General features: G+C 71.4%; 48 protein-coding genes (2 of these 48 running past the window's edge). 21 read left to right on the plus strand and 27 right to left on the minus strand.

What is annotated here, in order from left to right:
- Positions 1-123: the end of a hypothetical protein gene (locus O0S08_RS06015; RefSeq protein ID WP_269038046.1), read on the plus strand. The gene continues 405 nt to the left of window position 1, outside the view; 123 of the gene's 528 nt are visible here — the last part of the coding sequence; the start codon falls outside the window, past its left edge; its stop codon occupies positions 121-123.
- An 88-nt stretch (positions 124-211) separates the two neighbouring features.
- On the opposite strand, the gene O0S08_RS06020 is transcribed toward O0S08_RS06015, so the two are convergent.
- The gene (locus tag O0S08_RS06020) at positions 212-1081 is read right to left on the minus strand and encodes a sulfurtransferase (RefSeq protein ID WP_269038047.1); all 870 of its coding nucleotides are present in this window, start codon (positions 1079-1081) and stop codon (positions 212-214) included.
- A 761-nt stretch (positions 1082-1842) separates the two neighbouring features.
- Between O0S08_RS06020 and O0S08_RS06025 the strand changes: the two genes are divergently transcribed.
- On the plus strand, positions 1843-2511 hold the full coding sequence (locus tag O0S08_RS06025) for a hypothetical protein (protein ID WP_269038048.1): 669 nt from the start codon (positions 1843-1845) through the stop codon (positions 2509-2511).
- Positions 2512-3093: 582 nt separating this feature from the next.
- On the plus strand, positions 3094-4281 hold the full coding sequence (locus O0S08_RS06030) for a BON domain-containing protein (protein ID WP_269038049.1): 1188 nt from the start codon (positions 3094-3096) through the stop codon (positions 4279-4281).
- 167 nt (positions 4282-4448) lie between these two features.
- Here the strand turns inward: O0S08_RS06030 and O0S08_RS06035 are convergent, their stop codons facing one another.
- Positions 4449-5213 (minus strand): SDR family oxidoreductase, encoded by a 765-nt coding sequence (locus O0S08_RS06035; RefSeq protein WP_269038050.1) that lies wholly within the window; start codon positions 5211-5213, stop codon positions 4449-4451.
- Positions 5214-5825: 612 nt separating this feature from the next.
- On the opposite strand from O0S08_RS06035, the gene O0S08_RS06040 reads away from it, so the two are divergent.
- Together O0S08_RS06040 and O0S08_RS06045 are read left to right on the plus strand one after the other, a co-directional pair.
- A complete protein-coding gene (locus tag O0S08_RS06040) occupies positions 5826-6176 on the plus strand; it encodes a hypothetical protein (protein ID WP_269038051.1) in 351 nt (116 codons plus the stop codon).
- A gap of 183 nt (positions 6177-6359) precedes the next feature.
- Positions 6360-8216, plus strand: coding sequence for a hypothetical protein (locus O0S08_RS06045; protein ID WP_269038052.1), 1857 nt, complete (start codon positions 6360-6362; stop codon positions 8214-8216).
- A gap of 219 nt (positions 8217-8435) precedes the next feature.
- Here O0S08_RS06045 and O0S08_RS06050 read toward each other — a convergent pair whose 3' ends face one another.
- Positions 8436-8753, minus strand: a complete 318-nt coding sequence (locus O0S08_RS06050) for an SCP2 sterol-binding domain-containing protein (protein ID WP_269038053.1) — start codon at positions 8751-8753, stop codon at positions 8436-8438.
- 649 nt (positions 8754-9402) lie between these two features.
- Here O0S08_RS06050 and O0S08_RS06055 point away from each other — a divergent pair.
- Positions 9403-10362: a hypothetical protein gene (locus tag O0S08_RS06055; RefSeq protein ID WP_269038054.1), complete on the plus strand. Its 960-nt coding sequence runs from the start codon at positions 9403-9405 to the stop codon at positions 10360-10362.
- A gap of 33 nt (positions 10363-10395) precedes the next feature.
- On the opposite strand, the gene O0S08_RS06060 is transcribed toward O0S08_RS06055, so the two are convergent.
- Positions 10396-10836: an OmpA family protein gene (locus O0S08_RS06060; RefSeq protein WP_308477870.1), complete on the minus strand. Its 441-nt coding sequence runs from the start codon at positions 10834-10836 to the stop codon at positions 10396-10398.
- A 503-nt stretch (positions 10837-11339) separates the two neighbouring features.
- Complete coding sequence (locus O0S08_RS06065; RefSeq protein WP_269038055.1) at positions 11340-12236, minus strand: LysR family transcriptional regulator; 897 nt, start codon at positions 12234-12236, stop codon at positions 11340-11342.
- 175 nt (positions 12237-12411) lie between these two features.
- Here O0S08_RS06065 and O0S08_RS06070 point away from each other — a divergent pair, with 175 nt between their 5' ends.
- On the plus strand, positions 12412-13326 hold the full coding sequence (locus O0S08_RS06070; protein WP_269038056.1) for a metal-dependent hydrolase: 915 nt from the start codon (positions 12412-12414) through the stop codon (positions 13324-13326).
- A gap of 256 nt (positions 13327-13582) precedes the next feature.
- On the opposite strand, the gene O0S08_RS06075 is transcribed toward O0S08_RS06070, so the two are convergent.
- The gene (locus O0S08_RS06075) at positions 13583-14653 is read right to left on the minus strand and encodes a hypothetical protein (protein ID WP_269038057.1); all 1071 of its coding nucleotides are present in this window, start codon (positions 14651-14653) and stop codon (positions 13583-13585) included.
- A gap of 621 nt (positions 14654-15274) precedes the next feature.
- On the opposite strand from O0S08_RS06075, the gene O0S08_RS06080 reads away from it, so the two are divergent.
- From O0S08_RS06080 to O0S08_RS06095, 4 genes are all read left to right on the plus strand, one after another.
- On the plus strand, positions 15275-15838 hold the full coding sequence (locus O0S08_RS06080; RefSeq protein ID WP_269038058.1) for a hypothetical protein: 564 nt from the start codon (positions 15275-15277) through the stop codon (positions 15836-15838).
- 221 nt (positions 15839-16059) lie between these two features.
- Positions 16060-16671, plus strand: a complete 612-nt coding sequence (locus O0S08_RS06085) for a hypothetical protein (protein ID WP_269038059.1) — start codon at positions 16060-16062, stop codon at positions 16669-16671.
- Between the two features lie 265 nt (positions 16672-16936).
- Positions 16937-19342, plus strand: coding sequence for an EF-hand domain-containing protein (locus O0S08_RS06090; protein ID WP_269038060.1), 2406 nt, complete (start codon positions 16937-16939; stop codon positions 19340-19342).
- Positions 19343-19483: 141 nt separating this feature from the next.
- Complete coding sequence (locus O0S08_RS06095; RefSeq protein ID WP_269038061.1) at positions 19484-20329, plus strand: methyltransferase domain-containing protein; 846 nt, start codon at positions 19484-19486, stop codon at positions 20327-20329.
- Between the two features lie 131 nt (positions 20330-20460).
- Here O0S08_RS06095 and O0S08_RS06100 read toward each other — a convergent pair whose 3' ends face one another.
- The 5 genes from O0S08_RS06100 to O0S08_RS06120 all read right to left on the minus strand — a co-directional run bounded on the left by O0S08_RS06100 (position 20461) and on the right by O0S08_RS06120 (position 26229).
- Positions 20461-21681: a T6SS phospholipase effector Tle1-like catalytic domain-containing protein gene (locus O0S08_RS06100; RefSeq protein ID WP_269038062.1), complete on the minus strand. Its 1221-nt coding sequence runs from the start codon at positions 21679-21681 to the stop codon at positions 20461-20463.
- 3 nt (positions 21682-21684) lie between these two features.
- Positions 21685-22092, minus strand: coding sequence for a hypothetical protein (locus O0S08_RS06105; protein WP_269038063.1), 408 nt, complete (start codon positions 22090-22092; stop codon positions 21685-21687).
- A gap of 334 nt (positions 22093-22426) precedes the next feature.
- Positions 22427-23794, minus strand: a complete 1368-nt coding sequence (locus tag O0S08_RS06110) for an amidase family protein (protein WP_269038064.1) — start codon at positions 23792-23794, stop codon at positions 22427-22429.
- A gap of 280 nt (positions 23795-24074) precedes the next feature.
- A complete protein-coding gene (locus tag O0S08_RS06115; RefSeq protein ID WP_269038065.1) occupies positions 24075-24923 on the minus strand; it encodes an isocitrate lyase/PEP mutase family protein in 849 nt (282 codons plus the stop codon).
- A gap of 325 nt (positions 24924-25248) precedes the next feature.
- The gene (locus O0S08_RS06120) at positions 25249-26229 is read right to left on the minus strand and encodes a helix-turn-helix transcriptional regulator (protein WP_269038066.1); all 981 of its coding nucleotides are present in this window, start codon (positions 26227-26229) and stop codon (positions 25249-25251) included.
- 62 nt (positions 26230-26291) lie between these two features.
- Here O0S08_RS06120 and O0S08_RS06125 point away from each other — a divergent pair, with 62 nt between their 5' ends.
- A complete protein-coding gene (locus tag O0S08_RS06125) occupies positions 26292-26837 on the plus strand; it encodes a dihydrofolate reductase family protein (protein WP_269038067.1) in 546 nt (181 codons plus the stop codon).
- A gap of 246 nt (positions 26838-27083) precedes the next feature.
- Here O0S08_RS06125 and O0S08_RS06130 read toward each other — a convergent pair whose 3' ends face one another.
- On the minus strand, positions 27084-28142 hold the full coding sequence (locus O0S08_RS06130) for an alpha/beta hydrolase (RefSeq protein ID WP_269038068.1): 1059 nt from the start codon (positions 28140-28142) through the stop codon (positions 27084-27086).
- A 259-nt stretch (positions 28143-28401) separates the two neighbouring features.
- Between O0S08_RS06130 and O0S08_RS06135 the strand changes: the two genes are divergently transcribed.
- The 4 genes from O0S08_RS06135 (at position 28402) to O0S08_RS06150 (ending at position 35364) form a co-directional block, all read left to right on the plus strand.
- The gene (locus tag O0S08_RS06135; protein ID WP_269038069.1) at positions 28402-31560 is read left to right on the plus strand and encodes a response regulator; all 3159 of its coding nucleotides are present in this window, start codon (positions 28402-28404) and stop codon (positions 31558-31560) included.
- Between the two features lie 159 nt (positions 31561-31719).
- Positions 31720-32766 (plus strand): IS630 family transposase, encoded by a 1047-nt coding sequence (locus O0S08_RS06140; RefSeq protein ID WP_269032844.1) that lies wholly within the window; start codon positions 31720-31722, stop codon positions 32764-32766.
- A complete protein-coding gene (locus O0S08_RS06145; protein ID WP_269032845.1) occupies positions 32763-33083 on the plus strand; it encodes a hypothetical protein in 321 nt (106 codons plus the stop codon). Before O0S08_RS06140 ends, O0S08_RS06145 begins: the two co-directional genes overlap by 4 nt.
- A gap of 130 nt (positions 33084-33213) precedes the next feature.
- On the plus strand, positions 33214-35364 hold the full coding sequence (locus tag O0S08_RS06150; protein WP_269038070.1) for a redoxin domain-containing protein: 2151 nt from the start codon (positions 33214-33216) through the stop codon (positions 35362-35364).
- Here O0S08_RS06150 and O0S08_RS06155 read toward each other — a convergent pair.
- From O0S08_RS06155 to O0S08_RS06165, 3 genes are all read right to left on the minus strand, one after another.
- Complete coding sequence (locus O0S08_RS06155) at positions 35361-35918, minus strand: hypothetical protein (protein WP_269038071.1); 558 nt, start codon at positions 35916-35918, stop codon at positions 35361-35363. The genes O0S08_RS06150 and O0S08_RS06155 overlap by 4 nt on opposite strands.
- Before the next feature lie 42 nt (positions 35919-35960).
- Complete coding sequence (locus tag O0S08_RS06160; RefSeq protein ID WP_269038072.1) at positions 35961-36959, minus strand: STAS domain-containing protein; 999 nt, start codon at positions 36957-36959, stop codon at positions 35961-35963.
- Positions 36960-37338: 379 nt separating this feature from the next.
- Positions 37339-38073 (minus strand): hypothetical protein, encoded by a 735-nt coding sequence (locus O0S08_RS06165; RefSeq protein ID WP_269038073.1) that lies wholly within the window; start codon positions 38071-38073, stop codon positions 37339-37341.
- A 158-nt stretch (positions 38074-38231) separates the two neighbouring features.
- Here O0S08_RS06165 and O0S08_RS06170 point away from each other — a divergent pair, with 158 nt between their 5' ends.
- Positions 38232-38843 carry a hypothetical protein gene (locus O0S08_RS06170; RefSeq protein WP_269038074.1) on the plus strand — a complete coding sequence of 204 codons (612 nt, stop codon included), beginning with the start codon at positions 38232-38234 and terminating at the stop codon, positions 38841-38843.
- A 263-nt stretch (positions 38844-39106) separates the two neighbouring features.
- Here O0S08_RS06170 and O0S08_RS06175 read toward each other — a convergent pair whose 3' ends face one another.
- From O0S08_RS06175 to O0S08_RS06185, 3 genes are all read right to left on the minus strand, one after another.
- The gene (locus tag O0S08_RS06175) at positions 39107-41788 is read right to left on the minus strand and encodes a serine/threonine-protein kinase (protein WP_269038075.1); all 2682 of its coding nucleotides are present in this window, start codon (positions 41786-41788) and stop codon (positions 39107-39109) included.
- Positions 41789-41795: 7 nt separating this feature from the next.
- Positions 41796-42788 (minus strand): ADYC domain-containing protein, encoded by a 993-nt coding sequence (locus O0S08_RS06180; RefSeq protein WP_269038076.1) that lies wholly within the window; start codon positions 42786-42788, stop codon positions 41796-41798.
- A gap of 69 nt (positions 42789-42857) precedes the next feature.
- On the minus strand, positions 42858-43838 hold the full coding sequence (locus O0S08_RS06185) for an ADYC domain-containing protein (RefSeq protein ID WP_269038077.1): 981 nt from the start codon (positions 43836-43838) through the stop codon (positions 42858-42860).
- 185 nt (positions 43839-44023) lie between these two features.
- Between O0S08_RS06185 and O0S08_RS06190 the strand changes: the two genes are divergently transcribed.
- Positions 44024-45454, plus strand: a complete 1431-nt coding sequence (locus O0S08_RS06190; RefSeq protein WP_269038078.1) for an FHA and sigma-54 interaction domain-containing protein — start codon at positions 44024-44026, stop codon at positions 45452-45454.
- Between the two features lie 512 nt (positions 45455-45966).
- Here the strand turns inward: O0S08_RS06190 and O0S08_RS06195 are convergent.
- A complete protein-coding gene (locus O0S08_RS06195; protein WP_269038079.1) occupies positions 45967-46812 on the minus strand; it encodes an MBL fold metallo-hydrolase in 846 nt (281 codons plus the stop codon).
- A gap of 91 nt (positions 46813-46903) precedes the next feature.
- On the opposite strand from O0S08_RS06195, the gene O0S08_RS06200 reads away from it, so the two are divergent.
- Positions 46904-47752, plus strand: coding sequence for a LysR family transcriptional regulator (locus tag O0S08_RS06200; RefSeq protein ID WP_269038080.1), 849 nt, complete (start codon positions 46904-46906; stop codon positions 47750-47752).
- Between the two features lie 78 nt (positions 47753-47830).
- Here O0S08_RS06200 and O0S08_RS06205 read toward each other — a convergent pair whose 3' ends face one another.
- On the minus strand, positions 47831-48076 hold the full coding sequence (locus tag O0S08_RS06205; RefSeq protein ID WP_269038081.1) for a hypothetical protein: 246 nt from the start codon (positions 48074-48076) through the stop codon (positions 47831-47833).
- 308 nt (positions 48077-48384) lie between these two features.
- Here O0S08_RS06205 and O0S08_RS06210 point away from each other — a divergent pair, with 308 nt between their 5' ends.
- Positions 48385-48624: a DUF6289 family protein gene (locus O0S08_RS06210; protein ID WP_269038082.1), complete on the plus strand. Its 240-nt coding sequence runs from the start codon at positions 48385-48387 to the stop codon at positions 48622-48624.
- Between the two features lie 121 nt (positions 48625-48745).
- Here O0S08_RS06210 and O0S08_RS06215 read toward each other — a convergent pair whose 3' ends face one another.
- Positions 48746-49837 (minus strand): hypothetical protein, encoded by a 1092-nt coding sequence (locus O0S08_RS06215; RefSeq protein WP_269038083.1) that lies wholly within the window; start codon positions 49835-49837, stop codon positions 48746-48748.
- Between the two features lie 184 nt (positions 49838-50021).
- Positions 50022-50462 carry a GFA family protein gene (locus O0S08_RS06220; RefSeq protein WP_269038084.1) on the minus strand — a complete coding sequence of 147 codons (441 nt, stop codon included), beginning with the start codon at positions 50460-50462 and terminating at the stop codon, positions 50022-50024.
- A gap of 84 nt (positions 50463-50546) precedes the next feature.
- Between O0S08_RS06220 and O0S08_RS06225 the strand changes: the two genes are divergently transcribed.
- Entirely contained in the window at positions 50547-51503 is a 957-nt protein-coding gene (locus O0S08_RS06225; protein ID WP_269038085.1) for a helix-turn-helix transcriptional regulator, read from the plus strand.
- A 27-nt stretch (positions 51504-51530) separates the two neighbouring features.
- On the opposite strand, the gene O0S08_RS06230 is transcribed toward O0S08_RS06225, so the two are convergent.
- The 5 genes from O0S08_RS06230 to O0S08_RS06250 form a co-directional block, all read right to left on the minus strand.
- On the minus strand, positions 51531-51938 hold the full coding sequence (locus tag O0S08_RS06230) for a hypothetical protein (protein WP_269038086.1): 408 nt from the start codon (positions 51936-51938) through the stop codon (positions 51531-51533).
- A 394-nt stretch (positions 51939-52332) separates the two neighbouring features.
- Positions 52333-54774, minus strand: coding sequence for an ABC transporter permease (locus O0S08_RS06235; protein ID WP_269038087.1), 2442 nt, complete (start codon positions 54772-54774; stop codon positions 52333-52335).
- 481 nt (positions 54775-55255) lie between these two features.
- Positions 55256-55858 carry a hypothetical protein gene (locus tag O0S08_RS06240; RefSeq protein ID WP_269038088.1) on the minus strand — a complete coding sequence of 201 codons (603 nt, stop codon included), beginning with the start codon at positions 55856-55858 and terminating at the stop codon, positions 55256-55258.
- A complete protein-coding gene (locus tag O0S08_RS06245; protein ID WP_269038089.1) occupies positions 55849-56568 on the minus strand; it encodes a hypothetical protein in 720 nt (239 codons plus the stop codon). Before O0S08_RS06245 ends, O0S08_RS06240 begins: the two co-directional genes overlap by 10 nt.
- Before the next feature lie 478 nt (positions 56569-57046).
- On the minus strand, positions 57047-57166 hold the end of the coding sequence (locus O0S08_RS06250) for a hypothetical protein (RefSeq protein ID WP_269038090.1). The gene runs 633 nt beyond the window's last position; 120 of the gene's 753 nt are visible here — the last part of the coding sequence; its start codon lies beyond the right edge, outside the window; it ends in the stop codon at positions 57047-57049.

The raw sequence follows: 57166 nt of genomic DNA on the forward strand, positions 1-57166 counted from the left end.
CTGGCGCGGCTGCTCGGCCGGCCGGCGTCGGAGCTCCTGCCCGTTCGCTACGAGCTGTCGGATGGTTCCGGGGTGACGGGCGTCCTCGACGTCGAGCTCTCCTCGCCGCTGTCGCCCGCGTGAAACTCGTCGCCCGGGGCGACCGCAGCCGCGAGGCCGGCCAGCTTCGGCTCGATCGTGCGATCAGGACGCCGCGGTGTCGCGGCGCGTCCTACGGGTTCGGGCCGGTCGCGACCGGCCGCGCCGGGTCGGCGCTCCATTCGCTCCACGAGCCGGGGTAGAGCGACGCGCCGTGCAGGCCGGCGATTTCCAGCGCGAGCGCGTTGTGGCAAGCGGTCACGCCGGAGCCGCACTGGAGGATGACACGATTGGGCTCGGTGCCGGCCAGGAGCGTGGCGAACTGCTCGTGCAGTTCGGGGCCGGCCTTGAAGCGACCGTCGGCGGCCAGGTTGTCTTTGAAGAAGCGGTTGATCGCGCCGGGGATGTGGCCGCCGACAGGATCGATCGTTTCATTCTCGCCGCGATAGCGATCGGGGGCGCGCGCGTCGACGACGGTCCGCGCGCGCGACGTCAAGTTCGCGAGCACTGCATGGACGTCGACCGGCGATTCGAGCGGCGTCGACGCCCGGAAATCGCCACGCGCCGGCTGTGGCGTTTCGCTCGTCAGCGGCTGGCCGGCCGCTTGCCACGCCTGCAGTCCGCCGTCGAGAACGGCGACCGAATCGTGCCCGAGCCAGCGCAGCAGCCACCACAGCCGGGCTGCATACATGCCGCCTTGCGCGTCGTAGGCGACGACCTGCTGACCTTGCCTGAGCCCGCGATCGGCGAGCGTGGCGACGAGCGCGTCGCGCGACGGCAGCGGATGGCGGCCGTTGGTGCCGGTCTTGCGGCCCGACAGGTCACGGTCGAGATGGAGATAGTGCGCGCCCGGGATGTGCCCGGCGTGAAATGAGGCTTCGCCCGCGCCGGTATCGGCGAGATCGAAGCGGCAGTCGAACACCGCCACGTCGGCGGGCGCGGCGGCGAGCCGTTCGACGAGATTGTCCGCGGAGATGAGCGTGGTGTACCGAGTCTGTGGCATGACGGCGGGTGATTGTGTCAGACGCGAGAAACTCGAGCCACCGCCGCGAGCCGTCCGACACGAGCTCGTCGTCGCAGCGTGGGTCGAGCGAGGCCAGCAACACGGCAGGGCGGACGAGGGAGGCCAAGCCCCCGTGGTGGGCGGCGCGGGGCGCGGACCCCCTGGCGGACGTGCTCGGCGAGTTCGAGGGTGTCGTGATGTGCCGCGCCTGTTGCGCCGATGCGTCGAGCAGGCCGGACAGCGACTGCCCGGAGCTCCGGCTGCTTCGGAAGGCCCGCGAACGCATCCACCGGGCGGCCGCGGGAGACGGCGACGACCCTCGGATCGACTGGACGCCGAACAGCTGGGCGATGCCCCGGGTCGACTCGTCTCGGCGATGTCCTGGTTTCTCATGAACCTCCCACCGAAGAGATGTTCGCCCGATATGCAGTGTGGCGCGAATATTACGTCCTCGCGGACGAGCCGTCGATGGTTCCGCGGCGACGGGCTTGCTCGACGTCGTGCTCTCCTCGTCGCTGACGGCGCGTGGACGCGTCGCTCGGCACCGCGGCCTCGATGCCGCGCATGCGCTCGTCGTCGACGATGACGATGCATGGTCGCGCGTGATCGGCGGGCAGTTCGAGCCCGTCACGACAGGACCGCGCGCCGAACCGCACGCCTCGTATGCGGGGTTCCCAGGGGGATGCCGCGGCGAGAGGTCGCGCGAGAGCTCCGTCGTGGGGGCGCCTTGACGCTCTGCGCGGAGCGTGCCAGCTTTCACCATGGCTCGTTCGCTGCACGAGGTCGCGCTCCTGGCCGCTCTGGCGCTCGCCCCCGCCTGTGTCGTCACGGGCGATCCCACGGGCGACCCCACGGGCACCGACGGGACCGGTCCGGGCGAGGTCGTCGGCGGCTCGAGCTCGCAGCCGGGCGGTGAGGCCTGCGATTGCACCGACGACCCCGACGATCCGTCGTGCTGTCCGGACGGTGAGCCCGAGGCGAGCGTCGACGCATACTACGTCGCAGCGTCGGTGTTCGCGGCCGGTGAGTGCAATTTCAATAATTGTGCGAAGGACGGCTGGTCCGTCGCCACGCCGGCGGGGGAGGTGGAGGTGCGCTGCAACTTCAGCAATTGTCTGAAGGACGGCTGGGTGGCCGAGTTCCCGGATGGCGACCGCGCCCGCACCTCCTGCAACTTCAGCGATTGCTTCAAGGACGGCTGGCGCACGGAGCTGCCCGACGGGCAGAGCGCGAGTACCCGCTGCAGCTTCAGCAACTGTCCCAAGGACGGGTGGACCACCGACATCCCCGGCGTCGGGACGGCGACCACGCGGTGCAACTTCCAGAGCTGCCTCACCGACGGCTGGGTCACCGATCTGCCGGGCGGCGACCAGGTGCGCTGTACGTGCGAGTACCAGGACTGTCTGACCTACGGCGCGAGTTGTGACTGAGCCGCCGCGACGCTCGGGCTGAAGCCCTGGGAGTGATTCGCGGGCGCGGGGTCGGAGCTCGCGCGGAGGATCGTCGAGGCCTCGCTGAATCGGCCTCCCGTTCGCCTCGTGGCCGGGTGACCCGCCCACGCGGCGAGCGATGCGCCGCTCCCGGGACGTGGCCGGCGCTCTCGCCACCGCTGGCCGGGGGGAATCGTCCCCTGCCATTTGTCGCGGCTCGTCCAGGCCTCGGCCCGTGTCGTGTAAAGAAAACGTATACGAACTGCACATACCGTGCCTGCGGTTCGGCGAATGTCGAGCTCGGCTCAGGTCGCTCGCCATGATCGGCGGCCGGAGTCGAGTTGTCTCGAAACGAGGCCATGCTCGCCTCGACAAGGGTAACGACTAGCGGCGGTCCATGCGCGCAATGGATGGGGTAGGCGTCGTTCGTCGCCGCAGGACCACTTTCATCCCCCACGAGTGGCTCGAGGCCGGGATGCTCCCATTCTGTGCGCGCGTCGAGGCGACCGTCGAGGTCGCACATTTCCAGGTTCAACCGAGAGAGAAGGAGAGGTTCCCATGAGACAGGATGATCGTCGTCACATGCAAGAAGAGCAGAGCTACGGCCGCCGGACGCGGCAGTCGTCCCACGAGCACGAAGGACGCGAGCGCGACGAGCGACTCGCCCGTCGCCGCTACGACGACGAGGGCGCCGAGTTCGAAGAGCCGCGCGGCGGAGAATTCATGCAGCAGGGCGGCTACGGCCGATACGAAGGCCAGGGCTCGCAATACGGCGGGCAGGGCCAGTATCGCGAGCACGGCCAGTACGGGCAGCAGGGCTACGGCATGCAGGGCCAGTACGGCGGGCAGGGCATGCAGGGCATGCCGGGCCAGTACGGCGGGCAGGGCATGCAGGGCATGCAGGGCCAGCACGGCGGGCAGGGCCAGTACGGTTCACAGGGGTACGGCGGTTACGGCGGGCAGTACGGCCAGCAGGGTTACGGCGGGCAGGGCATGCAGGGCATGCAGGGCCATTACGGCGGGCAGGGCCAGTACGGCGGGCAGGGCCAGTACGGCGGGCAGGGCTACGGCGGCTACGGCGGGCAGAGCCAGTACGGGCAGGGTCAGTACGGGCAGAGCCAGTACGGGCAGGGTCAGTACGGGCAGGGTCAATACGGCCAGCAGGGTTACGGCGGGCAGGGCCAGTACGGCCAACAATACGGGCAGCAGGGCCAGTACGGCGGTACGCACCAGTACGGCCAGGGTCAGCGGATGGGCCAGGGTTACGGCGGCGGGTACGGTCGCGAGGGATATCGCGGCTACGAGGGGGAGGAGATGCCTCGCCGCCGCAGCTTCGGCGAGGAGGGCCGCGGCATGAGCGGCATGGGCGGCATGGGCGGCATGGGCAGGATGCAGGAGCGCGGCCGCTTCACCGGCCGCGGGCCGAAGGGCTACCGCCGCTCGGACGAGCGGATCACCGAGGAGATCTGCGAGACCCTGACGCGGGAGCCGTCGGTCGACGCCAGCGAGGTCGAGGTGAAGGTCCAGCAGGGCGTGGTGATCCTGAGCGGCACCGTCGACGACCGCGACACCAAGCGTCTGGTGGAGGATCTCAGCGAGGACATCTCGGGCGTCCGCGAGATCCAGAACCAGATCCGCGTCAGCCACGGGCAGCCCGGCCGCGAGCAGGGCGAGCAGGGCCAGTCCGGCCGCGTCCAGGGCGAGCAGGGGCAGACGACCCGCGGCAAGACCGAGACGACGGGCAGCTCCTCGCGCACGCGCGAGGCGTGAGCGCGACCGTCAGCTCCGACGCGCGCGTGTGACGGCGCGCGCGTCGACGTGCCGCCGCGGAGGACTCGTGAGCGCAGCGGCCCGTCTGCGGTGTGACCGCAGGTCTCCGGCTGCGTGATAGGACATGTTCGAAAGGATATGTCCTCTCGTGCAGGTCTTCGCGCGGCTCACAGGCCGCCGGTGACCTTGAGCACGGCGCCCGACACGTAGGACGCGCGGTCGGACAGCAGCCACACGATCGCCTCGGCGACCTCGTCCGCGCCGGCCACCCGGCGCAGCGGGGCGATCCTGGCGACCATCGCCGGCCGGTCGGGGTTGCCGGAGCGGGCGTGGATCTCGGTGTCGGTCGTGCCCGGCTGGACGGCGTTGACGCGGATCCCCAGCGGGCCGACCTCGCGGGCGACGCCGATCGTGAAGGTCTCGAGCGCCGCCTTCGACGCGGCGTAATGCACGTACTCGCCCGGGCTGCCGGTGACGGCGGCGATCGACGAGACGTTGACGATGACGCCGCCGCGCCCGCCTCGCTCGGTCGACATGCGCCGGATCGCCTGCTGCGTGCAGAAGATCGCCCCGGCCACGTTGACTGCGAGCACGCTGTGCACCGTCGCGGCCGCGACCTCCTCGACCCGCGCCGGCGCGCCGATGATCGCGGCGTTGTTCACCAGATGCGTGAGCGGGCCGAGGTCGCGCTCGCAGGTGGCGAAGAGGCGCTCGACGTCCGCCGGTGACGCGACGTCGGCCTTGACCGCGATCGCCTCGACGCCGCAGGCCCGGCAGTCGGCGACGACCTCCCGGGCGCGGGCGTCGTCGGCGGCGTAGTTGATGCAGACGCGATAACCAGCGCGCGCGGCCAGCCGCGCCGTCGCGGCCCCGATGCCGCGGCCGCCGCCGGTGATCAGGACGGTGCGCGGTGAATCGCTCGTCTCGTGCATGTCGTGGCTCCCTGCGATCGTCGTGACCGGCGAAGCTCGGCGTTGTCGGTCTCGACAGTCACGTCCTCGCGGCGAGTATATCGGAAGCCGCCGGGCCCTCGCCCGCGAGGTTCACGCGCGCAGCCCCCGACGGCGAGAACCGGAATGCCGCGTCGTTCGCGTCCACCGTGATCGACCGTCCACTCACGGCCGCCGAGGACGGCGAGCAGCGCGGCGCCTCGCCGCGACGGCTGCATCGAGCTCGCCGTCGAGGATTCGCGTCGCTGGCTCGTCGGCCGGTCCTGGGTGCTGATTCTCGCGAACTCGGCGCTCGCGTCGGTGCGTGCGGCCACCGAGCTTGCGCCCGCGGGGGCGAATCCTGCGGGCGGATGGTTCGACCTTTGCCCGAGCCGAGCCCGCGCGCATGACGGCGCGGCGCGGCTCCGGCAGGTCTCGGAGCGCCATTGACGGCAGTGACCTGCGCGCTGCGCGAGCCGTCGTGCGCTCGGCGATCGAGCCGGTCCGGCGCGCGCTGGCTCGGACTCACGCGTTGTCCCGCATGCGCCGGCGTGTCATGATGCGACGACGGGGAGAGCCGCATGCCGCGCGCTCTCGTCGACGATTGGAGACAAAATGCCCATTGAGCATTGCTGCGTCACGCCCGCGGAGATGCGGAGCATCTATCACATCACCACTTCGACCCTGAATCAGGTGGTGTATACAGTCCCGGCCGACAAGGTGTTCGTGCTCACCGCGTGGACCCTGATCTACGCCAACAGCATCAACCCTCAGTCCATCAGCGTGTGGCTGCGGCGCGACACCACGAGGATCGCCTACAACCGGCTCTGGCAGACCGGGCAGCTGCACCATCACCTCGACCTCGATCCGGGCGTCCCGTTCGCCGCCGGCGAGCAGCTGGTGCTCGAGGGTCTGGTCAACACCTTCGCGCTGCACATGTTCTACGGCTACGAGCGGGACGCGTGACCGGCACGCGCCTTCGCGGCGCCGGGCGAGGGAGACACCGCTCGGGCCCGGCGTCGCACAGGCGATGACAGGCGCTGACACGGGTTTGCGCATGTGCCGTCCGTGATCCGCCGAGGTCACTGGCGACACGATCGATCGGGCCGGCATCGATTCCGCCGCAGCCCTGAAAGGATCCTGCTGTCAATGTCGCGCTTCCTCGCCGGGCTCACGGTCCTCGCAGCGCTCGCCTGTCCCTCCTGTACCCGCCATGACAGCGCCTCGGTCGCGCCGGCGGACGGGTCCACGGCGGCCGAACCGGCCCGCGGGTCCGAAACGCGGGCTGCTCGGGCCCTCGAGCGCGACGGCGCGCCGGTGCTCGGCCACCTGCTGATCCCGAGCGCGACCGGGCTGCTCGCCGACCTGCGCACGCACGTGGCCCCCGTGAACATGGCGGCGAGGCTTCGGCCCGAGGTGATCGCGGAATGGGCGGTGCGGCGATTCCGGCTGGATCCCCGCGTCGCCGCGCAGTTCGACCTCCAGCGCCCGCTCGGCTGCGTCGTCGGCGACCTCGGCCGGCACCCGGGCGACTTCGCCTGCACGTTCGGCTACGTCGGCGGGGCCGCGGGGCTCGTCCGCGACCTCGGCGCGAGCACGGACGCCGACGGGCACGCCGGCGCCCTCCTGACCGGTCAGACCGCGCTCTACCTCGACGCGCTCGGCCGCGACGTCGTGATCAGCGGGACCCGCGACTTCTTCCCCCGCACGCGGGCGTACCTGGCGGGCAACGTCGTCGCGCGCGCGCCCGAGGTCAGCGCCGGGATCGAGGCCGTGGTGTTCACGCGCGACGTGTTCGGCCGCCACGGTGCGGCGATCGAGGCGTGGGCGACCACGCCCGACGCGCGCAAGCAGGAGCGGCTCGAGCAGATGCTGGCGGGCGCGCCGGCGTCGATCGGGCGCGCGTTCGAGATCCTCGAGCTGGCCAAGCGCGAGTTCGACGGCCTCAACGTGCGCGAGCTCGCCGAGCACGAGCAGGCGAGCTTCACCCTCAGCGTCGGCGACCCCGGGGCGTCGCTGGCCTGGCAGTTCGTGCCGGTCGCCGGCGGGCGCTTCCCCGGCGCCAGCCTGTCGCGCGGGCGCAAGCTCGACGCCGGGTTCGTCGAGGCGCTGCCGGCCGGCGCGCTGGCGCTGGTGGCCCAGAACCTCGAGCTGCGCAGCGGGCGAGCCTGGAACATGTACAGCGCCGGCGGTGCGACCGAGGCGGAGGTCCAGCAGCGACTGCGCGCCACCGCCGACGCCCTGTCGGCGCTGCGCGGCGCGCCGGTGCGCCTGGAGAGCGTCGGGCGCGAGGTCGCCGAGGACGTCGCGCTGTACGACGGCCACATCGCGCACCTGCTGCTCGAGCAGCCGGGCTCGCCGCTCGGCCTCGGGATGCTGTCGACCTACCGCCTCGTCCCCGGTGCCGACGCGCGCGCGGCCTGGCTCGCGTGGACCCGCCGGTTCTCCGCCGAGTCGGTCCTCGGGGCGACGTTGAGCAAGCTCTTGCCGTGGACCTTCACGCCGGCCGCGTACTCGATCGACGGCGTCCCGGTCGATCGCTGGACGATCCGCCTGTCTGGCCTGCTCGGACCCGAGGCCGCGGACGACCTCGGCGAGGTCGCGCCGGTCCTCGTCACCGAGGGCCTGAACATCGACCGCCTCGAGACCGCGGGTCAGGTCCACTTCGCCGTCGCCCCGGGCGCCGAGGAGCCGCTGTTGCGGCGCGCGCTCGCGGCCCGCGACGGCCGCGCGTCGCTGCACGACGACGCGACGCTGTCCGCGGTCCTGCGCCGGGCCTCGGGGGCCAACGTCGTCATGGCCTTCGACTTCGCCCGCTCCGTCGACTGGTTCGAGCGCCTGCTGGTCCACTTCAACGTGATCGAGGCCGGCACCCTGCCGCGGTCGTACGGGCGCGGCCTCGACGACGTGACCATGCATTTCAGCGAGCCCGAGGCGGGGCTCGTCAGCGGCGAGATCGTCGTCGGCCACGGGATCCTCGCCGGCCTCCGGCGATGGGCGCCCTGACGACAGGCGAGGATCCTGGACCCACGAGGCGCAGCTGGGACGCCGTCGCCTCGGGGCTGCTGTCACTTGCGACCTCCGCTCGCGCTGCGCGGCATGAATCGGGGTCGGACGCAAGAGGCCCGCCGGGTCGCCCCGGCGGGCCTGCTGTCGAGCTCGGCTGGCGCTCATCGTCGAGCGAGCGGCCAGTCGGTTCCGCTCGCTCTCTTCGCAGGGCGCAGCTCAGGCCGGGAAGAGCTGGGGCAGCCTCGTGGCGAGCGACATGTCGCCCTCGACCCGCATCTTGCCGCCCATGAAGGCCTGCATGCCGTCGGTCTCGCCGTCGACGATGGCCCGGAAGGTCGCGCTGTCCAGGACGAGGGTGACGTTCGCGTCGGGGTTCTTGCCTTCCTGCAGGCCGCAGGTGCCGTCCTTGACGACGAGGGCGAAGTCCTGGTCTTCGTCCGTGATGCGGAAGCCGAACACCAGGTCCAGGCCGGCGGCGGCGTTCGGGTTGAACTTGTCTCGCATGGCGTGAATCGTATGGGTCGAGGTGGTCATGGTTCGATCCTCCTGGAAATGGAAGCGCGGTCAGGTGGGACGCTATGAGGACACCTTGGAGCTGTCAACCATCCGGGGCGACCCTCCTCGCAAGGAGGCGGAGTCGCGCTCGGCAGGTCGGTGGGTTCGTCTCGCACGTGTGGGCCGAATGCTCGCCCGGGCCGCCAGGGCGTTGCGCGGCGCGACGTCGCGTGCGACGCTCGCCGGTCGATGGATCGCTGGCCGCGTACACGCCGGCGTCCTATGTCCCGAGGGACATGTCGACGGAGGACGCGACTTCGCCGAGGACGTCCTGGCCGCGCCTGGACATCCAGCTCTTCATCGTCCTGACGGCCGGGGCTGATCGTTGCGACATGTCTTTTAGGACATGTACGATCGAAGCTCGGCGCCCGCGTACTTCGAGGGGCCGTCAAGGATGTGACGGCCTCGGGTCGCGCCGGTGGCGCGGCCGCCCGCGTCGCTTGCTCTGCAGCTCCGGGCGATCGGGGGCCTGCCGAGCTGCGAGCGTCGTGGGTCGCGGGCTCGACTCCTGAACGCGAGTGCGGCCTGCAGGGGACACCGACTGCCGAGGTGCGCGCAGTCCTGCGACGGCATGGCCATCCGGCTCGCGTTGCTCCTCACCGAGGCCGCGTGCTAGGGTCGATCTGCGATGAGGTTGTCGCTCGCGCTGGGCCTGGCGGTGTCGATGGGCGCGGCGGCGGCGTGCCTGGTGGATCTCGAGGAGCGGCGCGTGTGCGGTGACGCCTACGTCGACGAGCAGGCGGGCGAAGAGTGCGACCCGGCGGTCCCGGCCAGCTACGAGGGGCGCTGTCTCGCCGAGGGCAAGGTGGCCCGCGACAGCACGCCGTGCGACCCGAAAGACTGCACCCTCAAGCTCGAGAACTGCTCGCTGTGCGGCAACGGCGTGGTCGATGAGGGCGAATCGTGCGACCCCGCGGCTCCTGGCCGGCCGGCCTGCCTCGGGGAGGGCGAGGCGATCTGCACGGGTCAGTGCACCATCGACCGTTCGGGATGCGCCGCTGCTTGCGGCGACGGCAAGGTCGATGCCAACGAGGAGTGCGACACCGCGCTCGGTGACGCGGACGAGGATATCCTGTGTACCGGGCTGCCGTCGCCCTACGGCGGGAGCCGGCCCTATGGCGGCGGCAAGACCCGAAAGTGCACGGCCGGCTGCCGCTGGGACCGGTCGGATTGCAACTACTGCGGCAATGGCATGCTCGAGGACAGCGAGGAGATCGCTGTCGACTTCGCGGGGCAGGTCAAGCACGTGGCCGAGAAGTGCGATCTCGACGCCGAGGGCAACACGCTCGCCGACAAGACCGCGTCGCGTCAGTTCTGCCAGGAGGAAGTGTGCGGCGGTAACTTCGCGGTCGAGTGCGCGGTCGGATGCACCGCCGACTGCCAGGGCTTCGTACGCGTGAATGGCGACGAGGATACCTGCTGCACCGCCAAGGGCGCAGACTGTCCTTATAGCCCGCTCCCTCCGCACGATCTCGTCGATGACCGCGAGCCTTGCTGTTGGGCCGTCGCTCATCCGAGCGAGGACCCGGTCGACTCCTGCCAGACCTACACGAACGATGAGCAGTTGACCTTCGTGCTGTGCAGATAGGCCGCGGGCTGTTTGGCGGGGGGGCGGCGGCGATCAATAGGTCTGCTCGATCGGTCCGCACGGCGGGCCCAGCAATTGGGCGCACTCGGGGGGAGTCGACAGTACGATCTCGACCCGGCGGTTCTTGGCCCGTCCTTCCTCTGTCTTGTTGGTGGCCACGGGCCTCTCCGCGTCCCAGCCACGCGCCACCAGCCGCTCGCGCGGGAGCCCGCGAGAGATCAGATAATCACGGATCGTGTTCGCCCGCTTGTGGGTCGCAACCCGCGCGTACTTGCCGGCCCTGTCGACGCGTCGTGGACGTCGATCGCCACCAGTCCGTCCTCGAATCGGAGCAGAGCGTCGGCCACCCGGTCGAGGATCGCTCGGCTCTCCGGCGCGAGCTCCCAGCTTCGCGGCCCTTTCCAGGCGATGGGCGCGGGCAGCTCGACGCGACATCCGACGAGCTCGAGCGGCGCGCAGCAGCCCGAGATGCATTGCGAGCCCGCGAGACAGGCTCCACCATCCCCACACGCGTACTCCGGACGGCAGCGCGGTCGCCCCTCTTTGCAACGCGCCTCCGACTCGCGGGATCGCGGATCGCCCGCAGGCGTCACAGCTGCGCCCGGAACCGCCCCGTCGGCGATCTCGGGAGCGAGGACCGGCCCGGTCGCCCTCGCTTCCTTCGCAGTCGGCCCGTGATTTGGCATCGTCGAGTCCTCGGCGGGGCGGTGACCACAATCGAGGGTCAGGGCCACGAGCGCGACTGCGAAGATCGGGGTTCCGCCCTTCGTCAGCGTGCCGTCCTGTCGCGGGTACGTGGGCGCCATGAGGCCTCAAGCGAGGTTCATCGCAGGAAATTGCGATCCAGTCTCCGGGGCGTACTTCGACGGAGCGTCCGGACCGCGGAGCGGCGCGAGGTCGATGACGGGGACCGCCGCGCTGCCGACGGCGTGGATGCTCTCGGACGATCGATTCATCATGGCTCTCCGACAGTCACGCTACACGACCTCGCGGAGCTCCGCGGTGTACTTCGCCAGGTTGTCGAAGAAGGCGCGCAGGACGGGGCTCTTGCCGCGCTCGGGGACGAACAGCGCGACGATGTCGACGGTCGCGCCGATGTGCTCCGGGAGCACCTGCACCAGCTTGTTCGCGGCGAGGTCTTCGCATACCAGGTGGATCGGCAGCAGCGCGATGCCAAGCCCCTCCAGCGCCGTGATCCGCAGCGTGGGGAGGTCGTTGGTGACCAACCAGGGGCGCACGGGCAGGGAGGCGCCGCGGAGCCGCGGCCAGGTCATGAGGCCCTCCGGGCTGCGCGGGCCCGAGAGCACCACGTGCTCGGCGAGGTCTTGCGGCCTCGTCGGCGCGGGGTGAAGCGCGAGGTAGGCCGGGCTGGCGACCGCGACGAACCACAAGTGGCCGAGCTTGCGACGCGTCCACGGCAGCTCGGGCGGGGCCTCGGAGGTGACGAGGGCGTCGAATCGCTCCTCGAGCAGATGAGGGCGCCGTTCGGTCACGACGATCTCGATCTCGACGGCGGGGTGCTGGCCCTGAAATCGCGCGAGCAGGCGGCCGATGAACGAACCGGCGAGGCCGGGCGGCGTGGCGAAGCGCAGGTGCCCGCGGATCTGGCCGGCCTCGGCGCGGACCGTCTCGGAGACCGTCTGGAGACGGGCGAGCAGGCCCCCGGCCTCCGCCGAGAGTCGTCGCGCGGCCTCAGTCAGGGTGAAGCTGCGCGTGTTGCGCTCAGCGAGGACGACCCCGAGCTCCTGTTCGAGCCGCGCCAGTCGGCGGCTCACGGTGCTGCGTGGAACGCCGAGTTCGGCCGCGGCGGCGGTCAATGAGTGGGTGCGAGCGAGCACCAGGAGCGTGGGCAGGTTGGCGAGCAGAGCGTCCATGAGCGTCACTGTACCGGAGCATCGGCGCTCCAGTGAGGTGCTTCGATGTTGCATTGTCGCTCCCACGAGCGCGGCGTACTCTGATCCCCGGACGACGGCGCCGTGGGGCTGTCGACGGGGTCGCGCATCCGCCCGGCGGAGGAGCTCGATACGCCGGGGAGCGGAGGAGAGAGCCATGACGACGTTGCAGGTGCGGAAGGTGCAGTTCGACTTCGAGGGGGACATCCCGTTCCTGTGGCAGCCGGAGAGCCCGGCGTTCTCGCTGATGACGAACATGATCAGCATCATCGCCATCGCCTTCGAGAAATACATCGTGCAGGCCGTGCGGCAGGTGATGCCGCAGATCGGCGAGCCCACGGTCGCCGCCGAGGCGGACGCGTTCCTGCGCCAGGAGGCCCAGCACGCGCGGGTCCACCGGCAGCACTTGAAGGCGCTGATCCGGACGTACCCGGGCTTGCAAGAGACGGTCGATCGGGCGACCGCGTGCTTCGACGAGCTGCTCGCGACCCGGTCGTCGAAGTATCACCTGGCCTACATCGCCGACCTCGAGGCGACGTTCACGCCGACGTTCAAGCTGCTGCTCGACCACGAGGAGCAGCTGTTCCGCCCGGGCGACGAGCGGGTCGCGGCGATGTTTCTGTGGCACTTCGTCGAGGAGGTCGAGCACCGCAGCTCGGCCCTGATCGTCTACCGGGCGCTCGGCGGCGGCGAGGCGTACCGCCTCGCCGTGCTGCCGTCGGTGGTCCTGCACATGAACCGGGTGCTCGAGGTGATCCTCGGCGGCTTCAACGACCACGTGCCGCTCGCGGACCGCCAGATCGACGCGCGCGTGCTCCTCCCGGCCTTCCGCATCCGACACGCGCTCCGCTCGCTGGTGCCGTTCGGGCGCACCGGCGAGACCTTCCCCGACAGCTTCGCGGGCGTGCCCGCGAGCGCGCGAGCAGCGGCGACGCGGCGGATCTGGATGTCGCAGATGCCGAACCATGATCCCGAGGACCAACCGCTGCCCGAGTTCGCGGCCCGGTGGCTCGAGCGCTACGATCGCGGCGAAGACGTCGTCCGCTGGTACTCGTCCGAGCTGCCGCGCTGACGCGTCGTGCCCCGCGAATCGCCGGTGACGGTGCTCGCATTCGCGGTGGTCGACGCTGCGAATGCGCCGCTGCGTCTCGAGCTCGCTCGCCGACCCGAGCGTTCCGTGGCGCTCGGGCGGCTGCGACCGCGAGGTCGCGGGTCGGCGCCCCCGCTGGCATGATTCACGGGGCGTCGGCTCCTGCCCGGCGGGTCGCTGGATATGGCCACGTAGGCCCGCGCCAGGGGCGGAACGGAGGGAGCCGGCGAGCCGTGCGTCAAAAATCGCCGCAGCCGTTGAGGTTGTCGTAGAGCGTCATGCCGCCCTTGAAGCCGTTCGCCTTCATCAGGGTGAAGGCCATCTCGGCGTTGCCGCACCACAGCTTCTTGTTGTGGCCGAAATAGACGGTGCTCTTGGGGAGGAACGCGGCGACGTCGAGGACGTCGACGAGGTTGAAGTTGTGCTCGAGGCGGAGCTCGCCGCCGATGCTCGCCGAGCCGAGCCCTTCGAGGGTCTCGATGCCGTTGCTCGAGATGATCACGCTCCAGCCGACGAAGGTCAGCGCGCCGAGCCCGGTCAGGTCCTTGAGGGACGCGTTGGCCTTCAGCGTGAAGTAGCCGAACCCCTGCGGGGTGGCCCCGACCGAGACCAGGTTGCCGAGCGCATGGAGGTTGGCGAGCTGTGCGTTGAACTCGATGAGAAACTGTCCTCCGACCGATTCGAGGCTGTCGAGGCCGTCCAGGCTCGTGAGCGCGGTCTCTCGAATCTCGAGGTCGCCCCCGACCCGCTGCAAGCATTGCAGGCCGGCCAGACTCGCCAGACCCGGCGCGTGGATCGTCAAGGCGCCCGTGATCTCCTTGTAGGCGGCGAGAGCCTCGACGTCGAGCTGATTCTCGATGGAGTACGAGCCCTGCAGGACCCCGAGGTCGGGCGCGCAGTCGATCGGCTCGCCCGTGGTGCCGGTGGTGGTGTCGCCGGTGGTGGTGCCCGTGGTGCCGGTGGTGGTGTCGCCGGTGGAGGTGCCCGTGGTGGTGTCGCCGGTGGAAGTGCCGGTGGTGGTGTCGCCGGTGGCGCTGCCGTGGCTCGACTCGGAGTCCGTCGCTAGCGGCGAGGTCGATTCCTCGGTGGTGCTCTGCGTGCTCGTCGTGGTGGAGGTCGGCTCGGTGGTTGCGGGATCTGGCTCGCCCTCGGACGTGGAGGTCGAGCCGGTGGGCCCCGCCGTCGCGGTCGTGTCGCCCGGGCTCTCGCCGGGGCAGGCCGCGAACAGCCCGAGGCCGACGGTCAGCACGAGGGAGTCGAGGTGAAGATCGAGCCGCCGCGGCGACGACGGTACAGGCAGCCTGGTCATGCGAATCTCTCGAGGGTGGAAGAAATGGACGCAGCGAGGCGTCGGTCCGGTCGAGGTCACGACGCCGTCGCCTGCTGGGTTCGAAGGTGTTAATTGCCGCGTCGAGGCAGATCCGTCACCCCGCGGAGAGGTCCGCGCGAACGCTACCGCTCGCGAGTCACAGCCACCCTGCGCGACTCACTCGAGCGGGGCCGTCGCGGAGGCTGATGAAGGCTCGAGCCGAGCGACGGGCGCGCAGCCGGCGAGGGCAAGGCTGATCATTGCATCGCTGCGCGGATTCGTCATTCGTCCGACCCGGATCGGACTTTCGTGGCGCGAAGGGCGGGACAAGGCGCAGGCTCGAGGGCAGCGCGAGGTGAGGCGGTCGCCGCTCGCCCGCGGCCGTCCGCGCGTGGCGGATCGCTCACCGCTCCTACGCCGGCGTGGGCCGTGGGCGTCCGGGGCGCGGTTGCGGCGCGCGAGCGACGGCGCGTGCGAATGATGGCAGGCGTTCGATTGGCGCCACGCGATTTTGCAATTGCATCTCGCACCCGTGCGACGGACGCGGCGGCGCCTCCGGGGGGCGCTTCGGGTATGGAGTGGCGTGCGCGTCGGGCCGACCGGCGCGGCTGGAGCACCGACATGACGATCGACGCACCGACCGATCACCGCGTCCCCGGCCATGCGAGGGCCGAGCTCGCCGACGCCTTCACCGTGCGGCCGTTCGCGGCTTGCCTCGATGCGTTCTCGGCCCTCGGGAGCGGCGAGCCGCGCGAGCAGTCGGTGGATGGTGCGGGCAGGGCGTTCGCGTTCGAGGCGCTCGAGATCTGGCCCACACGGCCGCCGCACTGCGCCCTCCTCGAGGTGGACGAGCCGCAACTCGCGGTCCTCGCCGATCCGCGACGGCTCGCGCGCCTGCCCGTGTTCGCCCCGCTGCTCGGCACGTGGAACGCGAGGGTGACGGGTCACTGGTTCGCCGGACCGGGCTGGATCGTCGCCGGCCTTCAGTTCACACACGAGCAGCTCGACGAGGAGTCGGACGCGAGCTCGGACTTTTTTGCCGGGCTCGCGCTGTTCGCGGTCGAGGGTGGGTGGGCCGCGGCGGTGTGGCCCGCGAGGCGACACGAGGCCTTCGCCGCGGTCCTCGGATTCGCGCCCGAGCGGGCGAGCGAGCGGCACCCGTGCCAGTTTTGGTTCGGCGAATGACAGGCCGTTCGCTGCACCTGTGAGACAGCGCCGCGCGGGTCGAGGGGCCGCGACCGGTGAACGACCTCGTGGACTCGACGACGGCGTCGTTTCACTGCAGCGACGCGCCGATGCCGTCGTTCCCTGACGGATCGATCGCGCGCCCTCCGCTGTGAACCAGCGCCGTCGCTTCGCGGATTCGTCGCAATTTCTCGCCGGCGGTCGGCGACTCTACCCCTGCCATGAAGTTCCCCAACCTCGCGGACCGAACCGTGCCCTGTCTCGCCCTGACGCTCGCGCTTGCGCTCGGGTGCCTGCCCGACCCTTCGTCCGCAGGTACCGGCGGCGACTCGGACACGACGACGGCCGGCGCCACGGGCACCGACACCGACGGCGCGCCGACGACGAGCGAGACCACCGAGGACTCCACGGTCGAAGGGCCGCTGCCGTGCGACGGCGATGAGGGCCTCTTGCTGGGGGCGGGCGTCATCGCCGAGCCCTCCATGGAGGAGCCGAGCGACATCAGCCTCACTCTCGGCAGCGATCCGCTCACGTGCGAGAATCCGGACCAACAGTCGTTGACGCGCGAGGGCGACTGGTTCGTCCGGATCGGCATCCCCGCGGCCATCCAGGCGCCGGGACTCTACGCGCTGGAGGAGCTGTCGACCCTCGCGCTGTCGGGCAAGAAGACGTGCGACGGCGCGGTCGGCGGCCAGCTCCGCGGGACCCTCGAGATCTTCTCGATCGACGAAGCGGAGGTCCGGGGCCAGCTGTGCCACCTGGAGGGGCAGTGGGTCGACGACAACCCGACCAACGGGACCGGATTCAGCTTCGTCGCGTCGCGCTGCCCGTAGTCGCGCCGCGGGTCCCCGAGCCGACGCTCGTGGGAATCGATGTGGGCGCCCGGTGGGCGCCCGGTGGGCGCCCGTCACGACGGATGGTGAGGGCCGTCTCATGAGGCGCGCGCGCCATTCTTTCACGATCCGCTCGCCTCGGAGCTGCCTGCAGGCGCTCCGCGTGGCGCGCCGAGGGGCTTCACGCGTGGATCTCGGGGAGGGCCCGCGCGGGTCTCTTTTCGCTTCAGAGGCAATGCTCGGTGCTCTATAGTCGCGGACGAAGATGACCACGTCAGTCAGCAGTCCATTGGCGGCAGAGCTCTCCCTCGACAAGCGCGAGGTCGACAGGCTCTGGGAGTCCTTCCGGGTCTTCGACACCGACGGCAGCGGCACGATCTCCGCCGACGAGCTCGGGGCAGTGATGCGCTCGCTGGGCCAGAGCCCGACGGAGTCGCAGCTGCGCGGGCTGATCGAGGAGGTCGACACCGACCGCTCGGGCAGCATCGATTTCGGCGAGTTCACGACCTTGATGCTCGCGCGTTACGGCGACCGCCGCAGCCGCCTCGAGCTCGCGTTCGCCATCTTCGACCGGGACGGCAGCGGCCGCATCACCGCCGAGGAGATGAGCGGCGTGATGGGTCAGGTCGGCCTGACGGCGGCCGAGCTCGACGAGATGATCAAGGAGGTCGACGCCGACGGCGACGGCTCGATCGGCTTCGACGAGTTCTGTCAGCTGGCGCAGGCGGTGCCGACGCGGGCGCCGGGGGCGCTCGAGAGCGCGGCACCGCTGGCCAGCGCGGCGGCGACGGCGGCGGCGGTCGCAGGCGCGGTCGAGGCGCGGGAGCGGGCCGAGGCGGGGCTCGAGTCCTCGCCCGCTGCGGACGAACCCCAGGCCACCGTGGAGGTCGAGATCGGCCGCCTGCGCGAGCTGAACGCCCGCGAATCGCAGGCCGGCAAGGTCCGCGGGACGTCCGTCCTGCAGCTCCAGATCGGCCTGTTTCGCCTGATCCAGGGCGCCGCGTACCGCAGCTTCCGCGAGAGCTTCTCGGCCAACCACGAGACGCACCTGCGCGTGCGCAACCTGCCGTACCGGATCACCGAGTTCGTCGCGTTCGTGCGCGCCGCGATGGACTTGTACAAGGGGCTCGGGGTGGTCGAGGAGGTGTGCCACCCGACGCTCGACGCGGTCGCCGAGTCGCTGGAGGCCGAGTACGCGCGGCTGCAGGAGCGGATCGTCGACTGGCAGACTGTCCCGAAGACCGCGGAGATGCTGGTCGAGCACGAGGCGATGGTCGAGGCGCGCAGCCGGTCGGAGAACACGCGCGAGAAGTTCGCGGCGGGCGTCGAGTTCGCCATCAGCATGCAGAAGCAGCGGCTCGGCCTGGGCGACGTCGTCGAGGGCGTGCTGGCCCTCAACGAGCTGAGGCGCCTGCGCGCGGAGGAGCTGGCGCAGGAGCACGCGCCCGCGAAGGCCCAGGCGGCGGGCGACCCGAAGGCCTATCTCGACCGGTGGCACCGGGTCATCCTCGACAACGCGCTCGAGACGGTCGACGGCGCGATGATGCCGGTCCGCTACTTCTACGAGGACTTCATGCCGAAGCTCCTCAGCGCGTTCTCGGTCAGCAACGCGACCCACGTCGCCACCTGCGAGGCGCCGACCCACGCGGTGATGGACGGGTGGTTCCAGTGGATGCACGACGCCGGCGAGTTCGAGGTCTACGGCGAGGAGCTGGTGGCGGCGTTCCCGAATTGCAGCCCGGCCGAGAAGCTGCGCCTGATGCAGAGCTGGTGGCTGTCGCGGCACTACTTGAACGGGGTGCAGAAGCGGCGCGAGCGGGCGGAGTTCGGGCGCGACACGGGCAGCATCTCGCAGTACGTGGCCTTCATCGACGTGTACGTCGGCCGCAACGACGTGCGCGACGCGCAGATGCGGGTCAGCTTCCCGTACTTCATCGGCCCGGCGGTGTGGCGCTTCCTCCACACTGTCGCGGAGATCGTGTGTGACAAGCCGGCCGCCGAGCAGGAGCGGCTGGCCGTCCTGTTCAAGCGGTTCTTCAAGCTGTTCGCCACCATGTATCCGTGCCCGTACTGCCGGCACCACCTCAACGCCTACGTGGTGCAGAACCGCGAGGTGGACATGTACCCGGTGGAGTACCTGCTGCTCGGGCACGACCTCGAGGCGACCAGCTTCAACGTGTCGCTCGACGACAAGCTGCGAGCGGTGTCCGACGGGCCGTCGCTGCGGCTGTTCCTGTGGAAGCTCCACAACACCGTCTCGTCGTCGATCGCCCGCTCCGAGGAGTGGTACCACCGCGACGACGCCGCGTTCTACACGACGCGCTACTGGCCGAGCCTCGCGTCCGAGCTCGCGCGGGCCCGGGCGTTCAATCAGGCCTCCATCCCCGTCGAGCGCGTGGAGAGCAACTTCCGCATCATGGGCCCGGTCGGCAGGCTGGCGGGCGTGCGCCTGGAGCTGCACCGGCTGCTGGCGCGTGGCGACGCCGCGAGCGTCGTGCAGGCCAAGAAGCTCGCCCAGGACTACATCCGCGAGCTCGAGACCCGGGTGATCGCGGAGCGCTTCCTGCAGGACAACTACCACCTCGATCCGAACCTGAGCGATCCGCTGACCGTCAGCTTCTCCGAGGCAGAGGAGAAGCTCGGGCGGAGCGGGCTCTACACCGAGGATTGACGGCGCGGAGGACCGCGTTGCAGCCGTGTCACGTCATCCACGACGACTCGATCCGGCGCGGCCTTCGGTCGTTGTGGAGGAGCGTCCGTCTGACCGGTGAGCCGCTGCTCGCCCTGGCGTGGGCCGGCAGGTGAGGCGCCGATGCGTGCGAACCGACGCCTCGCCCTGCTCGCCCTGCTCGCTGCTTCGACCGCAGTCGTCGGTCTGGTCGCCGCTCGCCCCGGAGCGCATGATCCCGACGTCCACACCTGCAACTTGTGCGGCGTCACAAGCCGGTTCGACGCCGCCGGCGGCCGTCCCGGCGCTGCTTGCCCGCGTTGCAAGTCGCGCGAACGCCACCGTTTGCTGCTTCACTGGCTGGAGAACGAGACCACATTGCCGGCGAGAGCCTTCGACGTCCTGCACTTCTCGCCGATGCCGGGCGAAAAGGATGCCTATCGCCGGCGCACTCGTTGGCGCTACCGCACCGCGGATTCTATCCGCGGCAAAGAAGACCTCTCGCTCGACCTGACCGCGCTGCTGTTCCTCGACGACGCGACCTGGGACCTTCTGATCGTCTACCACGTGCTCGAGCACATCGAGGACGACCACGCCGCGATCCGCGAGATGTACCGCGTGCTCCGCCCGGGTGGCCTCGCCCTCGTGCAGGTCCCGCTCGAGCCCGGCCGCATGCACACCTACGAGGACCCGACGATCGTCGACCCTCACCAGCGGCTGGCGCACTTCGGCCAGGGCGACCACGTGCGCATCTACGCGGCGCGCGACCTCAAGTCGCGGCTCGAGGCGGCCGGCTTCGTCGTCGAGGCCGCCGACCCACTCGCGCGCCTGCCGGCGTGGCTGGTCGCGCGTCACGGCCTGTCGACCGGCGCCGCCGAACCACTCGACGAGCGGATCTGGCTGGCGAAGAAGCCGCGCAGCCCGTCCTGCGCAGCCTGCCCCGGCACGAGCGTCGAGTTCGGCAAGACCCGCAGAGCGCCGCCGCGATGATCGAGGGGCAGGGCGCAGTCGACCCCAGGTCGACGAGCGTCGCCGACAATGTCTCGGAGTGGTTCGACGATCGGTCTCACCGACGCGCCTGTCGCCATCGGGTCCGCCACAACCCCGCGGGGTCGTGCGGCTCAGCGCCAGCGGAAGGACGGCGGATCTGCGGTCAGACGCAGCCGGCGATGCGTGAACCGGCGACGCCGGCCCGACGGGTCGAACTGGTTGCCGACCTTGGTCAGGTGGCCGCCGACGCCGTCGTTCCAGATCCCGGAGACCCAGCCGCGCGGCCGCACCGCCGACTCGTGGATGTAGCGCTGGAAGAACGCGCGCTGATCGGCGGACAGGCGCTCGTGCGACGGCAGAGGTTTGGTCGCGGGGCCGGCGAGCTGGTCCGAGCGGACCTTCAGCGGCTGGACCTCGCCGGCGGCGAGCCGGTGCAGCTGGGTGGTCCAGCTCGACTTCCACATGTTCCACCTCGCGCCGACCTGGTACATGTCGCGGAACGGGATGAACGCGAGGTGGTTGAGCTTGCCGTTCTCCTCGGGCGGGTAGCTGCCGCCGACGTCGGAGTGAGCGCCCGGGTACTCCCTGTCGACGCCGGGGATGATCGACAGCGGGAAGTTCTCCCGGTACTCGTGGCGCGCGGTGTAGTGGGTGATGCCCATCGCGTCGGTGGCGTCGATGTAGAGGTTCTGCCCGGGGTTCGAGTCGTCGCCGGCCTGGCCGAACGAGCCGACCGAGTCGTAGATGCCGACGAAGCGGACCGTGACGTGCGGCTGGCGCTTGCGCAGCGCCATGTTGACGAGGTTGACGAAGGTGCGGGCGAGCGCTGCCCCGCGCGAGAAGCCGAACACGTCGACGGTCTTGCACGCCTGCAGCGGCAGCTCGCCGCAGCGGTCGCGCAGCCAGAAGTAGGCGCGGTTGAGCCGCTCCTCGCCGCCGAGGCCGCCGACCATGCCGGCGAGGTTGGCCCCGCTGTCGGCGATCTGCGAGCCGCGGCTGGTGACCGCGGTGGCCCAGCGGGCGCCGAACCACCGGTTGGACGCGGCGGCCCGCTGGGCCTCGGCCTGGCGCTGGCGCGCGTCGGTGTCCATCGAGCCGACGCCGTCGATGTACTGCTTGCGATAGACCTCCTCGGCGGTCGCGGTGTCCTTGAAGACGTTGAACAGGCGGACCACGTTGGTGTGGCTCTGCCGCGGCTCGTCGCGGGCCCGGTTGTTGTCGGTGCCGTCGAAGAAGACCCCGGCCCGCAGCTTGCGGCCCGGGTTCTGGCACGGGCAGGTCGCGCCCGGCCGCGCCGCCGGGAACGCCTGCGCCTCGCCCTGGACCCCTCTCGCAGTGTCCCGCGCTCCCATCCCTCACTCCCTCTTCTTGTCGGCCTCGGCCAGCACTTCGTCCCAGTAGGTCGCCGGGTTGGTGATCGTCGCGGCCTCCTCCCACGCCGCGTCGTCGACGTCGTCGACGATCCGGTCGAGCCGGACCTGCTCGCCGAGGTCGTGCTGATCGAGGATCGCCTGGATCTTCGGCTGAAGGTGAAAACATGGCCCGACGGCCAGCATGTCCATGACGAAGGTGAACAGGCCGCGCTCGCTGTGGATCGCGTAGGAGCGGGCGATCTCGAAGCTGTGGAGGACCACCGCGCGCAGGTCGAGCGGGTCGTGCCTGGCGATCTTGTCCGGCATGCGGACCTGCAAGTAGGCGATGATCCGGCGGACGAGATCGTCGTCGGCGAGCGTGTCGGCCTGTTCAGCGCGGATCTTGAACATCGCTTGCGCCTGCTGTCGCGCTCGACGGACGAGCCCTGAGGCAGCCTAACAGAAGCGCGACGGAGCGGAGCGGGGATCCTCCTGCGCGGGCCCGGCCGGCAGGCGCTCGCGCCGCTCCACGCCGGGGCGCGAGCGCGTCGGGGAGCGGCGTGAACATCTCCTCACGATCCTCGCGGGCCGAGATCGACCGCGCGAATTTGCCAGCCGCGTTCAGGGACGTCTGCACGCCAGGTCGGCATCCGCGCCGTCGCGGGCGGTGTGAGATCGGCGAGGCCCGGCCCGCGACGGCGTCGCGGGCGTCATTCACCATATGTCCCGAGGGACATATGTACAATCACCGCCGCGGCGCCGCGGCGAGGCCGGCCTGCTCGAGCAGGCCCGCGAAGGCGATCGTCGTCAGGTCGGCGAATTGCTTGCCGATCACCTGCACGCCGGTCGGCAGGCCCTCGCGCGTCCGCGCCAGCGGGACCGCGGTGGCCGGCAGGCCGGGGAAGGTGGCGACGCCCGGCCAGCCGATCTGCGGGCCGTACGGGGCCTCGGCCCCGTCGATGACGAGCCGGCGGTCGGCCCAGTCGGGGCGGTCGTCGTGCGGGAACGCGGGGACGCCGAACGGCGGCGCGAGGACCACGTCGACGTCGGCGAACAGCGCCTGCCACTGGCGGATGAAGCGCGCCTGCACGTCCCTGAGCGCCATCCATGCGTGCGCGTGGACGGGCTTCGGATTCGGCGTACCGCGCGTCAGGATGGTGAGGAGCATGTCGCGGTAAGCGGCGTGCATCTCGGCGAGGTCGGGCAAGGCCTCGTGGCGGCGGAGCACGGTCGCGCCGGCGCGCGCGAGCGAGTCGGCGAGCCCCGCGATCGGCTCGCGCACGCCGGCGTCGGTGGCCGTGACCGGGTGGGCGTCGAGCACGAGCACGCGGTGCTCCGCGAGGGTGAGGTGGCGCGGCGGCGGCAGGGCCAGGCGATAGGCCGAGTCGTCGCCCGGGCCGGCGATCGCGGCCAGCGCCACCGCGAGGTCGACCGCGCTGCGGGCCATCGGTCCGAGCACCGCGAGCTCGGGCTCGGCGCCGTCCATGCCCGGGAACGAGTGCCCGGTCATCGGCACGAGGCCGTAGGTCGGCTTGTGGCCGAACACGCCGCACAGGTGCGCGGGCACGCGGATCGATCCGCCGATGTCGGACCCGAGCTCGAGCGGCACCATGCCGGCCGCCAGCGCCGCAGCCGCGCCGCCCGAGGAGCCGCCGGGCGTGCGCGCCGGATCGTCGGGGTGGAGGGTGCGCCCGTAGACCGGGTTGGCGCACTGCCAGTCGCCGAGAGCGACCGGCACATTGGTCTTGCCGAGGATGATCGCGCCGGCCGCCTTGAGCCGCGCGACCGCGACCGAGTCGGCGCGGATCGGCAGCTCCGCGAACTCGGCGAAGCCCCAGGTGGTCGGCAGGCCGGCGACGTCGTTGGACTCCTTGACGGTCATCGGCACGCCGGCGAGCGGCAGGCGCCGCTTGTCGTCGCCCGCGGCGTCGAAGGCCCGCGCCGCCTCGCGCGCCCGCGCGAAGTCGCGGACCACCACCGCGTGGATCGATCCGTCCCGCGCCTCGATGCGGGCGATCGCCGCCTCGCAGGCCGCGAGCGCCGTGATCGTGCCGTCGGCGACCGCCCGCGCCGTCTCCACCGCGGTCGCCTGATCGATGTCGAAGTTCCCCATGCGTCTGTCCTCCCGGAGGGCCGCGAGGGTAGCAAGCCGCCTGCGCGGTCGCACTCGGCGAGGCGACGATTTGCAGTCGAGCGCGCGGAGGCCTTTGGAGCCTCCCTCGACGCGTACTCCGTCACGCCGGCAGAGTTGCGGGCCGGTCGCAGATCGCCCGCGAGTCAGCGACGGAGCGCTCGTCTTCCAGGCGTGGATCGGCGGTCATGCGGGCGCGGCGCACGAGCGACGGCGTCGCAGTTCGCGGCGGGCCTCATGCTCGGCCTTCGGGCCTCGCCGCTCACGTCCGCGCCGAGAACACGCGGTCGAGCTCGGCGAACGGGCTCGCGTCGGCGAGCGCGTCGAAGGTGCCGGTCTCGGCGATGCTGCGAGCCGCCCGGATGAACGCGCCGAAGGCCACGCGCGTGAGCGCCGAGCCGACTGAGATCCGGCGCACCCCCAAGTCGGCGAGGTTGGCCACGGTGAGCCCCGGGACCGGCGCGGAGACGAGGACGTTGACCGGCCGCGGCGCCACGGCCCGCACGATCGCCGAGATCTCGGCGGCGCTGCGCACCCCGGGGGCGTAGAGGCAATCCGCGCCCGCGTCGGCGAACGCGACCAGGCGGTCGAGCGCCACCCTCGAGGCGTCCGGGTCTCCGACCAGCCACGCCTCGCAGCGCGCCGTGAGGACCACGGGGACGCCGGTTGCGTCGATCGCCGCGCGCGCAGCCCGGACGCGCTCGATCGCCAGCGAGCGCTCGTACAGCGGCGCTGCGGAGTCGCCGGTCGCATCCTCGATCGATAGCCCGGCGACCCCGGTGGCGACGCACGCGGCGACGTTGCGCGCGACGTCCTCCGGCGCGTCGGCGTAGCCGGCCTGGAAGTCGGCGTTGACCGGCAACGGGGTCGCCTCGACGATCTCCCGGATGTGCGCGAGCATGTCGCCCAGCGGCAGCGCGACGACGGCGTCGGGCCGCCCGCGGGAGAACGCGACGCCGGCCGAGGTCGTCGCCAGCGCGACGAACCCGAGGTGCTGCAAGACCACCGCGGTCCCGACGTCCCACGGATTCGGCAGCACGAAGCAGCCGGAGCGGTGCAAGGCGTGGAATGCAGCGAGCGCGGGGGACATGATGGCGGCCCTGTCGATCATCGGCAGCTCCTCTTTTATCACACGCGGCCCGCGAGCAGGTCCCGGCCGCGCCTCGCGCTAATGGCGTTCACCTGATTGTAACAGTCTTCGTCCGAGATCTGCCCGAACGTCCAGTTGCTCACGATCCCACGAGCTGCTGATTGAACGCATTCACCAAATTCTGCGAGTAGGGGTCGCTGGGCAGGCGGAGGACGCACATGCGAATGAATTGGAGGAGTCCGCGGGCGGTCCCGGCCGCGTAACCATCCACGTCCGTCTCCTGAGTCTGTGTATCGGCCAAGGCCCGTACCTCGGCGGCGATACGTAGCGCGCCGTCGCGGACAGGTCAATCGTTCGCGTCGGCGCGCGGGCGGTTGCGGCGGGTCATCTCGAGGCCGACGAGGTGCAGGCGCCGGCGCAGCTCCGGTGGTTCCAGCACCTCGACGCCGCCGCCGAGGCCGGTGAGCTGGTCGGCGGCGACCTCCTCGCTCTCGAGCAGGAGGTCGAGCTCGCGCCAACCTTCGGCGTCGGGCGGGCCGGCCTCGGCGAGCATGCGACGGACCGCGTCGTGCGGGACCAGGCGCGGGAGCGACTTCTGGGCGTAGGGGGACAGGCGGACGCGGCAGCGGTAGACGAGCAGCGACTGGTCGAACGCGGCCGACGACGCGGCCCACCAGGCGGCGAGGTCGAAGTCGTCGGGTCGCGCGAAGGCCTCGGCGAGCAGCTCGGCGTGGTCGATGCGGCCGACGCGGTAGGTGCGGACCTCGCCGCGCGAGCGCGCGACCAGGTACCAGGTGCCGGCCTTGAGCACGAGCCCGAGCGGCTCGACGCGGCGGCTGGCCTCACGCCCGCCGTGGCGCAGCTCGAGCTTGCGGCTCTCCCACACCGCGGCGGCGACGGTCGGCAGCGCGGTGAGCGGCTCGGGTCGCGCGAACCAGGCCGGCGCGTCGAGCAGGAAGCGCTGGCGGATCCGCCCGGCCCGGTCGCGCAGCTCCGCGGGCAACGTGGCGTCGACCTTGGCCCGCGCCGACAGGGCGACCGCCCCGAGGCCGAGGTCGGCGACCGCCTGCGGCGCGCCCGAGAGGAACAGCGCGCTCGCCTCCGCGGCGGTGAGGCCGTCGAGCCGCGTGCGCCAGCCCTCGACCAAACGAATGCCGCCGTGCGGGCCCGGCTCGGTCCACAGCGGGAAGCCGGCGGCTACCAGCGCCGCGACGTCGCGGTAGAGGGTGCGCACCGAGACCTCGAGCTCCTCGGCGAGCTCGGCCGCGGTGGCCCGCTGGCGCCGCTGGAGCACGAGGAGCAACGCGAGGAGCCGGCTCGACCGCACCCGCGCATGATGCCGGAAAATCACTGACAGGTCCTGTCAGGGTCCTGCGCCACGCTCTTCGCATGACGCGAACTCAGTACTTCGTGGCGGCCAGCATCGACGGCTTCATCGCCGACGCGAGCGGCGGCCTGCAATGGTTGTTTCAGTTCAACGACGTCGAGGGGGTCGAGGCCCACTACAAGGCCTTCCAGGCCGGGGCGGGCGCGCTGGCGATGGGCGCGGCGACCTACGAGTTCCTCCTCGGCGAGAACCTCGAGGCCTGGCCGTACGCCGGCCTCCCGACCTGGGTGTTCACGCACCGCGAGCTGCCGACGATCGCCGGCGCCGACATCCGCTTCACCGCCGACGACGTCGGCGCGGTGCACGAGGAGATGGTCCGCGCCGCCGCCGGCAAGCACGTCTGGATGATGGGCGGCGGCAACCTGGCGGCGCAGTTCGCCCGCCGCGGCCTGCTCGACGAGATCTGGCTGGCAGTGATCCCGGTGGTCCTCGGCGCCGGCGCGCCGCTCCTGCCGGCGGCGCTGCCGGGGCCGCTCGAGCTCACCTGTGTCACACGATTCCCGCGCGGGATGATCGAGCTGCGCTACGCGGTGCCGGCGTCGCGCTGACGTGCGCCGCGAGGCCTCGCCCGCCCAGGACGCCGCGACCGCCGGAAGTGTCCCCGGCGAGCGCGAATGGACATTGCGCCCGGCCCGCGGTGCGGCGAATCGAAGGCGCTGCAGCGCAGCGGCGCGCTGTTCGCCGCGATCGGCGAGCGAGCGCCGCGCGTCGGCTCCGGGCTCGCGCGGCCCGCCGGTGCGGCGAATCGCGGACCGGTGATTCGTCCGCCCCGGCGAACGCCGGGACGCGGCCGCTTACTTGCCGACCTTCGCGGCGATCCAGGCGTCGATCTGCGCCCAGCCGGTCTCGCGGTTGAGGTGCAGGTTGACGTCGTGGCCGATGTCCGGCAGGACCTGCACCGTGACGTCGGGCGAGCTGCTGTAGAACGCGGCCTCCTGGGCGGCGACGTCGGCGGTGGCGATGATGTCGTACTGGCCGAGCTGGGACAGGACGGGGACCTCGACCTGGTCGACCAGCGACAGGCCGTTGATACCCTCCGGGTCGCCGATGGCGAGGGCCGTCATCATGTCGAGGACGTCGAGCATGAGCCCGCGCGGCAGCCCCGACACGAGGTTGGCGTTGTCGTAGGCGATCACGTCCGGGTCCGAGGTCGGCGGGTAGTAGAACAGCAGCTCGCGGACCGGCGGCGGCATGACCACGTACGGCTGCTGCAGCGGCCCTTCGAAGGCCGCGGGGTCGATGGGGATGATCCGCGGGGCGTGGGCCCACCCGGTCGCCACCAGCGCGTCGGCGATGGGGCCGTAGTTGCCGAGGGCGTAGACCGAGGTGATGGTGCCCATCGAGTGGCCGACGAGGACGATCTTGTCGAACACGGGCTCCCACAGCAGGTCGGCGGCGCGTACTCGCGTCAGCACCTGCTCGAGGGCGCTGGCGCTCTCTGCGAGATCGGCGAGGTCGCCCGCTGGGGCGCTCGACGCGCCGGCGCCGAGCATGTCGAGGGCGAGGACCGCGTAGCACCGGTCGGTCATGTAGTCGGCGTATGAGTAGCGCTCACCGTTGATCTGTGGGGCGTCCCAGTACTCGTGGTCGTATGTCCCCCCGTGCAGGAGCACCTGCAGCGTCCGGTCGAGGAAGAGCCCGCAGTGGCCGCCCACCTTCATGGACAAATGCCCGGCGACCGTGTAGTCCTGGTCGTCGGACAGCGTGACCTCGAAGTCGACACGCTTGCTGATCGTGATGCTGGGTGACAGCAATCCGGCTTCGGCGGAGGTGGGCAAAAGGCCCGCCGCCGCGACCATCAATGCTCCTACCGCCCGAGTCTCGCGCGTCCGCGCCTGCTTGCGATCTGTCATCACTCCATCCCTCCGATCATTCGTCGCGGCCGCGCCGTCGGCGACGACACCCGCGATCGGGTGGCGTCGCCGACTGGCTCGTCTCGGCCGCAAACCTGCGCGGATCAACGTACCAAGGCGGCGGTGCTGCCGCCAAGACAATTCGTCGGTCACCGCCGCGACATTCACGCGCGCTGCGGTGAATGTGGTCGCAAGGGGCAGGGGGCCTTTGTGCCCGCATGTCGGATGAATCGCGATGAATGATCATACCCCCCGCGCGATGACGGGCCCGCGCGCCCAGGAGCTGCAGCGCCGGATCGTCCAGAGCGCCCAGGTCCTCGTCGTCGCTTGCCTCATCGCGGCCGCCGGCAACACGGGGATCACGATCCTCCTCGAGCACGTGTGGCAGCTCGACGGCATCATCGTCGTGCTCCTCACCCTCGTCACCGCGTACGCGCGCGTGGTCATCCCGCGCGCGCGAGCCGGCGAGCTCGACAGCGCCGTGCGCATCGCCATTCGCGTCATGACCGTCGCGGTCATCGTGTGCTCGATGCTCATGGGCGGCACCGCGGCGAGCCTGGCGTTGACCGGCTTCATCACCGCGCTGGCGCTGGCGCCCGGCGTGCTGTCCTTCCGCGAGGTGAACGGCACGATGCTGGTCGTCACGCTGATCGGCATCGCGCTGATCGCGGCCGATGCGTTGGAGCCGCCGTTTCAGGCCGTCTTCCCGCTGTTTCAGACGTGGCTGTACATCATGACGTCGGCCGGGATGATCGGCCTCGTCCTGCTGGTCGTCCGCGACTTCAAGCAGTACCCGCTGACGACCAAGCTGCAGGTGTCGTTCCTGTTCGTCGCCCTCGGCGGGGTCGTGCTGCACGTACGGATCAGCGGGGCGGGCCTGCGCGAGGAGGTGGAGGCCCGCGTCGAGGCGCAGCTCGAGCACGTCGCCGCCGCCGCGGCCGAGCTGCTGGACGTCGCGATCGCGGACGTGCGCGCCCTCGCGACCAGCGACGCCGGACAGGCCGACGTCGTCGCCGCGGCCGCGGACGCGGGCGATCGCCGGCAGGCCGCGGAGGCCGTCGCAGCGCTGACGCGGCGCGAGTTCAGGCCGGCCGCCGGCGCCGCGCTCGTCGGCGAAGGCGGAGAGGTGTGGGCGTCGGCGGGGGAGCTGGGGCCGTCTGCCCCGGGGGACAGGACAGGCCTGCGCGTGGGGCTGCGCGCCGACGGGTTCGAGGTCGAGGCGCCCGTGGTCGCGCGGGGCGGCGCGAGCGGGGCGGCGCTGCGCGTGCGCTACGCGAGCGGGGCGCTGCGCGAGGCCCTCGACAAGGTCGCGGCGATCGGCGGCGAGGGGGTCGGCGTGCTGGTGTTCGGCGCCGACGGCGAGGCGCTCCTGCGGGCCGGGGCCGACGCGGCCACGCGCGCCGTCGTCCGCGCGAGCGAGCCGCCGGACGGCCTGGTGATGCGGCTGCGACCGCCGGGGCTCGGCGGCCTGCAGATCGCCGCGACGATCGAGTCGGAGACCTTGCTGGCCCCGATCGCCTCGCGCGACCGCGAGGCGACGCTCGTCGCCATGCTCATCGCGGCGCTCGTGACCGGCGTGGCGTTCGGGGTCGGCAGCGTGCTGTCGCGGCCGATCCTCGGGCTCACCGCCGCGGTGACGCGGATGCGCGCCGGCGACCTGACCGCGCGCGCCGACGAGGGCTCGCACGACGAGATCGGCGAGCTGACGCGGGCCTTCAACGCGATGGCGACGCAGCTCGGGGTGCTCATCGAGGGGCTCCACGCCCGCACCGCCGAGCTGCACGTCGAGATCTCGACCCGCAAGCAGCGCGAGCAGGAGCTGCAGCGCCTCAACGAGGAGCTGTCGACCGCCCGCGACCGCGCGCTCGAGGCCAGCCGGGCCAAGAGCACCTTCCTGGCCAACATGAGCCACGAGCTGCGGACGCCGCTCAACGCGATCATCGGCTACACCGAGCTGCTGCAGGACGACGCGGCAGCGGCCGGCGAGCGCGAGGTGGTCCGCGACCTGGCGAAGATCCACGGGGCCGCCTCGCACCTGCTGGCCGTCATCAGCGACATCCTCGACCTGTCGAAGATCGAGGCCGGCAAGATGGAGGCGCACATCGAGCCGGTGGTGTTCGCCGAGCTGGCCGCCGAGGTGACGGTCGCGCTGGCGCCGCTGGCCCACAAGAACAGCAGCGTGTTCATCGCCGAGGTCGATCCCGGCGTCGGGGTGCTGCAGACCGACCGGACCTGGCTGCGGCAGATCCTGTACAACCTCCTCAGCAACGCGGCCAAGTTCACCAGCCGCGGCGAGATCCGCCTGCGGGCCGAGCGCGTCGTCGACGTCGCCGCGGGGCTCGACGAGCTCCGCTTCGTCGTGAGCGACACGGGCATCGGCATCCCCGCCGACAAGCTCGGCGTGCTGTTCGAGCCGTTCACGCAGGCCGACGATTCGACCACGCGAAGGTTCGGCGGCACCGGCCTCGGCCTGGCGATCACGCGCCGCTTCTGTCGCATGCTCGGCGGCGACATCACGGTCGAGAGCGTGCTCGGGCAGGGCTCGAGCTTCGCCGTGACGCTGCCCGCGCGCAGGTTCGTGCCGGCGGTGTTCGAGCAGGCCGAGGACTGGACCGAGCTCGCCGAGGTCGGCCCGCCCGCCGAGGGGGCCTCGACCGTCCTGGTCGTCGACGACGAGGCGGTGGTCCAGGAGCTGATGGCCCGCTTCCTCGCGCGCGAGGGTTACCGGGTGATCGGGGCGCGCAGCGGCGCCGAGGCGCTGCGCCTGGCCCGCGAGCTCGCGCCCGACGTGATCACGCTCGACGTGATCATGCCGGGGATGGACGGCTGGGCGGTGCTGACGGCGCTCAAGCGCGACCCGGAGCTCGCCGACGTGCCGGTGGTGGTGATGACGATCGTCAGCGACCGCGACGTCGGCTTCTCGCTCGGGGCCGCGGACTACCTGCTCAAGCCGATCGACCGCGACCGCCTGCTGGCGACGCTGGCCCGCTACAAGCGGCCGAGCCTGCCCGCGTCGGTGCTGGTGGTCGACGACGAGCCCGACGTCCGCGAGCTGCTGCGCCGCCTGTGCGAGCGGGCCCAGTGGTCGGTGCGGGAGGCGGCCGACGGCCGCGAGGCGATCGAGGCCCTGAGCAGCGCCGTCCCCGACGTGGTGCTGCTCGACCTCATGATGCCGGAGGTCGACGGCTTCGAGGTGATCCAGACGATGCGCGCCTCGCCGGACTGGCGCGACGTCCCGGTCATCGTCATCACCGCCTGCGAGCTGACCGCGGACGAGTCCGCGTTCCTGCACGCGGGCGTGCACCGGGTGCTGCGCAAGGGCAGTTATTCGCAGGCGGCGCTGCTGAACGAGGTGCGGGCCCTCCTCGAGGCGGCCGCGAGCAAGACGGGGCGGCGCGGCGACGCCGGGGTCGCCTAGTACTGCCTGCCCGAAGTTCTCCAGGGGTTCTGTCCTGGATCCATCGCCAGGGCGGTATAGGCGGTGGAATAGGCGAGGCGCGAAAACGATCTCGTCGATGTGCCAGGCCCACGAGCACAACGGCTTCGTTTGGCACCTTCGGTCCGTGACGAACTGGAGGTGCTGGCCCGGAGTGGCCGCGCCGAGGCACGCCTCGTACTCCGGGCGAGGCTCGTGCTCCTCGCTGCCGAAGGGCACTCAAACCAGGAGATTGCGCGGAGATTGGGCTGCCACGTGGACACGGTGAGGGTGTGGCGTGGGCGCTTCGCGCGTGATGGGCGAGTCGTGACGCTCGAGGATCGTCCGCGAAGTGGGCGACCTCCTCGGGTATCGCCGGCGACACGCTGCAAGCTCATCAAACTCGCCTGTGACAAGCCTGCCAGGCATGGCCAGCAGACCCGTTCGACGTGGACATATGCGACGTTGGCAAGGCGCCTGCTTCATGAGACAGGTGTCGGGCTCAGCGTGTCCGAGGTGGGGCGAATCTTGCGCAACGAGGATTTCCGGCCGCACAAGATGAGGCTCTGGCTGCACAGCCCCGACCCCGACTTCTGTCGCAAGGTTCAGCGCATCTGCGATCTCTACCATCATCCCCCGGACGGAGCTCATGTGCTCTGCGTCGACGAGAAGACCGGCATGCAGGCGCTCGGACGGAGATTTCCCAGCAAGCTCCCCGCGCCCGGCCGCGCGGGCCGTTTCGAGTTCGAGTACGTCCGCCGCGGTACCTGGTCGTTGTTCGCGGCCTTCGACGTCCGCACCGGTGAAGTCCTGGGCGAGTGCAAGCCGCAACGACGGGCCGAGGACCTCTTGGACTTCATGGAGAGCCTTGCCCGCAAATATCCTACCGGCCAGCTCTACGTCGTCTGGGATAACCTCAACATCCACTATGAGGGTGCGGACCAGCGTTGGGCTCGCTTCAACCGGCGTCACGGCGACCGCTTCCACTTCGTATACACGCCGATCCATGCCTCGTGGGTCAACCAGATCGAGATCTGGTTCTCGCTGCTGCAGCGCCGCGTCCTTCGTTACGCCGACTTTCCTTGCGCCGGAGCCTTGCCCCGCGCCGTGATGAGCTTCATCCGGCGCTGGAACAGCGACGAAGCGCACCCGTTCAACTGGACCTTCCGCGGTCACTTCGTCCACACTCAGCGGCACCACGCCGCATGAGCCGTCCACGCACCACCCGCAACGCCGCTGCGAAATCGGACGATGACGCTCGCGCTGTCGAGCAGTTCCTGCGCCAACACCAGGGCCTCGCACATATCCGTGTCCGGCATCGCGCCCCGCTCATCACCCTCGAGTCCGGCCCCACCCACGATCCGATCCCGCACGCGCGCCTGCGCCGTCTCGCCGCCAACTTGTGGCAGCTGGAGATGGCTACCCATACCGGGCGCTGGGAACCAACACCCTTCCGCGCCTCTCGCGACGAACTGCTCGAGCTGCTCCTCGGCAACTTCGGCTGGACCCTTGCAGAGAGGGCCTAGCAACCCCTGGAGAACTTCGGGCCGGATGTACTAGGCCGCGTCGACTCACGCGCGGGTCCCTCCGGCGCGCGCGCGTCAGTGGTATCTCGGGGCGCAGATCGCCGCCCCGCGCGCCGCGTACGAGCCGATGATGCCCCGCTCCCGAGCTGTCCGATCGACCCTGTGCATTGCGATCGCGCTGACGCCGGTCGGTTGTTCACCCGCCGCTCCCTCTCACGCTCACGAGCAGCTCGCCCCCGCGGTCGTCGATCCCGCGGACGCGGCCGCGGACGGGCTGCGGGCTCGCCTCACCGCCGATGACGCCTTCGGCTGCGCGCGCGACGGCGAGGCCCTCGTGCGGCAGCACCCTGCGAGCCGGCGCCTGCGCGCGTGGTGGATCGGCTGCGTCGCGGCGGCCGGGCGTCGGAGCGAGGCCGCGGCGCTGGCCGGGGCGATGCTGTCCGAACAGCCAGGTGACCCATGGGCCAGGTTGGCGGAGGTGCTCGCGGCGCTCGGCGGCGCGGTCACCGATCCGGCGCTGCTCGGCCGCTCCGAGGCGCTGCTCGCCGACTCGCCGGATCACGCGGACGCAGTGGTCGCCCGCGCGTGGCTGCTGCTGGCGATGCACCGGAGCGCCGACATCCTCGCCCTGGCGGCGGCCGAGCCGGGCACGCCGGCCTCGGCGCGGGTCTACGCCCTCCTCGATGCCGCTCGCAGCGACCCCACCCGCCTGCCGGAGGCGCTGTCGGTCGGGGGCGGCGTGGCCCCGGACGACCCGGAGTTCGTCGCGGTGGCGGTGGCGGCTGCCGGGTTGCTCAGCCTGCAGGAGCGGTCGGTCGAGGCGCTCGAATGGGTCGAGGCCGCGCTCGCGCACGCCCCGAGCGCGCCGTCGCTGCTGCGCCGGCGCTGGCAATTGATGCAGCAGCGAGCGGACGCCGACGCAGTGGTCGCGGACATCGACGACGTCGTCGCCAGCTGGCCCGATCGCCCCGACGTGCTCCTCGCGGCCGTCGACGGCGCGCGGGCCGTCGGTCGGGCCGGCCACGCCGGGCCGCTCGAGCAGCGGATCCTCGCCGAGTACCCCGACAGCCCCGAGGCCGAGTCGGTGCTGTACCGCCGCCTCGACCTGCGCGACGCCGCCGGCACGCGCGGCGACGCCGAGGCCTCGCTGCTGCGCGACACCATGCTCGCGGCCTTCCTCGCGCGCCCGATCCACCACGATCCGCACAAGCTCGCCGACGTCGCCCGCTGGCGCTTCGAGGCAAAAATGGCCGATCCCTCGGCCACCCCCGAGGCGATCCTCGCCGCCGTCGAAGCAATGATCGCCCACGAGCCGGTGGTGCCGTCGCCGCAGCTCGTCGGCGCCCGTGCGCTGCTCGACCGCACCCCGTACCACGACCGCGCCGGCGAGCTCGCGCGCGCGGGGATCGAGGCCAGCGAGGCCTACGCCCGCGCCTGGCGCGACGCCGGCTCGCTCCACGTCGACATGCTGCGCCGCGATCACGTGACCGTCGGCAGCACGATCCTCGGCAACCTGGCCTTGAAGTCAGGTGATCTCGACGCCGCCCAGGTCGCGTTCCGGCGGGCCGAGAGCAACACCCTCGGCCCGTTCGTCGACCTCCAGCTCGGCCTCGCCGAGGTCGCCCGTCGCCGCGGCGATCTCGACGCTGCCGAGCTCCACCTCGTCGCCGGCGCCTCTCTCCCCGGCGAGGACGGCGAGCGCTGCCGCGGCGCCCTCGTCGAGCTCTACCGCGCGCGCACCGGCAGCACCCGCGGCCTCTCGCAATACATGGAGTCCATCGAGGCCCGCTCGGCCGAGCGGCGCAAGCGGCAGACGCTGGCCGCCTACGACGAATCGGCCGCGCCGCTGCCCGACTTCTCGCTGCGCGGCACCGACCACCGGGAGGTCACCCTCGCGTCGCTGCGCGGCAAGATCGTCGTGCTGCACTTCTGGTTCAAGACCTGCGCCGGCTGCCTGCTGGAGATGCCCGAGTTCTCGGCGTTCGCGGCGGCCCACGCCGGCGATCCGGACGTCGCGGTGGTCAGCATTCATTACGGCGGCAGCCTCGGCGACGTCGCTCCGTGGGTGCGCGAGCAGAAGCTGCCGTTCCCGGTGCTGATGGACGACGGCTACGCCGAGCGCGTCGGCGTCCGCAGCTATCCCACCACCTGGTTCCTCGACCCCGAGGGCCGGCGCCGCTTCGACGGCGGATTCGGCTACACCCGTCACCTGCGCGAGGAGTTCGAGTGGCGAATCGAGGCCCTGCGCGCCCGCGCCGCCCCGCCGGTGAGCTCCGGCTAGCACCCGCCGTCGGGGGGCTCGTCGAATCCGCAGCCGAGGCTACCGACGGCCGCGAGCTCGAGGCTCTCGCCGGCGATCTCGAAGGTGGCGACGACCGGGGGGCTCGGGAGGGGTTCGCTGAAGCAGTCCTCGCCGACGACGCCCTCGTCGAAGGACAGGCGGAAGCCGAGCTCGGCGGTCTCGCCGGCAGCGATCGGCAGATCCTCGGCGACGACTGCGAGCTCGTCGGCGCTCCACCAGTCGGTGAAGCGCACGGAGGTCAGCGTCGCGGCGTCGATCGCCCGCTCGTCCGGGGCGGTGACGCGGACCCGGAGGTGGACGTCGGTGGAGACGCCGCACCCGTAGATCGAATCCAGAGAGGCCCCGACCAATTCCGCCGCGAAGGGCGGCTCGACCGCGCCGGTGGTGGGCCCGGTCGTCGCAGCGGTGCCCGAGCCGTCGCTCGTGCTCGAGGTGGTCGCGTCGGTGGTCGCGTCGCGGCCGGGTGAGCACCCGGCCAGGGCGACTGCGAGACAGAAGAGGCGAGTCGAAGAGAAGCGATAAGACGAGAGCACCCGCAGATCGTAGCCGGAGTCCCGCTCGCTCGCACTCGCGGCTCAGCGCCTGGTCTTGCGCGTCTGGTCGATGCAATACGTCAGGCCGTCGCGCAGGCTGGCGAGGGTGGTGAGCTTCGACAGGTCGATGCCGATCGAGACCATGGTCTGGGCGATCACGGGGCGGATGCCGGTGATGATGCAGCGCGCGCCCAGCAGCTCGACCGCGAGCACGAGCTTCAGCAGGTGCTCGGCGGTCGCGGTGTCGATGAGATCGACGCCGGTCAGATCGATGATGGTGTAGCTGGCCTTCTTCTGGAGGATCTGCTCGAGCAGGCGGCCCATCGTGTCGGCCGCGCGCTGGCTGTCGACGACGCCGATCAGCGGCAGGGTGAGCACGCCGTCCCAGACCTCGATGATCGGGGCCGCGAGGGCGCGGATGGCGTCCTCCTGGCGGGCGATCAGGCTGAGCTTCTCCAGCAGCCGCTTCTCCGTCTCGGCGCGCTCCTCGACCTCCATGCGCACGCGCTCGAGCGCGACCGCGAGGTCGGCCCGGGTCGCGTCGTCGGTGGCGAGCATGCGCTCGAGCCGGTCCTCGAGGCTGGCGTTCGACGGGGCGATCACGAATTCATCATACTTGTCGCCGCTGACGACGGACGCGACCTGCTCGGCCCAGCACTGCGCGACCCCGAAGTGGCGCTGGAAGATGCCGGCGAACTTGCCGCCGAGGTAGCTCGAGCCCCAGCTGACGTTCAGCACCTTCTGGATGGCGGTCTCCCAGTGATGGTGCACGCGGACGACGGCCCGCTGCGCCTGGCGGTCGAGCGAGACGAGCTCCCAGCGGCCCCACCCGAAGGTCGCGGCGACCTGGGTGAGCGCGGTGAAGCCCGCCTCGAAGGTCGGATACTGCGAGATGTAGGCCCAGTCGTCGGCCACGCCGTCGCGGCCGCCGCCGTGCAGCGCGAGCCGGAAGCGGTCGGTGCCGACCATGCGCTGTAGCCCGGAGATGAGGCCGGCCAGCGTGCTCTCTGTCCAGATGAAGATCGCCGGGTTACCACCCATTCGGATGTTTCCGCGGTCGGTGTCGTATTCAAACTCGAGTCCACCCAGGGTCGCGCGCTCGATCATATGGTGGCCCTGACTGAAACACGTTCTCGTCGCAGGTACCATGATGAACTTTGTTCAACGGCGGTTTTCGGACCGTCGGAAGCGAGCGCTCGGCGTCGTCGCCGTTATGAGATTGCCTGCGATCGACGACACCTCGGCGCGACGAGGGACGCGCCGACGTCGACGCTCTTTTTGCCAGCGGTCGACCGATCGATGGTACCCGCGGACAGATCTCGCGTGAGGCGATGTGCGAGGGGCATCGACGGCGCCTCACCGGCGCGGGGCGCGGACGCGCGGGGTCGTCGGCGGCGCCAGCGCCTGCAGGCGGGCTGATTCACCCGATCGGCCACATGCAGAAGCCCGTGCCCTGAAGATCGCAGACCATGTCCTCCGGGCACTGCTGGCCCTGGCTGCAATCGAGGGAGCACACGCTCGGCTGGTTGTCGAGGTCGCACACCGGCGTGGCGGTGCCGCTGGCGGGCAGCGGGCAGGGGTCGTCGTCGCCGCAGTACGGGGCGCAGACCGAGAACTCGAGGCCGTCGTGGGCGCTGGCGATGCAGACGACCACGCCGGGCTGGCAGGTCGCGCTGCTGCCCTCGCAGCTGGCATAGGGCGGGGCGTTGGGGTCGCCCTGGTGGGCGCAGGCGGTCGTGCACATCAGCAGGTCGTCGCAGACCGGCTGGTCGCAGGCGACGAGGCAGGCGCGCAGGGCCGCGTCGGCCGCCTCGCATTCGCTGTTGCACTGCTCGAGCGACACGGGGACGTCGCAATCGTGGGTGCGCTGACACAGCGCGGCGCAGGTGCGGGGTTCTCCGGTGGTGGCAGCGGTGCTCGAGTCGGTGCCCGGGTCGTCGGTGCCGGTGGTCGAGCCGGCGCTCGTTCCGCCGGTGGTCGGGCCGTCGCTCGTTGCTTCGCTGCTCGCGTCGCCCGCCGTGGTCTGGGCGCTCGAGGTCTCCGAGGCCGCCGAGGTGTCCGAGCCGCCGGCCTCTCCGCACGCGAGTACCAGCGCGAGTCCAAGCGCGGCGAGCAGTCGAGGAGAGGGGGGACGGTGGTCTCGGGGCGTGGACAATGCTGGCAGTCGAGGTGTTAATTTCATGCGGGGAGTCTAGGCGGCGCGAGGCTCGGTCGTCGTCGCAGTTCTGCGAGGGCCGGTCGCAGGGTTGCGATTTTCTCCCTGCGTGCGACAGCGCGGGCTTGTTCGAGCGCGCCGGAGGGAGGACGCGCGGCGTGCAGCGCCTGCGCGACGTCGACGCTGACTCTGCCCGGCGGCGCGGGCTGATCGCGCGTCTCCGTGGCGGAGGGGGACGCGCGGCGGGGTGCACGGTCGTCAGGCAGCGCCTGCGCGACGCCGACGCTCGCGAGCGTGCGAGGACCGGGCGACGCTTCGCGGAGCACGTCGGCGCGCGAGCTCGCCGGAGGCACGAGCCGCGGCGTGCACGGGGGTCATTCAGCGCCTGTGCGACACCGACGCTCGCGAGCGTGCGGGCGATCTATCGCACGATCGCCGACGACGAGGCCCGGCACGCCGAGCTGGCGTGGGCCCTCGACGCCTGGCTCTCCGGTCAGCTCGACGGGGAGGGCCGGGTGCGTATGGTCGAGGCGCGGAAGATCGCCGCGGACGCGCTCGCGGCCCACGTGGCAGTCACCGCCGACGCTCCCGAACGAACGGCCCTGGGGTTGCCCTCCGCCCGGGTCGCGACCGAGCTGTTCTCCGGTCTCGATGGTGCCTTGTGGTCACGGAAGGGCGCAGCCTCGCGGTCGAGGCTGGTCGCGGCGGCGAGAGAGCAGCGCGTCGGGACAGGCGCCATGCAGGACGGCGCTTCCTGCCGGTCGTCGTGACCCGGCCACCTCGTCGCGGAGCGCCGCGCGCCGACCTCCGCTCCGGCCGCGGGAAGCGACCTGCGCGTGCATCGAGCGATGGATCATCGATAGATCTCTATTTGGACGTGTCTTTGGGACATTCATCGTAAATAGTTACAGAAGGACATGGGTCGGGTCATCATTGATTATAGAATGTTCTTTGGAACATGTGTTTTTGACATTGCTTCGAGGTCATGTCCGATCGCTCGACGGATACGAGCGCCCGTGGCCGCTCGCCCTCGTCACGGCGCGTCCGCTCCCAGCATTTCCCGCGTCGCAGCGGCGGCGGCCTGCAGCGTCGCCGCTTTCTCGCGGTCCGGCGGCGTCCGGGCCAGCAGCGCCCGCGCGAGCAGCGTCTGCGCCTCTGCCAGCCACAGCGACGGGAGCAGCTCCGTCCCGCCGGCCGCGTCCGCGAACCCCGAGCTGGCCCGCTCGAGCGCCTCCGCGGCCTCGGCGGGGCGATCCAGCAGCAGCAGCGCTCGGCCGTGGAGCAGCTCGAGCTCGGCCACCTCGCCGGCGATCCACGTCGCGCCGCGCAGGCCGTCGGTCCACGTGCGCGCCTGCTCCACCTCGACCAGCGCGGCGGCGGGGCGGCCGGTGTGGGCCGCGACGAACGCCCGCGCCTTGGCCCGCTGGTAGGCCTCCTGCCCGCCGGAGCCGGCATCGGACGCGCAGGCCGGCACCCGCCCGGCGCTGGCGAGGGCTTCGGCCGGTTCGCCGCCGAACAGCTGCAGGTAGGCCAGGTTCTGGAAGCAGAACCCGCAGCTGGACGACGCGCCGCCGGCGACCGCCAGGTACTCCGGGCACACCTCGACCAGCGTGGCGACGGCAGCGCGCAGCTCCGGCTCGAAGCGGGCCGCCACCGCCCGGTGGTCGAGCGTGACCGGGTGACGCGGCCCGAGGTGCGTGGCCAGCAGCGCGTTGGCGCGGGCCAGGCCGGCGCGGCGGACCTCGCCTTCCGCGGTCGTCACCGCGGCGTTGTACATCGCGTTGGCGAGCTCGATCGGGTCGGCGTGCGGCGCCGCCAGCATCTCCTCGACCGCGCGCCGCATCGACGCCGCCGCGCCCTGGCGGTCGCGCGCGACCAGCTGCACCACGCCGATGTTGTTGTTCGCCAGGCCGCGGGCCAGGTGCGGCTCGGGGGCGCGCCCGGCCATGGCGAGGGCCAGCGGCGCCAGGCGCAGCGCCTCCGCGGTGCGGTCGCTCTGGGCCCCGTCGAGGTAGAGCAGGCGAGCGATCGCCTCGGCGGCCAGGTCGTCGCGCCGCGCCTCGACGGCCCGCGTCAACGCCTCGACCAGGACCGGCCGGGCCGCGCTCCAGCGCGTGCGGCTGAACAGGACCCGCGCCTGGACCAGCAGCGCCTCGGCGAGCAGCGGCTCGAAGCGGGCGAGGCGGGCCCGGCGGACCGCCTCGTCGGCCCTGACCAGTGCGCCGTCGAGGTCGCCGGCGTCGTGGCGCACGCGCGCCTCGATCATCCCCGCGTCGATCGCCGCGACCGCGCCGGCCAGCGCCGGGTCCTCGGGGACCCTGGCCTCGCCGAGCACCACGGCCTGCTCGGCGCAGGCGGAGATCGGCGGCAGGCCGGCCACCAGCGGGGCGACGTCCGGCTCGGCGTCGTCCCCGGCCTCGCCCGCCAGCAGGCGCGCCGCCGCGGCCAGCGTCTCGCGCCGGCGGTCGAGGCAGCGCATGCGCGCGTCGAGCAGCGCGCTCGACTGCTCGCCGCGGCGGTGATCGAGGCAAGCGTCGCGGTGGCCGACCAGCCACGCGCCGGCGTAGGCGTCGAGGCCCGCGAGCGCCCGCGCCGACGCGTCGCGCCTCGCCCCCGCGAGCGCGGCCGCCACGGCCTCGCGGCGCTCCGGGTTCCACGCGCCGGCCAGGGCCTCGTGACCGCCGCTGCACGGCTCGGGGCCGCTCGTCAGCGCCGCGACGAGGCCCGCGAGCAGGCCGCCGGCGGCCAGGCCCGCGAGCCAGCGCCGCCGCTTGCGCCCGCGATCGACCGCCAGCGCGGCGAGCAGCGCCGGCATGTTCGGGTAGCGGCGCTCCGGGTCGTGGGCCAGGCCGCGCGCGAGGATCCGCGTCAGCTCGCCGGGCACGCCGGGGCCTCGCGCCGGCCGCAGCTGCCCGGCCTGCATCGCCGCGACGATCGCCGCCGCGCTGTCGCCCGCGAACGGCCGCTGACCGTGCAGCGCCTCCCACAGCGCCATGCAGAAGCTGAACTGATCGCTGCGCGCGTCGGCAGTGCCGCCGCGGTGCTGCTCGGGCGACATGTACGCGGGCGTGCCGAGCAGCGCGCCGGTCATGGTCAGCGAGCGCGACAGCGTCCCGCGATCGGGTTCGACCGCGGCCGGGGCCTCCGGCTCGTCGTGCTGGCGCACCAGGCCGAAGTCGGCCACCCGCGCCCGCCCGTCGACGCCGACCAGCACGTTGTCGGGCTTGAAGTCGCGGTGGACGAAGCCGGCCTCGTGCGCCGCGGCCAGGCCGCGCCCGGCGTCGAGGAACACCCGCAGCACCTCGGCCGGCGTCCGCGGCTGCGCCAGCCAGGTGCGCAGGTCGACGCCGCGGACCAGCTCCATGGCGATGAAGATCCGGCCGTCGATCGCCCCGGTGTCGTGGATCTGCACCACGTTGGGGTGTGACAGTCGGGCCAGGGCGTGGGCCTCGCGCAGCAGGCGGCCGGGGCTGGCGGAGTGGCCGTCGGCGCGCAGCAGCTTGAGCGCGACCTTGCGATCGAGGTCGGGATCGTAGGCCGCGTACACGACCCCCATGCCGCCCTCGCCGAGCTGGCCCAGCACGTGGTAGCGGCCGAGCCGGGCCGGCAGCGAGCGCGCCGCGGCGCCGCGCGCGGGCGACGGGTCCGCCGTCACCTCGTCGCTGTTCGACGCCCGTGAGCCGGTCGTCGAGGCCAGGCCGTCATCGCCGGTCATGCGCGCATCACTGGACGGGCTTGTAGGAGACCCACTCGTGCGGCTCGGTCGCCCAATCGATATCGTCGCAGTGGGGGAGGAGGTTGGGGCATATGGCCTCGACCTTTCCGAGGTCTCCTCTACGCGGGTTCGAGAGGCAGAGCGCGCGTTCATCGTTCCACACCGCCTCGAGGATGGTGGGCACGTAGCCTGGTTCGCCCGGCTGCGGGAGCGTGACCGTCCCCGCCGTGTTCTCCCAGCGGATCGGCGTGTTCTCCTCCGTGAAGCTGTCGCCGGTGCCGCAGAAGTCGGCGGTGATCATCTTCAGGGTCGCGTCCTGCTGCGCGCGCGTGGCCGGGGCCATGGTGTCGGCGAAGAACTCGCCCTGCTCGTAGCCGAGGGCCTTGGCCTTGTAGGCGGCCTGCCCGGAGCAGGCAAAGGTCACCCAGTCGCCGTCGATCAGGTCGACCTTCTTGAGCACCCGGTCGTAGGTCTCACCGACGATGAGCGTCACGACCGGCGCGTCCGGGCTGCCCATGACGTCGGGGCACACGTTCTTGAAGTTGCCGGGCTCGTCGCCTTCGAACTTGATCACGTAGGTGGTGAGCGGTCGGCCCTCGTCGCTCCACGCGGGGGCGTCGCCGTTGTAGTGGGTGATCGTACCCGACAGCTCGTCCCCGTCCTTCTCGAGCACGAGGTCCCAGCCGACGAGATTGGCGCCGCGGTAGAGGATGGTGGTCTCGCTCGCGTCGTAGACGACGATCTCGTCGCGGCCGTTGGTCCGGAGCGGATGGATCACGTTGCCCGGGTCGCGCAGGCCGACCAGGGTCACGCCGGCGGAGTTCGGCTGGCCGGACAGCGACAGCTCGGGGAACGGTGCGTCGTCGATCTCGGGCGAGTTGAAGGTCGGCTGGCCGGTGTCGCGGAACATCTGCTCCTCCGTGTCGGGCGCGCACGCGGCCGCGAGCACGGCGAAGAGAGCGATGGAGAGGGGCAGGGCGGGAGCAAAATTGGCGGACATGATGTGAAACTCCAAGAAGGTTCAAGAGGGGGCCGGGAGGCCAGGCCGTCGTCGCCGGTCATGCGCGAATCACTGGAGGGGCGTCCAGGTGACCCATTCGTGGGGCGTGTTCTCCCAGTCGATGTCGGCGCAATCAGGGATTTGGCCGGGGCATTCGGCCTCGATCTCGGCGCGTGAGGCGAGGCGCGGAATGTCGATGCAGATCGCTCCGTTGTGGTCCCACACCGCCTCGAAGTTGCCGAGCACGGTGCCGAACGGGATCGTGACCGTCCCCGCCGTGTTCGCCCACTGGATCGCCTTACCTTGCGCCGTGAAGCTGTGGCCGGTGCCGCAGTAGTCGGCGGTGATCATCTTCAGCGTCGCGGTCTGCTGGTCGCGCGTGGCCGGGACCATCGTGTCGCCGAACGGCTCGCCCTGCTCGTAGCCGAGGGCCTTGGTCTTGTAGGCGGCCTGCCCGGAGCAGGCGAAGGTCACCCAGTCGCCGTCGATCAGGTCGACCTGCTTGCCCACCCGATCGTAGGTCTCGCCGACGATGAGCGTCACGACCGGCGCGGTCGGCCAATCCACGGTCTCCGGGCACACGTTCTTGGTGATGTTGGTGCCGGGTTCGAGGAACCAGATCACGTAGGTGGTGAGCGGCCGGCCCTCGTCGTTCCACGCCGGGGCGTTGCCGTTGTAGTTGGAGATCCAGCCCGACACCTGGACGCCGTCCTTCTCGAGCACGAGCTCCCAGCCGTTGAGATCGGCGCCGTGGTAGAGGATGGTGGTCTCGTCCTCGTCGTAGACGACCAACTCGTCGCGGCCGTTGGTCCTGAGCGGATGGATCACGTTGCCCGGGCCGCGCAGGCCGACCAGGCTCACGCCGGCGGAGTTCGGCACGCCCGAGAGCGACAGCTCGGGGAACGGCGCGTCGTCGATCTCGGGCGAGTTGAAGGTCGGCTGGCCGGTGTCGCGGAACATCTGCTCCTCCGTGTCGGGCGCGCAGGCGGCGGCGAGCACGGCGAAGAGAGCGACGGAGAGGGGCAGGACGGGAGCAAAATCGGCGGACATGATGTGAAACTCCAAGAAGGGCTAAGAGGCGGCCGAGATGCACCGCCGTGTAGCTGTGTGGTCGCTCCCTCAGCAACTGACATGCCGCGAGTTTTCCCAAGGATCGCCGAGGCCCACGCGCGATATCACCAGCGCTTTCTCGGCTTGCCGTCGTGCGGCCGCATGGGACACCATCGACCGGCCCCATGGGCCAGCGCAAGTTCGAAAAGACGCCGTTCGAGCAGCGGTCTGCCGAGGAGACCGCTTCCACCGAGCGCTCCGCGCGGACTTGCGCGGTCCCGCGCATCGCCCGGCTCGTCCTGGTCCACCCGCGCGGCCTCGGCGAGGCGCAGGTGCTCGGCGAGGCCCCCGTGGTGCTCGGTCGCCAGCGCGACGCCGGCCAGCTCGTCGCGGCCCACAAGACTGTGTCGCGCCGGCACGCGACGCTGTGCTGGGACCCGGTGGCCGGCTGCCACACGGTCGCCGACCTCGGCAGCCGCAACGGCACGTGGGTCGACGGCCGCTCCGTGAACGCCCTGCCGGTCTACCTCGAGGACCAGGCGGTGCTGCGCTTCGGCGACGTCCTGGCGGTGTACGAGCGGCGCGACGCCGACCTGCGCGACGCGCCGCAGGTGTCGTGCGAGGCGGTCCCCGGCGAGTCGCTGGCGGCCCGCAAGCTGCGTGTGGCCATCGCCCGCGCCGCGCCCGACCTGGCGCCCGCGCTGATCCTCGGCGAGACCGGCGTCGGCAAGGAGCGGATCGCCGGCGAGCTGCACCGCCTCAGCGGCCGCCGCGGCCCGCTGGTCGCCGTCAACTGCGCGGCCCTCAGCCCGCAGCTCGTCGAGAGCCAGCTGTTCGGCCACACCCGCGGCGCCTTCACCGGCGCGACCGGGGAGCAGCCCGGCATGTTCCGCGCGGCCTCCGGCGGCACCCTCTTCCTCGACGAGCTCGGCGAGCTGCCGCTCGACCTCCAGCCCAAGCTGCTGCGCGCCGTCGAGCTCGGCGAGGTCGTGGCCGTCGGCAGCACCCAGAGCCACCGCGTCGACGTGCGCCTGATCGCCGCCACCAACCGCTCGCTGGCCGCCGAGGTCGAGCAGGGCAAGTTCCGCCGCGACCTGTACGCCCGCCTGGCGCTGTGGGAGATCCACGCGCCGCCGCTGCGCGCCCGCCGGGCCGACCTGCTCGCGTGGGTCGATCGCCTCCACCGCGCCTGGCACGCCCCGCGCAGCCGCGCCGAGCCGCCGCCGCTCGAGCTCCCGGTCGCCCTCGCCGAGGCCCTGCTGCTGCAGCCGTGGCCCGACAACCTGCGCGGCCTGCAGCGGTTCGTGCACGCCTACGGCGCGGCCGGCGGGGAGGTCGAGCCCGACGACTGGTCGGCGCGCCTCCTGTCCTTCGGGGCAGGTCCGGCGGCCGCCCCGGTCGCGCCCGCCGCGGTGTCCGGCGACACGCCGCCGGCCCGCACCATCCCGCGAGCGCCGCGTCCGCGCCCGAGCCGCGAGGCGCTGATCGCCACCCTCGAAGCCAACGCCTGGAGCATCCGCGCGACCGCGAAGCACTACGAGTGCGAGCGCAAGCAGATCACCCGCTGGCTCGGCATGTACTCGATCGCCCTGCCCGGACGCGACCCCGAGGGGTAAGGATCAATAATGTGTCGGCTCGCTGCGATCGGCAGCGACGATCGGCCTCGACCGCCGGGCGAGGCCGCTCGGCGCTCGCCGCTCCCGCTGCGATGTCGGTACCACGATTCGCGGGATCGTTCCCGGCCGCCGGCCCATCACGACAGTCGAGGGCGGTCACCGCTCGAACGCAGCGGGCGCCGCGCTCGCGGTGCACGTCGCGAGGTCGATCCGTCGCGGCCGCCGTCAGGTCGCAGGGAATACGGCGGCGTCGACAGGAGCTGCGTGATCGTGGTGTTCGAATTCGTGGGGGTCCTCCACACGACCGTGCCCGACACGAGGTTCACACCCCGCCTCCCGGTCCCGCTCTCGAAGCGAGCCGCGCCGCCCGCCACTTTGGAGGACGTAGAAATCGCCGGGAACGAAGGGCCCATCGTCCTGGGCCGAGTTGTCCGTGGCTACGCGGCGGCGCGTGATGAATGAGATATGTGTTTGTAAGGACATGTCCTTACGGTCATCCTTGCGAGCTCGGCTCAAGTCGCGGCCATGCGCGCGGTGAGCCATTTCTGCAGGCCCGGGCGGGGGCCGGGGCCGACGCGCGGATGGGGGCGGGCGTGGTCGTCGGGGCGCGTGAACTGCAGCTCCTCGCCGTCCTCGGGGATGTCGACCTTCCCCTGCAGGCCCTCGGCGCGCAGCCGCTCGCGGAGGTCGGCGCGGGTGGTGGGGCAGTGGTCGAGGGCCTCGAGGTGGTTGAGCACGACGCGTCCGGGCGCGCGGCGGACCAGGGCGACGAGCTCGTCGACCGAGAACAAGATCCGGCCGCCGACGCCCATGTCGGCGGCGCCGGCGGGGGCGACGACGACGTCGGGTTGCAGGCGGTCGACGGCCTCGAGGACCGCGTCGGCGAGGACCGCGTCCGACGTCAGGTACACGCTCGGCTCGTCGGGGTGCGCGAGGTAATAGCCGGACACCGGGCCCATCAGCCAGGCGAACCACCCGTGGCCGTGCCGGGCCGGGACGACCTCGACGTCGAGGCCGAGCGAGCCGTCGTGGACCTCGCGCACGGCGAGCCCCTTGCGCCGCAGGCTGGCGGCGTCGACGTGGCTGCTCCACACCGGCAGGCCGCGGGCGCGGATCCACCGCAGCGCGGCGGCGTCGAGGTGGTCCGGGTGCTCGTGCGTGACGAGCACGCCGGTGGCCGCGTCGAGCCAGGCAGGCGCGCCGGCCGGCAGCGGGACGAGCGGGTTTCTCCGCCGGCCGGCCCCGAACAGCTTGAAGCCGGGCAGCGCGCCCGCGTCGGCGAGCATCGGGTCGACGAGCAAGCGGTGCTCGCCGAGCGTGAGGAGGGCGGTGGCGTTGCGCAGGTGGCGGTATTTCATCGGCGTGTCCCGCCGGCAAGCTAGGCGGTGCACCGGCGGATGGAAACTGCTAGATTCGCATGCCAGCCATCCGTTTTAGCATGGAGGTCCGATGGACTGGGAGCTGCTGCGCACGTTCGAGGCCCTGGCGCGCCTCGGGAGCCTGACCGCCGCCGCGAAGGCGCTGGGCGTCAGCCAGTCGACCGTCAGCCGCCAGCTGGCGCGGCTGGAGGAGACGGCCGGTTCGCCGCTGGTGCTGCGCGAGGCGCCGCTGCGGCTGACCGAGCGGGGGACGGCCTTGTTGGCGGCGATGCTGCCGATGGTCGACGCCGCGCTGGCGGCCCGGGCCGCGCTGGAGGACACGCCGGAGCTGCACGGCGAGGTCACTCTGAGCACTGTGGGCGAGCTGCTGCGGTGGAGCCTGGCGCCGCGGCTGCCGGAGTTCTACCGCGCGCACCCGCGGCTGCGCCTGCGCGTGCTGGCGACGAACCGGGTCAGCAGCCTGGCGGCGGGCGAGGCCGACGTGGCGCTCCGCATGGTCCGCCCGCAGCGCGGCGAGCTGGTCGCCCGCCGGCTGCGGACCGAGACCTACGCGTACTTCGCCGCCGAGTCGCTCGCGCTCGACCCCGCGGTGCCGTGGCTCGGCCTCGCCGGCTCGCTGGCGGAGATCCCCGAGCAGCGCCACGCCGACCGGGCGTTCGCCGACCGGCCGCCGCGCCTGCTCGTCGAGGACTTCGAGGCGCTCGGGCGCGCGGTCGAGGCCGGGCTCGGGGTGGCGATCCTGCCGCGCAGCTTCGCGGCCCGGCTGCACGCGCTCGTCGAGGTCGCGTCGTGGCAGATCGGCGCGGCCGGCGACGACGGCGTGCCGCCCCGCGACCTGTGGATGGTCGTGCACCGCTCGAAGCAGCGAGTGCCCCGCGTGCGGGCGCTGCTCGGCTGGCTCGCGGAGGTGCTGCGCTGACGAGTGTGCGCGGCGCAAAAGGCGGGACCAGACATTCTTTTTTAATGAGATATGCCCGTACGCCCTTCGCGCCCGCAATCACCCGAATATCAAGACCTGTGAAAGGCAGGTGAGCGCGCCCGGCGAGCGCAGACCTCGGGCAACCTCACCCGGCGTCGCAGGAATCACGAGCTGCGCATGAGCGTGCACGGCGAGCGACGCCGGGGGCAACTTCGCCGGTTTGGCGGGAATCTCGAGCGGCGGCGTGAGTGTGCCCGGCGATGGCAAATCGCGGGCAAGCTCACCGATGCCGCAGGAATCATCGGCAGCGACGTGAGCGTGCACGGCGCAAACCGCAGGCGACCTCACCCGGTGTTGCAGGAATCACGAGTGGTGGCCGATCGTGCGCACTTCGGCGAGCGACGGCGCGAGATCGCCGAAGTGTCGTGCGTTCGCGGGTCAGCGCGTGCCAGCTCGCTGCAAGCGCAGGGGGGAGGCCCGTTCGGGGTCGCCGCACGTGCCAACGCAAGCCCCCGAGGGTGGCCACATTTGGGGTGTGGCGAACCCATCATCACGCGAGCGCCTTTTATTAAATTGCGGTAAGATGAATGAGTCGGACACGGGGTCCGGCATGCGTAAAAAGGAGCGATCCCATGAACAAAGCTGGACTCATCGTCCTCTTCCTGGCCACCTTCGCCGCGGGCGCGCTGCTCTCCGCTCCCTCGGCGGATGCGGCGAGCAACTGCACCTACTACAGCGACGCCGCCCACTCCTCGGTCGTGGGCCAGTACGGCTACGATTGTTGCAACAACAAGGTCGCCTGGGGCAGCAAGACCCAGTATTCGCAGTGCGGCGCCTGCTTCATCTGTTATCCGCCTCCGCCCAACGGGTGAGGCGTCGACTTCGCGGACCTCGCCGAACCACTGCAGAGCTCGGCCTGCGGCGGGTTCGGCGGCTCAGGACGACTGCAGCGCCGCGAGCCGGCGGTGGCTGCAGAGCTCGGCCGGTGGCGGTTCAGGACGGCTGCAGCGCCGCGAGGTGGTCGCCGAGGTCTCCGTAGTCACGTTGGGCCTCGGTGATGATCGTCGTCGCGTCGCGCTCGCCGCGGTCGGGGAAGAACTTGCGCGCCAGCTCGGCGATCGCCGGCTGCGGCGCCTCGCCCTCGGTCTGTCCGTACTCGACGACCTCGTACGGACCGATCCCGGCCGCCAGCAGGTGCAGGAAGTCTGCGAGATCTGTGGCGACCGCGCCGACCTCGCCCTCCGAGCCGAGGAACACGACCGGCTGATCTGTCAGCGGTCGCGTCACTCCGTCCTCGTGGTGGACGAGCCAGAACGCGACCAGGCCCCCCGAGCCGTCCTGCGCGAACACGCGGAACTCGTGCTCCGCCGCGGGGTTGCCGGTCCACGCCGAGGGCCCGCCGGTCTCGAGCTCGGCGAGCATCTCGAAGTCGATGTCGCCGAGGCCGTCGCTGTCCTGCAGCGCGTGGAGGGCCGCGAGCGGCGCGGGCAGCGGCTCGTTCGCGGGCGCCTCGCCGGGGCGCTGCGGGAGCTGGCGGGGCGGCCGGGGAGGTTCGCTCGCCTTCGCGTCCTGCGCGGCCTTCGCGAGCGCAGGGTCGTCCTCGTCGAGCTGCTCGAGCCCGAGTCGCACCTCGGCGAAGGTGTCGTCGTCGGCGTCGTAGACGAAGGTGACCTCGCGCCCGCCCTCGCGCCGCACGACGTGGCCGCGGTACATCGGCGTGCTCCACGTGCCGTCCTTCACCCGCTTCGCCAGCGCCTCCGCGTCCTTCTCGGGCAGCGAGACGTCGAGCTCACCCGCGATGCTCCCCGCGTAGTTCGGGCCGAAGTCGGCCGACCAGAGATAGGCGACGTACTTGCCGTTCTCCTTGTGCGGCGGATAAAACCCGGGGAGCCGCAGCTCCGCCTGGTAATTCAGGGTGAAACCCGCCTCTCGGTCGCGGACGTCGTGGAGCATGCCGGTCTTCGTCACGGTGGGCGGCGGCTTCAGGCCGCGCGCCGCGTGGAAGGCGAGGACCTCGGGGTCGTCGGAGCGTCGGCCGAGTAGCTGGAGGACCTGCTCGAACACGTCGTCGGAGTGCTTCGCCATGGGCGCGGCGAGGACACGGCATCGAGGGGGCGCTGTCAAGCCCGCCGGCGAGCGCGAGGCGAGGCGAGGGCGTGCTTTTCCGGACGGTCCTGTCCCGGAGGCCAGGTCGGTCGCCGAGCTCGCGGGCTCGCGGCCGCCCGACGGGCATGTCCCGAAGGACAGGCCGCCGCGTCGCGTCGCGCTCTCACAGGTGGCGCGTCTCCGCGGGCGGGTGCCACCAGTTGTCGTTGCGGCCGTCCATGAAGAAGATCGGCGCCGCCATGAGGTCGGCGGGCTCGAGGTCGTCGAGGCAGGCGACGTTGACCGAGACGTACGCGCCGTCGTTCCACTCCGCGGCGTCGACGAAGCCGTACGGGGTGACGCCGCAGTGCTTGCAGTGCCCGCCGTGGCCGCTCGCGGCGCCGGGCCGGTACTTGCTCAGCTCCTCCTCGCCGCCCAGCGCGCGGAAGTCGCCCGGCTGGACCTTGACGCTCCACCAGCGTCGCTTCCAACAGCTCGTGCAGTTGCACTTGCCCGTCCCCTGCGAGAGGTCGATGTCCGCCTCGAAACGCACCCTGCGGCACACGCAGCTCCCGTGGTAGGTCCGCTTCGACCCGTGGCCCGCTTCCTTGGTCGTGTCGCTCATCGTTCTGCCTTTCTCGCGTCCGCGACGCGCCGCCAGTGGTAGCAGGGGTTGAGGACAGGATCGGTCCTCGATTATTCTGGCGCGGTGAAGGCCTCGACGCGCGTGCTGCGGCTCCTCTCCCTGCTCCAGGCCCGGCACGAGTGGCCCGGTGACGAGCTCGCCGAGCGGCTGGAGGTGGACGTTCGCACGATCCGGCGCGACGTCGATCGGCTGCGCGAGCTCGGCTACGCGATCGAGGCGTCCTCGGGCCCCGGCGGCGGCTACCGCCTGGGCGCGGGCTCGCGGACGCCGCCGCTGCTGCTCGACGACGACGAGGCGGTGGCGGTGGCCGTCGCGCTCGGGGCCGCCGCCGGCACCGTGGCCAACCTGCAGGCCGTCGCGCTGCGCGTGCTGGCCAAGCTCGATCAGCTGCTGCCGTCGCGTCTGCGCCGCCGCCTCGGCGCGCTGCCGGGAGTGACCCTGTCGTTGCTCGACAGGCGGACCGCGGCCGACCTCGGCGTGTTGACGGCGATCGCCGCCGCGTGTCGCGACCAGGTCGAGCTGCGCTTCGAGTACGGCGACCGGCAGGGCCAGGCGACGGCGCGCCGGGTGCAGCCGCTGCGCCTCGTGCACACCGGTCGCGTCTGGTACCTGGTCGCCTGGGACCTCGGCCGCGACAGCTTCCGGACGTTCCGCGTCGACCGTGTGGCGCCGAAGCTGACCCGCGGCGCCCGCTTCTCGCCGCGCGAGCTGCCGGAGGACATCGCGACGTACGTGTCGCGATCGATCGCCGTGGCGCCGTACCGCCACCATGCACGCGTGCGCCTGCACGCGTCTCCGGAGGAGATCGCCGAGCGCGTCCCGCCCTGGATCGGCCTGCGGGAGTCCTCCGACGCGAGCGGCTCGGTGTTCGTCATCGGCGCCGACTCGGCCGAGGCCCTGGCCGCGCTGATCGTCCACGCGGGCCTCGAGTTCACGCTCCTCGAGCCGGCGGAGCTCGTCGCGCCGCTGCAGGCGATCGCGGCCCGACTGCAGCGAGGCGCGACCGTGCAGCCTTCGTGACGCGCCGGGCCGTCGCGGCGCGACCGCTCAGCCGGTGGCGCAGCCGGAGTAATCGGTGTACCCGGTCGAGTGGACCACGCAATTCTCGTCGAGGATGTACTGATGGCACGATCTCCAGTAACACGTGGCGCCGAACGGGGCGTCGGGCGGGCAACAGTTGTATGCGTGCTGCGATCCGCAGGTGCTCCACGTCTGCGGGATGCAGTAGAGCGACGGATCTTCGCTGATCTGGAGATCCTCGGGGCCGACGAGCGCCGAGGCCGGTGGAGCGTCCTCGACGAGCTCCTCGTCGATCTCCTCGTCGTCCTCGGCGAGGACGAGCTCGTCGAGATCTTCGAATTCGTCCTCGACGCAGGCCGAGAGACACAGGGCGCCGAGGACGAGGGCGCAGCGAGAAATGGTTCGAGGGGAGGGGAGCGCAACGGAGCTGGACATGGCAAAACCTCGAGGTCGGTCGCGCGAGCGCGACGGGTGGCGGACGACGTCCCGCCCGCACCTCACGCGCGAGCGAACGCCCTCCTGTGGACATGACAGGCGGCCCGGACGGATGTCGCAGCGCGGGGCGCAGAAAGTTCGACGAGGTCGCTTCGGCGAGGCCGAGCCCCTCGCCGAGGCGACCGCGGCCGCGTGAGACTCGGCCTCGGGAGATCCGCGGGCCGGCTCGACCCGGAGCTCCGCGAGCGACTTTCGCCCCCCGAGCGTTTCGGGATCGGGCACAGACGTATTCGCGGCATTCAGGTCGGTCGATGCGATTCGTCGCGCCTGCGACGCGAGGTCCCGCCGATCTCCCGCTGAGCCCGCAATCCTCCGTGGATTCGGAGTCGTCCGCTCATTCGTGGCGCAGCGCCGTCATCGGATCGATGCGGGTGGCGCGGCGCGCGGGGACGTAGGTCGCCGCCAGCCCGACGACCAGGAGGATCAGCGTCACCGCGGCGAAGGTCAGCGGGTCGGCGGTGCCGAGGTCGGGCAGGGTCGACGCCAGCACCTGCGTCCCCACCAGCGCGCCGACGATGCCGACGACGAGGCCGATGGCGATCAGCCGCGCGCCCTGGCGGACCACGAGGGCGACCACCCCCTGCGGCTGCGCCCCCAGGGCCAGGCGCACGCCGAGCTCATGCGTCCGCTGGGCCACTGCGTTCGCCATCACCGCGTAGAGTCCGATCGCGGCCAGCAGCAGCGCGAGCCCGGCGAACAGCGCCAGCAAGCGGAGGACGAACCGCGGCGACTCGAGCGTCCCGCCGATGAGCCTCTCGTAGGTGTCGACGCTGTGGACCGGCAGCGTCGGGTCGACCGCGGCCATCACCGCGCGGAGCTGCGGGGCGAGGTCGCCGGGCTCGCCCTGCGTGCGCACCAGCAGCGAGATCTGCGAGATCAGCGAGCGCCGGCCTTTCTCGGGGATCTGCGAGTAGAGGTAGTACATCTGGTAGGGCGTGATCTCCCGGTCGTCGAGGCCGTACTGCTTCACGTGATCGACGACGCCGATGATCTCGACGCTCTGCTGCTCGCTGAGTCGGTCGCGCAGCCGCTGCCCGACGGGGTCCTGGCCGGGGAACAACTTGTCGGCCATCACCCTGTCGATGATGAGCTTCGGCGGCGCGTCGGGCGTGTCCTCGACGCCGAAGGTGCGGCCCGCCAGCAGCCGGGTCCCCAGCATCTCGATGCCGCCCACGTCGACGAAGTACGCGACCGCCAGCGAGCCGGCGAGGATCGAGCGCGGATCGTCGAGCGGCAGGAAGTTGTCGTGATGGCCGCCGATGAACGGCGCGCCCATGCGAACGCTCGCCGCAGCGACCCCGGGGAGCGCCGCGAGGCGGCGCTGGAGCTCGCTGACGAACGACTGCAGGTGACCCGACGTGGCGACGCGCTCGGGCGGCACCGGGACGAGGGCGGTCAGCACATTGGTCGGATCGAAGCCGATGTCGACCGCCTGCAAGCGGGCCAGGGCGCGCATCGTCAACCCGGAGGCGACCAGCAGCATCAGCGCCAGCGCCACCTCGCCGACCACCAGCGAGCTGCGTCCGCGCAGGTGGCGGGAGCCGGCGGTCGCGCGCTGATCGCCGTCCTTCATCGCTGTCGCGAGGTCCTGGCGCGAGGCGTAGACCGCCGGCACCAGCCCGAACAAGAGCCCGGTGCCGAGCGCCACCAGCAGCGTGAAGGTCAGCACCGTCCGGTCGACCGTGATCGGCCCGAAGATCTTGAGCCCGAGGTGTGGCGGCAGCGCCGCGGTCAGCAGGTCGACCCCCCACAGCGCCAGCAGGAGCCCGAGCCCGCCGCTGAGCAGCGCGACGAGCGAGCTCTCCACCAGCAATTGGCGGATCAGCCGCCAGCGCCCGGCGCCCAGGGCCGCGCGCACGCTCATCTCCTTCTGGCGCTGCATGGCCCGCTCGAGCATGAGGTTGGCGACGTTGGCGATCGCGATCAGGAGCACGAAGGTCACCGCGCACATCATCATCAGCAGCCAGCCGCGGTGATGATCGGTGACCTCCGCGCGCATCCACTGGAGCAGCGGTCTCACCTGGCCGTATTGCTCGGGGAAGCTGCGCGACAGGCCCTCGCCGATCGCGTTCATGTCCTCCGCGGCCTCGGCGACGGTCACGCCGTCCTTCAGGCGCGCGACCGCGAACAGGTTCGTGCGCGTGAAGCGATCGCGGAAGTGCTGCTCGTCGGCCCGCGTGCCGAGCGGGGCGACGACGTCGCTGGGCCAGAGGAAGTGGAATTCGGGCGGCATCACGCCGACGATGGTCCAGTCGCTGCCGTCGAGTGTGATCGGACTGCCGACGATCGTCGGATCGGCGGCGAAGCGGCGCGTCCAGAAGCCGTGCGACAGGAGGACCGCCTGCTTGCCGTGCGGCACGTTCTCGTCGGGCAGGAAGTTGCGGCCGAGCGCGGGCACGACGCCCAGCGTCGGCATCAAGTCGTCGGAGTACCACTCCACGCGGACCTGCTCGGGATCGCCGTATCCGGTCACGGTCATGGTCGACAGGGCGCACGCCGCGACCGCGTCGAACGAGCTGTTGCCGGCGCGGTAATCGAGGTAGTTGAGGTACGACGGCGGTATCGGACCGAGCTCGGGATGGTTCTCGTAGACGAACACGAGCCGGTCGGCGTCGGCGAACGGCAGCGGCTTGAGGAGCACGCGATTGATCGCGCTGAAGATCGCCGTGTTGGCGCCGATCGCGACCGCCAGAGTGAAGATCGCCACACACGCGTAGGCCGGGCTCTTGCCCAGCATGCGCAGCGCGAAGCGCAGATCCCTAAGCAGCGCGGACATGGCGGACCTCCGTGGCCAGGCGACCCTCGAACGGATGAATGTCGAAGCCGTGGATCGGCGCGCTCTCGAGCTTGACTGGCATTCCGCGGTCCCCTCGCTGTTCACGCCGGCGCAGTTCGAGGTGTGTCCCTTGGGTCAGATCGGACGACCCGCCTCGCCGCGCCGCGGACATTTTATACAATGTCCGTGCCGCCAAGGATCCCGCAGCCTTGGCCGCGGCGCCGCCGGCAGCCTGTCCGGTTCCGGCACCAGCCGTCCCACTTCCGGACACCCCAGTGCGGCGCGGAGTGACCGACCGCGGCTCCCGGTACGCGCCGCGGGATCCCGGGCGCTCTGCGGCTCGCCGAACCTTACGCTTCCGCCCGCGGATCATCGCCCGAGCCGGTACTCAGTCTCCACGGCAGACTGCAGGTCCTCGAGCAGACGCGCGGCCAGGAGGGCAGGTCGCCGAGGGACTCGATGCCGTGCATCTGGCAGCTGCTCAGCCGTCGCTCACAGGAAGATGAGGGCGGACGAGGCGAAGCACCGGGACGCTCCCGTTCGGACCCGGAACGACATAAAGCCGCATGCCCCGGGGTGCTGACGCAGCGACGACGTTTGGCTCGCGGGGATCCCCTGGCTCGGAGCCGAATTCCGTCGCCACGGTATCGCGCCACGCCACCCCCATTCGCGGGTCGAGCAGTGGGGCCAGACAAGGCGGCGCGAGCGAAGGCGCATAAATGGTGATGGCGGTGATCGTGCCCCCTGAGCAATCGACGAACGCCGCGTCCCATGCCTGGGCCTCGAGGCGGATCCAGAACGTCGTGGGCCCGCCCTCCACCCTGTACGACGCGTCGCCTTCGGACGGCAGCACCGGGCAAGCATCTCCCGGGCGTACCAGCGCATCGTCGAGCTTGAGCGCGGGCGCGGCGTCCTTGCAAGCCGTTGTATCCCCAGGCTCGGGCGGGGGTGGGGGCGGGAAAGGCGCCATCTCGTCGCTGTCCGGCCAGGGCGCCGAAGGCTCGGGAGGCGCTGCCGCGTACTGCGGCCGCGCGCAGCCGCCGAACACCACCATCGCCACGAGACCGCCGCGACTCAGTACCATCGAAACGCCCCTTCGAAATCCGCGAGCGTGACGTCGGCCGGACACAGCATGACGGACCAGGTCGTCCCGCTGTCCGGCTTCGACCGACACGCGACGGCCGGCTTCAGTACCGCGGGATCCCGGACCCGTACCTCGCGTCGGTGCTCGACCTCCTTCCACTTGCCGTCCTGACCCCGACGAAGCCTGAGCCACGCGAAGGCCGCGACGAAGCCCGACAGGTGAGCCCTCGGCCAGCGCAACAGCAGGTCCGCGATCGACTGGTGCTCCTTCGCTATCGTGGGTACACCCGCGAGTTGCTCGGGCTCACGCAGGATCACGTCCCCGTCGCTGGCGGCACACGTCCCTCCACTCGTGGGTTCGAGCTCGAACGGGATCTCCCCCGGAGGAGCGCTCACCACCACCGCGGCAAGCCACCCCGTCGTCGTCGGCCACGCGGAGACGTTCGGCTGGCGAAGGAAGCACTTCCGCGGATGCTCGTACAGCAAGAACTTGACCGTGTCGTCGAGCTTCTGGCGGGGACTCGTCGGCTCGTCCCCCCGCATGTGCCACGCCTCCCCCTGATACTCCAACACGATGCCCTTATGGAGGCGCGCAGGCTGGCCCAGATACGTGCTCACCAGCAGCTCGATGGGATCCGCCCGCACGCCCAGCAACGCAGTCACCCATGCGATCTGGGCCAGCGCGGCCTCTCGCTCCCGCTTCTCGGCCACCCATGCCCGGTGGTACGCACGACACGGTTTGCACGAGAGGAGAACCACGTTGCGCACAGCTCCATCGGTACTCCAGCGACGCACGATGTCCCCGATGTAGCTCGTACGGACTTCGACGTCGCTACGGGACAGCCAGCGCTGCGTGCTCGCCACGACGAGCCCGCTCTGCTCGTGACGATACAGGATCCCCCCTGTTCGTCGTAGACCCAGTCGTACCACTTCGTCCCGCGCATCTCCCCGGAGCAAGGTGCCGTGGCGGACCAGCTCTTCGGCAACCGCGGGATCTTGAGGTGATTTTCGATCTTCTCCAGGCTGCTCGGCGCCCACTTCGAATTGTGGCGCGGGAACACCAGACAATGCTCTGCGAGCTCGGGGCGAGCCGCCTGCGCGTCCCCGTAGATCACGATCACCGCGGCCGACGCCGGCACCGGGAAGCCCAGCACCGACAAGGCGAGCGCGAGCAGCCGAACAGCCGCGCTCAGTCGCGACAATCGACCTCCGCGAACCGATATCCGACGATCTCGTGGTTCACCGAACGAGCTGCGATCTCGTTCTGGATCGTCAGGATGTTCCTGTCGGCCAGCAAGTCGACCATTTG

The sequence above is a fragment of the Nannocystis punicea genome, assembly GCF_026965555.1.
Classification (GTDB): Bacteria; Myxococcota_A; Polyangia; order Nannocystales; family Nannocystaceae; genus Nannocystis; species Nannocystis punicea.

Bases quoted from the DNA above. Each gene is read 5' to 3' on its own strand.
- O0S08_RS06020 (WP_269038047.1), bottom strand. From the start codon at position 1,081: ATGCCACAGACTCGGTACACCACGCTCATCTCCGCGGACAATCTCGTC.
- O0S08_RS06025 (WP_269038048.1), top strand. From the start codon at position 1,843: ATGGCTCGTTCGCTGCACGAGGTCGCGCTCCTGGCCGCTCTGGCGCTC.
- O0S08_RS06030 (WP_269038049.1), top strand. From the start codon at position 3,094: ATGCAAGAAGAGCAGAGCTACGGCCGCCGGACGCGGCAGTCGTCCCAC.
- O0S08_RS06035 (WP_269038050.1), bottom strand. From the start codon at position 5,213: ATGCACGAGACGAGCGATTCACCGCGCACCGTCCTGATCACCGGCGGC.
- O0S08_RS06040 (WP_269038051.1), top strand. From the start codon at position 5,826: ATGCCCATTGAGCATTGCTGCGTCACGCCCGCGGAGATGCGGAGCATC.
- O0S08_RS06045 (WP_269038052.1), top strand. From the start codon at position 6,360: ATGTCGCGCTTCCTCGCCGGGCTCACGGTCCTCGCAGCGCTCGCCTGT.
- O0S08_RS06050 (WP_269038053.1), bottom strand. From the start codon at position 8,753: ATGACCACCTCGACCCATACGATTCACGCCATGCGAGACAAGTTCAAC.
- O0S08_RS06055 (WP_269038054.1), top strand. From the start codon at position 9,403: ATGAGGTTGTCGCTCGCGCTGGGCCTGGCGGTGTCGATGGGCGCGGCG.
- O0S08_RS06060 (WP_308477870.1), bottom strand. From the start codon at position 10,836: ATGCATCTCGGGCTGCTGCGCGCCGCTCGAGCTCGTCGGATGTCGCGT.
- O0S08_RS06065 (WP_269038055.1), bottom strand. From the start codon at position 12,236: ATGGACGCTCTGCTCGCCAACCTGCCCACGCTCCTGGTGCTCGCTCGC.
- O0S08_RS06070 (WP_269038056.1), top strand. From the start codon at position 12,412: ATGACGACGTTGCAGGTGCGGAAGGTGCAGTTCGACTTCGAGGGGGAC.
- O0S08_RS06075 (WP_269038057.1), bottom strand. From the start codon at position 14,653: ATGACCAGGCTGCCTGTACCGTCGTCGCCGCGGCGGCTCGATCTTCAC.
- O0S08_RS06080 (WP_269038058.1), top strand. From the start codon at position 15,275: ATGACGATCGACGCACCGACCGATCACCGCGTCCCCGGCCATGCGAGG.
- O0S08_RS06085 (WP_269038059.1), top strand. From the start codon at position 16,060: ATGAAGTTCCCCAACCTCGCGGACCGAACCGTGCCCTGTCTCGCCCTG.
- O0S08_RS06090 (WP_269038060.1), top strand. From the start codon at position 16,937: ATGACCACGTCAGTCAGCAGTCCATTGGCGGCAGAGCTCTCCCTCGAC.
- O0S08_RS06095 (WP_269038061.1), top strand. From the start codon at position 19,484: ATGCGTGCGAACCGACGCCTCGCCCTGCTCGCCCTGCTCGCTGCTTCG.
- O0S08_RS06100 (WP_269038062.1), bottom strand. From the start codon at position 21,681: ATGGGAGCGCGGGACACTGCGAGAGGGGTCCAGGGCGAGGCGCAGGCG.
- O0S08_RS06105 (WP_269038063.1), bottom strand. From the start codon at position 22,092: ATGTTCAAGATCCGCGCTGAACAGGCCGACACGCTCGCCGACGACGAT.
- O0S08_RS06110 (WP_269038064.1), bottom strand. From the start codon at position 23,794: ATGGGGAACTTCGACATCGATCAGGCGACCGCGGTGGAGACGGCGCGG.
- O0S08_RS06115 (WP_269038065.1), bottom strand. From the start codon at position 24,923: ATGATCGACAGGGCCGCCATCATGTCCCCCGCGCTCGCTGCATTCCAC.
- O0S08_RS06125 (WP_269038067.1), top strand. From the start codon at position 26,292: ATGACGCGAACTCAGTACTTCGTGGCGGCCAGCATCGACGGCTTCATC.
- O0S08_RS06130 (WP_269038068.1), bottom strand. From the start codon at position 28,142: ATGACAGATCGCAAGCAGGCGCGGACGCGCGAGACTCGGGCGGTAGGA.
- O0S08_RS06135 (WP_269038069.1), top strand. From the start codon at position 28,402: ATGACGGGCCCGCGCGCCCAGGAGCTGCAGCGCCGGATCGTCCAGAGC.
- O0S08_RS06145 (WP_269032845.1), top strand. From the start codon at position 32,763: ATGAGCCGTCCACGCACCACCCGCAACGCCGCTGCGAAATCGGACGAT.
- O0S08_RS06150 (WP_269038070.1), top strand. From the start codon at position 33,214: ATGCCCCGCTCCCGAGCTGTCCGATCGACCCTGTGCATTGCGATCGCG.
- O0S08_RS06160 (WP_269038072.1), bottom strand. From the start codon at position 36,959: ATGGGTGGTAACCCGGCGATCTTCATCTGGACAGAGAGCACGCTGGCC.
- O0S08_RS06175 (WP_269038075.1), bottom strand. From the start codon at position 41,788: ATGACCGGCGATGACGGCCTGGCCTCGACGACCGGCTCACGGGCGTCG.
- O0S08_RS06180 (WP_269038076.1), bottom strand. From the start codon at position 42,788: ATGTCCGCCAATTTTGCTCCCGCCCTGCCCCTCTCCATCGCTCTCTTC.
- O0S08_RS06185 (WP_269038077.1), bottom strand. From the start codon at position 43,838: ATGTCCGCCGATTTTGCTCCCGTCCTGCCCCTCTCCGTCGCTCTCTTC.
- O0S08_RS06190 (WP_269038078.1), top strand. From the start codon at position 44,024: ATGGGCCAGCGCAAGTTCGAAAAGACGCCGTTCGAGCAGCGGTCTGCC.
- O0S08_RS06195 (WP_269038079.1), bottom strand. From the start codon at position 46,812: ATGAAATACCGCCACCTGCGCAACGCCACCGCCCTCCTCACGCTCGGC.
- O0S08_RS06200 (WP_269038080.1), top strand. From the start codon at position 46,904: ATGGACTGGGAGCTGCTGCGCACGTTCGAGGCCCTGGCGCGCCTCGGG.
- O0S08_RS06210 (WP_269038082.1), top strand. From the start codon at position 48,385: ATGAACAAAGCTGGACTCATCGTCCTCTTCCTGGCCACCTTCGCCGCG.
- O0S08_RS06215 (WP_269038083.1), bottom strand. From the start codon at position 49,837: ATGGCGAAGCACTCCGACGACGTGTTCGAGCAGGTCCTCCAGCTACTC.
- O0S08_RS06220 (WP_269038084.1), bottom strand. From the start codon at position 50,462: ATGAGCGACACGACCAAGGAAGCGGGCCACGGGTCGAAGCGGACCTAC.
- O0S08_RS06230 (WP_269038086.1), bottom strand. From the start codon at position 51,938: ATGTCCAGCTCCGTTGCGCTCCCCTCCCCTCGAACCATTTCTCGCTGC.
- O0S08_RS06235 (WP_269038087.1), bottom strand. From the start codon at position 54,774: ATGTCCGCGCTGCTTAGGGATCTGCGCTTCGCGCTGCGCATGCTGGGC.
- O0S08_RS06240 (WP_269038088.1), bottom strand. From the start codon at position 55,858: ATGGTACTGAGTCGCGGCGGTCTCGTGGCGATGGTGGTGTTCGGCGGC.